Here is a 57,671-nt window from a genome sequence, read left to right on the forward strand (position 1 = left end):
CGTTTACTACTGAATTAGGAACTTCCACAAAGCCGTCTTTGTCCTGTTTTTTTAATCGTCTCTCCCAATGGTAGCGGAACGTTGTGTATTTGAGTCGCCTTTCTTTACAATACTGAGAAAGCCCGCTTTTGGAAAATGCCTCAAACTCTTTTGGCCAGTCGATAGTCGTTTTTTTCATCAAAAGAAGTTTAGCAGATTTTTTACGATAGTGAAAGATGCGGTTCATTAAGTGGTTACATATTTTGTGCCATAGACGATTATTGTACACAACAAAAAATAAACTGGAACGTGAAAATACTTTTGTCCGGTGGTTCGAAAAAGAAATCGAAAATTTCAGTTAAGCCTGAGTGAAGTAGCAATGATTGTGGTTTATTTTCATTTTTCTCATTATAGAGAATTTAAAAATTCTTTATGAAAAGTGGATTCAACTCATTACAAAATTTAAAAAGAATATGAAGAATAACTTTAGTTGATAAAATTTTTCTAAGAAAAAGGGCAATCATTGAATCGGTAAATGATGAACTTAAAAATATCTGCCAGGTTCAACATACGAGACATAGGAATTTTTTCAATTTGGCTGTTAACTTGCTAGGTGGTTTAGTTGCATTTTTATTCTTTCCGAAAGAAATTTTGAATTTGAGATCCAAAGGCAATTTCCAACTTTGACTTTTCTCCTTAGGCCTAACTCACGTTAAATTTATAATCTCACTTTTTCAGGGACGACTAATTAATGTATTCTATTTTTAAGATTTCGAAAAGATTAAAGGTAAAGCTAAAAAATTTATTGGATGTTTGAGTTTAAGGACCCCTGAGATAATTAATGTATCCCAAGGGTTTTCAAGTTTTATTCTTCCGGAAGATTTTCTAAATTATCTTTCGATGTAGAGTCTCGATCGGTCGTTAGAAAGTCATCTCCATATAACTTTATATGGGCACCTTTTCGCCAAGTACGTGTAGAATCCTTATAAACTGTATAGAAAACGAAACCTTGTTTTATAAAGTTCCTAACACTTTCACGAGTCCAGAAAGTACCGTAATCAATACTATTGGAAATAGCACTTACTTTCAAATGTTCGATTCGAGCTCTGCTTTGATTCTTGCGGATTGCAGATACATAATAATTTGGTTCTGACATTTTCTAATGTCCTCCGTACAATTTGATTATATGGAGGGCGGAAATACTTGACGATGCTTACGTTTGTATTAAGTTCAACGTTATAATCAAACCCATCAAGGATTTCAACCCTGTTTGTTGAAGGTCCCAATGGTACCCGCCGATGTTCGAAGCATTTGGCGGGTTTTTTATTGCAAACCTATTAAGCACTCTAAAAGCCGGAGTGCTTATCTACAATCGCTTTTTACATATGTCGCAAAAAAAACTTGCATTTACGAGACACTCAATTTTAAGGGATTTTATAGATATTGCTTATATTATGTCGCATTAGAATATTAGAATTCGATATTTAACATAACGATCGTTCTGTCTTTAATTATTTGTTATTCTTTTGAAAGCGCTTCCTCTTTCTTCCCAATTTTCTAAAAAGAACGCTTTTCTTGATTCTTCTTCCTAAAATAAAAACGCCGTGATTTTTACAAACCACGGCGTTACGTAAAAGAGAAGAGGGGAATTGTAATTCCTTCACTTCTTCTTTTTTTTCTCTTCTGCTTTGAGTGCAAGTAAAGACTTACTTTGTAATTCTATCTTTTTCTTTTCAGTCCAGGGAATCGCAACGCTTAACTCTTCCGCGAGAGAAAGAAGATTATCGTTGATATCTATCAATTCGTCGATGATCACGAAGTAGGAAACGCTGGATTTCAGTTTGCTGTCTCCTTTTTTGATTCGTTTCATCTGACTTTTATAGATGTTCTGTTTGATTTTTTCTAAGTTTCTAGTTTTCTTTTCCGATCTTGCCTTTTCCAAAAGATCCGGAAATTTATCAGAATCAGCAATGAGCTCCATCAAATTTGTGGCGGATTTTCTGAGTTCTTTCACTTCTTCCTTTTCGTCTTTGGAAACCTCATGAAAGGAACTGATTCCGTTCGACGAGGTTCTAAGAATATTCCAAATACTTTCCGTAATTCGATCCAGATGATTGATCGATTCCGTGATCGGATGGATGGAAGAAAGATCTTCTTCTTCCAGATGTTTGTTTGCGATCGATAAAAAGTTCGAGAGTGAATTTTCCCTCATCTTTTTCAAGTCTTTCAAAAGTTTTTGAGTTTGTCTGAAATTCTTCTTTTTACCGTTTACATAACCAGCGCAAACATTGTTCAAAGCCTTTCTCGCAACGTTTAAACTCGCAAGCATGGAAGAGATCGTCCTGGAAAGGGCTCTTTCCGGATGTTTTTTGAGAGTGATGAGTTTTTCCAGATTTTCGTCGTATGTTTCCTGGCGCTTTTTGTGAATCCTTGCAAACAGGAATATCAAAAGTGCCGCGATTAAAACGAGGACGATCACCGAAGAGAATCCGAAGATATACAGAATCGATCCGATTGCTCCTGCAGTCGCCGATGCGATGATGGCCGTAAAAAACCAACCACCGACTACGGTAAGAACTCCGCTTACTCTGTTGACTGAATTTTCCTTATTCCAAGCTCCGTCTGTGAGAGAGGTTCCCATTGCCACCATGAAGGTCACGAAGGTTGTGGAGAGCGGAAGTTTGTAAAGGGTTCCGATCAGAATGAGTGCGCTCGAGATTTGGATATTTACAGAAGCTCTGAGTAAGTCGAAAGCTTCGGTCTCGTGCATTCTGACGATCTCCAAAGAATTTTTCTGTTCGAAACGTCTACCGATGAAATTACGAACCCTTGTGGGAAGAATCGCCTTAATCGGAGTATAAATTCCGAGTGCTATTTGGACGAAGACCCGAGCAACCAAATTCGTATTAAAACTCTCTAATGTCTCTCCCTGAGAGCCCAGTGTAACTTCGGTTTGTGTGACCGATTCGGCTTTTTTGGAAAACCAAAGAGAAAAAAGCATGATACACGCCGCGCCCAATAGGATAAAGTTCGGAGTCTGAACGCTTCCTGCAAGACCGGTTGCCAAAGCGTTTGGATCTCCCCCAGCCTGAATTAAAGTCCAGGTGGTAAAACTTGCGAGAGGAACACCGATAAAGTTCACCAAGTCGTTGCTCGCAAAGGCCATAGCGAGAGAACCCGTTCCGATCAAAACTAGGAATTTTAGAATATTCCATTCTAATAATACTAGAATTTGAAAAAGGACCGAAAATCCCACAAAGCTGAACAGAAGGATGTTCGTGAAATTCTTGTTCAGATAATCGCTTATTTCGGAAGGAATGAGGTTGGAACCTTTCATCGCCGATAAAAGCGTAAAAAAGATCATGGTAGTGACGGAAAGTCCTCCGAAAAGCCCTCCAAAGTATTTCATCGAATTCTTTAAGTTGAACGAAAAAATAAATCGGAACACAAACTGTAGAATGATTCCGGAAAAGAAAGCGACGATCACGCTCGTTACGATTCCGAAAATGATTTTGAGTGCGCTTTCCGAATTGATAATTTGAAACGCACCGCTCAAAGTTCCGGTTTTTAAAAGCGCAATTGCAAGAGCGGCTCCTAAAAGTTCAAACACCAGGGATACCGTTGTGGAAGTCGGAAGCCCTAGGGTGTTGTAAAGATCCAGAAGTACAATATCCGTGAGCATAACCGCTAAAAACAGGAACATTAGGTCCTGAAGCGCAAATCCGCTCGGATGAAAGATTCCTTTTCTTGCAACTTCCATCATACCGCTGGAAGAAAGGGCTCCGAGGATGATCCCGATTCCGGCTACTACCAGAATGATTCTTTTGGAGGAGGCTTTGGAACCAACGGCGGAGTTGGTAAAATTTACCGCGTCGTTCGAAACTCCGACTAGGAGATCGCCGACTCCGAGGATTGCCATCAGAACGACGATAATTAAAAAAAAGTCCATGAAACGCTTCCGTTTATTGTTTTGTTAATATCTAAAATTTTCGCTTTGACTCTTGTTAAACGTAAATCCGGCGCTTGCGGCTCTGGTTGCGGACTAACATTATGTTGCAGTCTACGGCTTAACAACTTTTGTTGAGAGTTGAGTCTGTTAAATCCGTGGAGCCGGACAACTGAAATTTTGTCGCGAACCTATCTGTGATTATTACTTTTGTGTTACAAAATCAATCGGTTAATCTTCCAAATCCCAAAAAAAATCCTTGTTGGTGAGTTCTTCTTCTTGGGAAGTCGATTCTGTAACGAAAAAGAAATTTTTTCCTCCCAGTGAATTGTAAATCAGTTTGTATTGTTCCTTCAATTCCAGAGTTTCTTTTTCCCAATATTCGTTTCCCATAAAATGGGGAAAGGCAACCGGAAAGGAAGGATCCGTCGTAAACCTACTGGAAATCCAGGCGGAGTAGTGAACAAATCTCATTGCGCGAAGAATTTCCACAAGATCAAACCAGGAATCGTTGAATTCCCTAAATTCCCTATAGCCGGAAAGAATATGTTCTCTTTCTTCAAGTCCTTCTTTTCCTCTGGAAAGCAACATCCAAAAGTCCTGAACTGCCGGGCCTTTTAGGCAGTCGTCAAAGTCGACAAAGAACCATCCTTCTTTTCCGAAGAGTAGATTTCCCTTATGACAATCTCCGTGAATTCTGTGCAGAGGAACCGTTTCTATTTTTTCCCGAAAGAGATCTAAAATTCGATTCGCGACTTCGAGATAGTCTTTTTTGCAGCTCGGAGGAATCCATTCTCCCTTAAGTAGGGTTTCTAAAGGAGCGGTTCCATATGTTTCGGAATCGAGCGTGATCCTATGTTCGAAATGTTTCGCCTGGCCGATGTTATGGATTCTGGCGAGAAGCCTTCCTAAAATTCTGAGATTTTCCGGATTCAGTTCGTCGGGAGACCTTCCTCCTACTCGGGGCCAGAAAGAATAATAAATGTCTTCTTGAAACAAAGAGAGGCTACTTTCATTTTCAAATAAGAAGGGAGCACAGACCGGAATTTCTTCCTCTTTCAGATCTTGGAGAAAATGATGTTCTTCTAAAATTTGTTCTCTGCTCCATCTTCCGGGACGATAGAATTTGGAAATGATATGGGAACCGTTTTCCAGCCTAAGGTCGAAGACTCGATTTTCCAAACTGTTCAAAGCCATACAATGACCGGAGGGTTCGTATCCCGCTTTTTCGGCTAGGGTAAGAATTTCTCCCGGATTGAGTTGAAAAAAGTCGGCCACGGATTCCAGAATTCTTATTTCCAGTTTCTTTGGAAATTTTTTTATTAGGCCGGGATGAAACTCGACCGTTTTGTTCCGATCTTGACGGAATTTGGTTTTCAATAAAATCGGATTTTACAAATTGATTCTCGAGAAGGAAAGATCATGAAGATATCAGTAGGAAATCTACCTCAGGAGCTGACCGAAGACGAACTGAAAAAGATTTTTTCGGAATTCGGAACCGTTCAGGAAGTGCATATTAAAAAAGATAAAACTACGGGACGTTCTTTGTCTTATGGATCCGTCGAAATGGACGATTCCGCGGGAACGAAAGCAATTGTGGCATTGAATAAAAAAGAAATCCAGGGCAAACAGATCGCGGTAATCGATTCTGAGGAACTAAGAAAAGAGTTTGAGAAAAAACAATCTATAAAAGGAGGAGGGGCTTCCGGCAAGATTCACGGAAATCAGTCGAAGGTCGGAGGCTTTTCCGGAGCTGGTGTAAGAAGAACCGGAGGAAGAGGAAAATGAAATTGACACGTTTAACATTCGTCTTCGCAATTTTTTGTGTTGCCATAGTTCCCATATTTGCAGAAGATTTAGTTATCAAAGATATTCGTATCGGAACTGGTAAGGAAGCATTTTCCGGATCGAACGTTACGGTGCACTACGTTGGAACGTTGGTTAGCGGTAAGAAGTTTGACAGTTCCAGAGATAGAAGAACTCCTTTTACTTTCAATTTGGGGGCCGGAGAAGTCATCAAAGGTTGGGATCGCGGGGTTCGCGGTATGAAAGAAGGCGGGATTCGCAAACTTACCATCCCTCCCGAACTAGGTTACGGTTCAAGAGGTGCGGGTGCGGCCATTCCTCCAAATTCCACTCTCATTTTTGAAGTGGAACTGCTTAAAGTGTACTGAGTTTTTTTCTTTTGTAACAGATTTTACCGGATTCTGACATTAGATTTGTTCAGCTTTCCGGTTCTAATCTATCGTAAAAAGGAGGAGCCTTCCGATTGCGATAGCTTTATAACCAAATGCCCTATGATTTTTTCGAACATTTTCCGTTACCGGCCTGTATCTTAGAGCCGTCTCTTTTAATCCAAAAAGCAAACTTTGCTTTTTGTAGAACTCTAGGTTATTCAAAAACAGAACTAGAGGGAATTCAAAACTGGAATCAAATTTGTCAGTTTAAAGATACTACATTCCATTTTTCCGATCCTTCTCTTTGGCCTTGTGCGAACTTTTCGAATGAAAATCCCTCTTATTCTGTTCTTTTTCTTACAAAAGAAGGGGTTCAAAAGGAATATTCGGTTTCTTTTGCTTTCGATCGTGAAGAACTGCGAATCTTTGCCTATCTGGAAGCTCCTCAGATTTTTGATAGAACCGCTGTAAAGTTCGATTCTCAAAGGACTTCTGTGGCGGATTGGGAAAAATCGAGCGCTTCTTGGGTTCAAAAGGAAAAATTAGACGCAATCGGAACTCTTTCCGCGGGAGTTGCACATGAAATCAATAATCCATTGATGGGAGTGATCAATTATGCGGAAATTATGTTTAATGGTATCGAAAACGGAAATCCTCTTCGTAAATATGCAGGAATTATTCTACGAGAAGGAAATCGAATTTCCGAAATCGTCAAAGATATGCTTACCTTCACTCGAATCGATAAGGAAGAAATAAAAATCCAAAATATCAAATCCGTTTTCGATTCTGCGTTCGGCGTGATAAAAGCCTGTATCGATAAGTCGAAAATCGAAACGGTCGTATCCGATCTGGAGACTCCTATCTTTGCGGCTTGCTCCGTCGGAAAACTTAGAAAGGTGTATTTCAATCTGCTTACAAATGCGAAAGATGCGATTGAAAGTAATTCCGATCCGAGTCAAAAAAGAGTCATTACCGTTCGTTGGGAGAAATTAAAAAAAGGAGATTTAAATTTCGTCCGCACTATCATAGAGGATACCGGAATCGGTATTCCGGAAGAAAACAGGCATAAACTTTTCGATCCTTTTTATACAACAAAAGACATCGGAAAAGGCACGGGTCTCGGACTTACGGTTTCCTATAACTTAGTTCGTGAAATGAAAGGAGATATTTCTTTCGAAAGTGGAAACGGAGTCACACGCTTTTATTTGGATCTTCCCGAATCGCTTTGAAAAGGACTTTACGGGAGATAACCTACTAGATTCTCCTTCAATTTGCCATGGACGGCTCCCAACAATCAGAACAGAAAGACCACGACTCCCGTTATTCCATATTGTTTGATTCCGCGATCGACGCGATCATTTCCTTAGATGATAATTTCAGGGTGATCTTGGCTAATCCGGCCACGGAGAGAGCGTTCGGATATCTTTCTTCCGAGCTGATCGGAAGTTCCATCGAACACTTATTTTCACTTCGGGTCCGAAAGCGATTTTATAGAATTCTAAAATACATTGCTGATCTTCCGGATAAAAAAAGGCAGAGACCTTTCGGGCCGATTCGTATGATTCGAAAGGATAAAACGATTTTGATTTCGGAGATTTCTGTTTCGGTCACGGGACCCGAGGAGGATTGTCAATATCACGTCATCATTCGGAATATATCAGAAAAACATAGAATTCTAATGGAGCTAAAGCGGGCTAATGAGAACCTGAGGCGAATGGATCGTGAAAAAGAAGAACTCTTGGAAAAACTCGAAGAGAAGGTTCGGCAGAGATCCAGGCTACTCGCAGGGTACTACAAAGGAATGAAAGAGGAATTGAATCTTGCGAAAAAGCTTCAGACGGAAATTCTTCCGGATATTCCTTCCATTGCGGGGATCCAAATCCATTCCATGTATCTTCCGATGATGGAAGTGGGCGGGGATCTTTACGATCTATTCCAAATTCGTCCAGGGGTTCTCCGGGTTTTTCTTGCGGATGCGACGGGGCACGGAATCCAAGCAGCTCTTCTTACGATGACTCTCAAAGGAATTTTGGAGTCCATTAAAAAAAAAGATACGGATCCGGGAACTATTCTTACGGAATTCAACCGCGAATATTGCAAGAATTTCGGAAATATAGGAATGTTCTTCTCTTGTTTTCTTGCGGATATAGACACGGTTTCCAAAAAAATCTCGTATGCTTCCGGTGGTCATCCCACTCAATTTTTTCTTTCCAAAGATCTTGTGTTGGGGTTGGATCGAACGGGGTCTTTACTCGGTCTTGATTCGAACAATCAATACGGTGTTTTTAAATTTAGCTATCAATACGGAGATCGTTTGTTCTTGCTAACGGACGGAATTTATGAGGAGTTTAATTCGGACAAACAACAGTTTGGCGAGCTCGCTGTTCAGAATATTCTCGCGAAAAAATTTGGGGAACCTATGGAAGAAACAATTCCGGCCATTTTACAAAGCCTGATTGAACATTTAGGATCACAGAGAATACAAGATGATATTACGGCCATTTTGATAGCTTTGGATTTGCCCGATCTTTGATATGCTTTCTTCAATTTTAAGTTTTCTGTTTTTCTTTTACGCTTAAAGATCGGATGTTAACTTAAAGACGGATATCTACTATTCGTAATGTTGTCGTTGGAAAAAGTAGGATAATTCTATCCGTGAAACTTTGAAAAGAACCAGGAGATGGTCTCGTCCCTTTTCAAATCCGGAAGAAGGATCGCTTCGTAGTGATTTTTATCAGGTAGAGTGAGAAACACGGATCGTTTGAGTTTTCTTTTAAAGATATGTATCGCCTCGTCCGGAAGTAGTTCGTCTCCTTTTTGAAAATTCGGTTTTCCGGCCCGAATTACTAAAACGGGGGAAAGGATTTGGGCGTAAGGAGAAGAATTATTTTTCCTTAATATTCTAAAACTTGCAATTGGATTTTGTAAAAATCTCAAAGGTATCTTCCAAGGCTTTAACGCCCCGCCCATATTTCTCAGTTCGGAATCGATCGCGTAAATCGGAATATTGCATCTATATTCGGTAGCACCGGAATCAATCGTACGAATTTCTTCCAATTCATAGTTTAAAAAGTCCTCGATATCCTTGTTCCAAGAGCTAAAGATCGGAGATTCTTTCGCAAGTTTGAGATACGTTTCCCGGGAAGAAAACGGTCTTCCTAAACGTTGTAAAGATTCTTGGATCATAAATAGGCTGGAAAGTTTCCTTTTAAAGGAAAGTTGTCCTCCTCCGTCGATTAAACAGAGTTTGTTGGTTCTTAGCGGATAATTTTTACCAAAGGTAAGAGAAATCCAACAACCCAAAGAATGAGACAGAAAATTCGCTTTTTCGATTTTTAGAAAGTCCAACATGAACTTTATATCTTCTGCATGTAAATCGTGAGAATAGGAGATTTGCGGCTTGGAGGATTGTCCTCTGCCGCGAAGATCGTATGTGATTATCGTAAGGTTTTGTTTGACGAGTTCTTTCGCGAGAGGGGCAAAGTTTTTGAGATTACCGGTAAGGCCGTGAATACAGATCACAGGGGGAGAGGAATGTTTGGAAAGAGGAAACTCCCCATAAATTTCTGCCGCCAGGGTTTGAGAGTCTCCGATAGGAATTTGGATAGATTTTGAAATCGACTTTTGATTCGAAGGAGAAACTGGATTCTTCATTCGTCCGTTATTTCAACTCCGAATCTTTCCATCAAGCTTCTTAACTCGGATTTGATCCGAACGAAACGAGGGATGGGCGAATGCGATTTTTTATTTTCGGATCACTAGGTATCATTGGGCGTTATAGAAATCGTATTTTGAGATCTTTGATTCTTCCAAACTGACAAAACGAATCGTAATTTTTTTTCTTTGATCGACAGTGAACGTATTGCTTCGATTTTTTTCTTTCAGGTTTTTTCGAATGATTGCAGCTGATTTTTTTTAGGTTTCGGGACAAATTTTTAATCAAAAGGAATTCTTATATAAACCCAATGGTTCAAAGACCGCATTGTAGATCAGCTTACAAGGCCCGTAGATGATAGATTTTATTTTTAGTTGTTCCGATAAACGGTCTCAGGAAGAAGGTCGTCTTATTGGCGATTCAAGTCTGCTTAATGGGGATCGTTTTTCTTATTATTTTCAAACTGTGCTTTTATGATTTGAGTGGTGTGGTTTGGGGACAATTGTCAATTCTACCAATTTAACGAAAAAAGGCCGATGGATTCTAAAAAATCTCCCAAAAACACCGGTTTTATTCGAATTGCCCGGGATCAGAGTTTTTTTGTAAAGAAATTCCGACGGTTGCTCCAATCGTTTCGCACAGGCGCCATAATAAAAAAAGAAATATTTCATAGTTTCAAAACATACGCTTAAATGCGATTTTGAAAATCAGAAAATAGGGGAAGTTTTTTTGAGTCGAAAAAATACTGGAAAGAACGCGAGATCGCTATGGTATGCGATCCGAATTGAATGCGGGATATAAAGTATATTTTTGAGTATTTGGGAACTGGGTGGGTTACGGAACCTGCTTGCATTATTTAAACTGAATTTTACATTCGCATTTCGGGAAATACTATTATGCAACATACGAAAGAAGAAATTCTAAAAGACATATATCTTTTCTCCAATTTTACGGAGGACGAATTGAGCGCCATTGCGGAAAAGACGGAATATAAAGTTTACGAACAAGGCGATGCAATTTTTCACGAAGGCAACGACGCAAAGGCGTTTTTCGTGGTGATCTACGGAACTTTAAAAGTTCTTACCTCCACTGAAAAAGGGGATGACGTGAACGTGACCACAATTGCAACGGGAGATCATTTCGGCGAATTGCCATTTTTGGATCCGGGGAAACGTTCCGCTTCGGTAGAAGCGATGGAGAGATCCGAGCTTTTGAGAATTCCCTACGATCATTTAAAGACGGTCTTTGAAAAAGATTCCAAAGCTTCTTTAAAATTTTATCAGGCGATTTCCCATTTTTTAGCTAAACGTTTGAGAATGTTGACGCACGACTTGACTTATGCAAGGGAACTGAGAAAGAGATATACGATCTGATTTCTAAAAAATTCCCGGTATATTTTTGATTGCGAGAGGATGGGACGATCGGCGAAGATCTTATAAGAGTATTCAAAATCTTTAAAAAACATTCTAAGATTGAAAAAGGAGAATGATCGCGGACTCTATGTCCTGAATTTGGATCGGTTTGGCAATATAGGCATCCATGCCCGCTTCCAGACATTTTTCCTTGTCTCCTTCCATTGCGTTAGCCGTCATTGCTACGATTACCGGTTTCGATTTTGCGAAATCTTTTCGGATAAGATGTGTGGCTTCGTAGCCGTCCATCTCGGGCATTTGTATATCCATAAAAATTAGATCGTAATTTCGCTCTTTCAAACATTCGATGGCTTCCAGACCGTTTAACGCGGTGTCGGCGGCATACCCAAGTTTCATAAGAAGACGAAGAGCGATTTTCTGATTAATTAAGTTGTCTTCGACTAAAAGAATTTTGAGCGGAATCCTTTCGGAGAGTGGCTTTTCATTCTCTCCTTGTTTTTCTTCTTTTGGAACCTTGGTGGGAAACGCTTTTTCGAAATTTTTACTGAGTTCTTCCAATAGAATCGGTTTAAACATCATAAAGATATTAAATCCGGGACGGTTGAAAAGTCCGTTCGTAACTCGATAATAGGAATCCTTCAGTTCTTTTTCCACAAAAAGAATGATCGTAAGTTTTAAAGAAGGGTTTTGATTTTTGAGTTCGTCCAACATCTCGGGTAGATTCATATCCGGAAGGTTTAGGTCCGTTAGAAAAATTCCGATTTTTTCTTCTTCACGGATGGTACGAATCGCTTCTTTTGCCGTTTTTACAATCTTAACCGAAAATCCGTTTCGTTCGCAGAATTTTTTTATCTGTTCCCTAAATTCGAATTCTTGGAGAGAAAGGATTGCTATGGTTGCCAAGTTCTTAGAATGAAGTTCTTGAATTCCGGCCGGGATTTCGTATTCTAATCTTTCCGTAAGAATGGATAAGGTAAATTCGGAACCTTGATTCACTTGGCTTTTTACGATGATTTCACCTTTCATCAACTCGGCTAATTTTTTACTGATCGTAAGACCGAGTCCAGAACCTCCGTATTTCCGAGTAGTGGAAGAATCCACCTGACTGAAAGCCCTAAAAAGAAGTTCCAATTTCTCTTCGGCGATGCCGATTCCCGTGTCCTTTACGTGAAAGATAAGTCTGAATTTATTGTTCGGAAATTTTTCGGCTTCCACTTTCAAAAGTATTTTTCCTCTTTCCGTGAACTTAATCGAGTTTCCGAGAAGATTCGTCAAAATTTGTCTCAGTCTGTAAGGGTCTGAGATAATCCAATTCGGCACCAGAGAGGATATGCCGAATTCGATCACAAGGCCTTTCTCTTCCGCCATGGGGCGGAACAAATTGATCACGTCGCTTGTGAGTTTTTCCGGAGATACGGGTTGCATTTCGAGCGTAAGCTGCCCGGATTCGATTCTCGAAAGATCCAGAATGTCGTTTAACAAAATAAGTAGATTTTGCCCACTCGACTTGATGATATCCAAGTATTCTCTTTGTTCCGCGCCGAGAGGTGTGCCTTCCAAAAGACTCACCGTACCGATTACTCCATTGAGAGGGGTTCTGATTTCATGACTCATCATCGCTAGAAAGTCCGTTTTCGCTTTGGACGCGGCTTCGGCGCTTTCTTTAGCACGCTTTAGAGAATCTTCATATACTTTTCGTTCGGTGATTTCGTGCCAGACGGAGAGAAAAACTCGCTTTTGGCTGATTATGATGGGAATCAGAGTGACTTCTGTGGAAAATTCTTCTCCGTTAAAACGTTTATAGACCCATTCGAATGTATAAGAACCTTTTTTCAGGGCGATCGATTCGAATTCGCTCATCGTCTTTTTTTCTATTCTTCCGTCGGCTTGAATTTCCGCAGAGAAATGAGCCGGATGTTTTCCTAAAACGAGTTTTTTATCGGAGCATCGAAGCATTTTCAGAGTTGCGGGGTTGCATTCGAAAATTCCGGAGTCGTCGTATAACACGTGAGGTTCGCTCGAACGTTCAAATAGAAGTTTGAATTTTTCCTCGGCTAACTTTTTATCCGTGATGTCTACGGAAATCGCGCTGACTCCCGTGATTTCGTATTCCGCGTTTCTGATCGGATGAAAGGAAAGTTCGCTGAAAACGAAGGTTCCGTCCTGGTTTGGTCTTTTGCCCGCTACGCTAAACTTTTCTCCGGACAATGCCCTATCATAGAATTCCTTCCAGTATTCGAAAACCTTCGGAGGAAGTTCCTTTTGAAATACGTTAAAACCGGGCGAGATTTCAGAATGATAAAAGTCCTGCATTGCGTTTTGGAATTGAGAATTGAATATGAGTAATTGATAATTTTTATCGATGGACCATATCATCGCTTCCAAGTTTTCAATAATCGCGCTCAGGTTGGCTTCCTGTTCCGTTATCGTTGCCGCTTGTTCCAAGATAAATTTTCGCGCGTTGATTTTTTCGGTGATATCTTTGATCTGGACTAGAATGATTCGGTTCAAACGGGTGGAAACCGTTCGAAAGGAAGTATTTCCCCAAAATTTTCTACCCCGAAATGTTTGAAATTCCACTTCCCAGGAGGGGGTTTCTCCAGATAAAATTTTTCTCTTTCTGGATTCGTATTCGGAAGAGGAAAATCCAGGGGTAAGTAAATTCGAAAATGGAATATTCAAAATCTCGGATGGATTTTGGGTTTCGAAGTGTAGGTTTGCGGTTTGGTTGGTTTCGAGAATCAGATCTTTTTCCGGATCGAGCAATAGAATCGTGTTAGTCGATTTCTGAAAGATCGTAGAACGAAGTTCTGCGTCCTGTAAAAAAATGCTAGGAGTTTCCGAAACGGATAATTTCGGATCCGTAAAAAACGAAAGTAAAATATGATTTTGTCCTAAGGGTAAAACCTGGATTTCTAAGTCTAAAGATTCTTTTTTTTGATTTTGATAACTTGCCTTAAGGAAAGAAGTTTTTTCATTTGGAGATTTGGCTTCCTCCCAGATGGAAGTCCAGGATTCGGGTGTTGTCCAGTTCCATTGGGAAGGATGGATTCGATTTTCTAAATTTTCTCTAAACTCCTGAAATGGCTGATAAAAGTTCCAAGTGATCGCTTCTCCTGAAGAATTCAAGATTAGAAAATTGAAATCAGGTCGTAAAGAAGTCATTTATTCCTATAACCAAATAGAGGGTTTTATAATTTTCTACATTGAAAATATCAAACAAGCAAAATAAGAAAATGTTTTGAAGAAAAAGAATATTCTCAAATAGAAATCATATTTGAATGCGAAACCCTTCATATATATTACATTTTCCATAATTTTCAAGGGATTTGATTCTGGTTTAAAAAATTCGTTTTTGGGAGAAGTGCAAGATAAAATTTTTTGATCTTGATAGAACTTTTTTTATCGACTGTATTTTTTAAGGAATGTAAAAGAGCCTTGGGTCTTTTCTTTTTTGATCTGGATAATCGGGTTTGATTGACTTTTCGTTCCTGATCCCTAAAAAGTGCCGGTACATCTGTCCCCAAAAAAACTCGGCATCTTTCTTGGCGCCGATCGACCTAAGTATAGTAGCTACTCAAATTTATACGATTTGTCAAAGGATCTGTAAAATGATTTGTGGAGTGGAGCATTCGGTTTCGGGAATAAGACAACCGATTTCAAGGAAACACGGCGTTTGAGTTTTCATCAGATCTTTGTAATAAAAAATTTAAATTTTGAGGATAGTCGCAAATAAAATGGAGCCGATCTCGATCACGGAAAAACACTATCAACTTCTTTTTGATTTTTCCCAGGACGGACTCGTGATTCACTCTGAAGGTAAAATTTTGAAAGCGAATGACGCATTGATTCGAATGCTCGGTTACGATTCGGTTGAAGAAGTGATCGGAAGACCGATTTTCCAATTTATTCACTACCGGTCCCAAAATATCGTCAAACAAAGGATTCAGAAAATGATCCAAGAAGGAGTGGGAGTCGGGATCGTTGAACAGGAATTCGTCCGAAAAGACGGCTCCACTTTATTTGTGGAAGTGGTCGCGACCACTTTTTTTGAAAGTGATCGTCAGTACTTCCAGGCGATCATAAGAGACATCAACTCTAGAAAACGGGCCGAACTGGAACTAGAGAGGCTTCGTTCCAAACTTAAGGTGACTCAGGAGAGGCTTTGCGGAGTGATCGAAGGAACGAAGGACGCCATCTGCGCGGTGGACATCAACTTTCGTGTAATCGCTTTTAATTCTTCCTTTGAACTTAGTTTTTGGAAACTCTACGGAAAAAAAATCGAGGAAGGAAATCTTCTTCCCGAACTCATTTGGGATCCGCTCGAACGAAGTGTGGTGATCGAAAATTGGAGCCGCGCTCTTCGGGGAGAAGTATATACCACGGAAAGAACGATACACGGTTTAGTTCAGGATGTCGCGATATTTGAAATCAGCTACAGTTCTATTCGAGATTCTTCTCATAATCTGATCGGTGCAACTCAGATCATTCGGGATATTACCGAAAGAAAGAGCGATGAGGAAAAACTGAAAAAAACCCTGGAAGAAAAAGAGGTAATGTTGAAAGAGATTCATCATAGAGTGAAGAACAATCTTCAAGTGGTGGCAAGTCTTTTGGGTTTACAGGCCGAATATTCTCAGAACGAAAAAATTTCTCGGATTCTCAAGGAGTGCGAGCGTAGAATTCAGTCTATGGCTTTGATTCACAAGGAACTCTATCAATCCGAGAATATTACAAAAATCGATTTTTGTGATTATCTCAACACCCTTTTGATCAGTCTTCTTCATTCTTTTGGAAAAGAAAAGAAAGTGGAATTCAATGTTTCCTCCAAACCGAATTTTGTTTCGATCGAAACAGCGATTCCGTTGGGACTTATCGTCAACGAACTCGTGACTAATTCCCTGAAATATGCGTTTTTGAACGAAAGCGAAGGTCAAATTTCGGTGAAGCTTCGATTGGACATGGGAGAATCCGTTTTGGAAGTTGGGGATAACGGAATCGGTATGCCTGAAAAATTCGACCTTGACAAATCTGAGTCCTTGGGGCTCAGACTCGTGGAAATTCTTTCCAAACAACTCAGAGGTAAGTTTGTACTTCTTCCTGCGGGAGAGGAAAGAGGAACGAAATTTCAAATCCGATTTAAAGCCTAAAAACACTTGTCCTCAGTAATTCTACTTCGGAATCTGCAAGTATCCGGCCTATGAATTTAATATCTGTCGATAAGATCTCTAAAGAAATCGGTTCTAAAGTTTTATTCAATCAAATCAGTTTTGGAATCAACGAAGGGGAAAAAATCGGAATTCTGGGAATCAACGGTTCCGGAAAAACGACCCTTTTGAAAATGCTCGCCGGTTTGGACGTTCCAGACAGCGGACAGATTATGAAGAATAAAATTCTTCGGATCGCGGTTTTATCTCAATCTCCCTCTTTTGATCCGAATCATACCGTCTTGGAACATATCTTTTCTAGTTCGAGCCCGATCTTGGAAACGATTCGGTCTTATGAGGCGGTTTGCGGACGTTTGGATTCGGGAGACGTAGAAGCGGAGGAGGAATACAATCGTTTGATGTTGGAGATGGATCGGCTTGGAGCTTGGGAGCTGGAATCTTGGTATCGGTCCCTTTTGAAAGAATTGAATATACGGGATCTTTCGATTCGAATGGGTTCTTTGTCTGGCGGAATGCTCAAAAAAGTTGCTTTGGTTCAAATCTTAATCGAAGAGTCCAATCTTCTTGTTCTCGACGAGCCGACCAATCATTTGGACGTGGATGCGATTCTCTGGCTTCAAGACTATCTGATCGAAACTAAAAAAGCCGTTCTTCTTGTCACTCACGATCGTTATTTTTTAGAAGAGATCACGGAACGAATTCTAGAATTGGAAAACGGAAATTTACTTTCCTTTCCGGGAAATTTCGGATTTTACCTGGAGAAAAAAAACGAAGCCGAAGTTATCCGCGAAAAAGCGGAGCAGAAAGAAAAACAATTTCTCAAAAAAGAATTAGAATGGCTTCGAAGACAACCGAAGGCGAGAGGAACCAAACAAAAGGGAAGGACCGATCGTGCGCTTGAGGTTTTGAATCGTAAAAAGGCGGGAAAAGAAATCGTTTTGGATTTTTCCGTTTCGGGCAAACGGCTCGGGAAAAAAATTCTCGAATTGAAAAATCTGCACAAATCATATCATAAACCCATTGTATATAATTTTTCTTATACGTTTAAAAACGGGGAACGGATCGGGATCGTAGGTTCGAACGGATCGGGAAAATCCACCCTCCTCGATATGATTGTGGGTAGGACAAAACCGGATTCGGGAGACGTAAGCGTCGGAATGAATACGAATTTCGGTTATTTCGATCAAGTTTCCAAAGAGCTTTCAGGCGATATGAGAGTGATCGAATATATCAAGAAGGAATGCGGCGCTTCGATCAGAATGAGCGATGATCGTGTTTTAAGTGCGGCCGACATGCTCGAACTATTTCTTTTTGATACAAGATTGCAAGCGAGTTATATTAAGAATTTATCGGGTGGGGAAAAAAGGAGGCTTTATCTCGTTTCCATTCTGATGACCGATCCGAATTTTTTGATCTTGGACGAGCCTACGAACGATTTGGACATTCGAACCCTTTCTGTTTTGGAGGAATTTCTGACCGAGTTCGGGGGATGTGTTCTCGTCGTTTCGCATGATCGTTACTTTATGGATCGGACGGTGGATTATCTTTTTATTTTTCAGGGCGAAGGAATCGTTGAAAAATTTCCTGGAAATTATTCCGAATATTTGGAATATAAGAATTATCTAAATAAGCAAAGGGAAAAAAAAGAAATCGAGATAAAACCGAAAGGAATCGATTCTTCAAAAACTAAAAAGGGATTAAGCTTCCATCAGAAGAAAGAATTGGACGTTTTGGAAACGGAGATTTTTTCTCTGGAAGAGGAAGAGCGTAAACTCACCGAAATTCTTCAATCGGGAACCGGAAAGCCGAACGAATTGGCGACCGTCGGTAATCGACTTACGGAGATTCATACCGTTCTGCCTTCGAAGCTGGAACGTTGGGAAGAACTTCAGAATTTACTTTAAATGGCGAGGATTGAGGAATTTATTTTTTTCGCGGATTGGAATGTTAGGATTGTCGCAAAAGTTATAGAAAAATTTTCATTCCTATTTCGAATGAGTTCGGAGAAAAAATATTCGAGGAACGGTCTCCTTGAATCGATTCTATTTTTCTGGTTTTAAAGAAGGGAACTATCTTTCGATCTGATTCGTAAGCTGCTTTGGAAGCGCTAGAACCGATCAATGCCGCATCCAGTATGTTTAACAAATACAGAATGGCGATAATTTCCAATGAAGTATTGAATTGTTCGTAGTGAGAGACCGCGTTAGAGTAATCGGATTGAACCTGCAGATAAGAGTAGGTTGCAAGAGGAAGAAATGCGGGGTCGCTCATGAGAAAAAAGCTTTGATTCAACGTTTTGCTTTGCTCTAGAGCGGCCAAACTGGAGTTGTATGCCGAAAGTCTTTCCGTGGAATAAACGATTGCGCCTATGATTAAAATCGGAAAAAGCCAACGTTTATATTTTTTATCCTGATTGGATTGTCCCCAACCTGGCAAAATTGCGGATTGAAAAGTGGGTCCCCATTGAATTTGGGGATATAAAATCCGATTGTCCTGTTTATTTCGTTTAACAAGCTCCGCAAGTTCCTTTTCCGAATCGGCGAGGACTAAAAATCCTTCTTGGGCGGACTTTTTGTTTCTAGGGTTTTCCAGAGAGAGGGTATAGCTTCCTTCTTTAAGATTCAGATTTTCGGTCTTGATTCTAATTTCTTTTGAATTGACGAATTCGAATTCGGTTTTGATTGTTTCGCCTGAAGGGAGAAGCAGCGTAGCGTTCATCGCTTCCGTAAAATTTTCGCCTTTGACGATTAAGGAAGATCCCAATTTTTCCTTTAAGATTCTTACGCCGGAATCGGGATTTATGAACGGGGCCCGAGAAACGATTACTTCGAAGGAAGCCCACTCGGAGAACACTGGAAATCTTCCGAATTTATTGAGTACCCCGATCCTATGTTCGTACACCCCGGGCGGAAGGTTCACTTCGAAACGAGTGGCTTTTGTTTTTTCGCGGGTGATTCTTCCGCTGGCATCTTTGATTTCTACTATGTAACTACCGGCTTCGGGAACAGGTTTCCATTCCAGATATCTACCTTCCTCTTCGCCCGAAACGGAAAAGGAAATCGAAAAAAGAACACAAGATAAAAGAATTCTATTCCACATAAATTTCCTTTGGCGAAAGAATTTCCGGAGGTCGGATTGTTTTACTCAGCTTGATTTCGAAGTTTCTGGAAATCGGGATCGTAAATTTTTGTGTTCCCGTTTTGTCTCTGTATCTGGCCGAGATTCTCCATTGAAATTTGCCTTCTTCTAATATTCCAAAATCCTTAAGAGAATAAGAATCCCCTCGAATTTCCTTTTTCAAAATCGATTTGTTTTTGCCGGATTTTATTTCTAAGATTTCCAGGGTTACGGATTCCATGTTTCCTTCCGTTTCCCAGCGAAATTCGATACTTTCCCGGTTGGAAATATCGATCGTTTCTTCGGTTGTAGGATAACTCTGACTTAAGAAAGGAGAGTTGTCCGAAGTTTTAAAACTTTGAGTTTTACTCGTTAATAAATTTTCCCCGCTCGAACCCAAAAGAGAAACCTTCCAGAAGTATTCTCCGACGGAAGGAATACTCACGGTTCCGGAAGAGGAACGGAAATTTTCCCGAATCACGTCTCCCGAAAATCCGGAGTTTTTAGAAACTTCCAATCTATAAACTCCGGAAGGGTCCGGTCTTTGCCAACGGAAAGTCAATCTATGGTTGGCCGGATGTCCCAGTTCTTGTTCGTTTACGGGAAATAGAAGTCCTAAATTTTCCAAAGATTGAACGTTAAATTGTCTGCTGGGCGAAAGAATCGACTCGCCTTCCTTTGTAGAAGCTTTGATTCTCCAGAAGTAAGTGCCGGCGTTCGTGATCGGAGAAGAAATCATGGATAAAGAATTCGTCTTTTTGTTAAATATGATATTCTTAAATTCCGAATCGTTTGCGATTTCCAAGATATATTCCACAAAGTCTGCGGAACCGGACCATACGAATAGATTTCCTTCTTTGGAGGATTTGCGAAGGGCGATTTCTTCCTGGTCGAAAGGTTTTTTCAAAGCGGGAGGTTCCGGTTTTTCCAGCTTTCTCAAGTTAAACGAAATTGCTTCCGAGGAAAATACTTTTAAATCGGTCAAAGAAGGTTTTGGCGTGACCCTTGCGAAATATTTTCCTTCCTTCGCTTTGTCCCAACGAAAAAGAGCGCCTTGGATTTCCTGGTTGACGAGAATTTCCTTAAAGTTCTTATCTTGCGCCAATTCGAACTTATAAGTATTCGTAAAATCGACGGAAGTCCATTGAAAGACTACGTTTGGAGGGTTGGATGTGAATTTGAATTCCTCTGATTTTGTCGGAGTAAAAAGAGAAGGTTTCAAATCTCCTAATATGGTAAGAGAGCGAGTTTCGCTATATTCGGGCGTCTTGGATTGCGGATTGATTGCGGTGATTCTCCAAAAATACGTTCCTTTGTCCAAAGACTTACTTAGGGAAATTCCATTCGCTTTGGATCGAATTACGTTCTTTGAGAAACTTGGATGATTCGAAATTTCTAATGTATATTCTTTTACGGCTTCCGCTTTGTTCCAATTAAAGGATACCGGAAAGGAACTCGTCGAAGTTTGAAAGAATTTTCTATCCCCGGGAGAATTCAGAGAGATCGATAGCGAACGAATTTCAGATTTCCCGTTTTTCAATTCGATCGCTTGGTTGTTTGTTAAATTGGATTCCTGATTTCCGGATATTACCTTTGCGTTACCCTTGGAAACTTCAAGATTGAGAGCTTGATCCTCCGCTTTGGAAAGTTTGAGGTCTCCCTTGTCTACTTCCACTGTGGTCTCTCCGCTTTTGATCTTCATCTCGGTGCCGCTGTCCTTGTTGGCGGAAACCGATCCGTATGCGAAGTCGATCGATAGGTTTTTATCCGAAAAGTCCAGAAAAATCATACTATTCTCGTCGAGTTTGATTTCGGTTCCGTCGTTTAGAACCAAAACGGCTTCGGCTTTGTCGTCAGTACGAACCGTATCCTTATTTCTGACTTTCATTTCGGTTTCGATTTCTTCCCAGACGACTTCGGAGTCGAATTTTCTCTGGGCTTTTCTATTTTTAAAGATTATCTTTCCGATCTCAGGATTACTTCCCTTTTTATGCCCCGAAGTTAAATGAAGGTACAGTAATATATTAAAAGTGAGGAAGAGTCCCGTAAGAAATGTGACTACGTATTTTCCTTCAGTCAAGTATCTCATACTTAACTTCTCCGGCTTCGGGGTCTTTCGTTTTATCTTTCTTAGGTGGTTCCCAAACGATTCCGATCTTTTTTCTCAGTTCTTCGACAGATTTAGGACAGTTCGGATCGTCTTTTCTTCCCAAAACCGCATAGATTATCTGCGGTTCTTCCTTACCTTTTACTTTGATCGATTGCATCTTTTCCACGTTGAAGATATCGGGAACGTGATCCAAAAGATTTTGTGTGATGAGGATGTCGGTTCCGAAAGGCTTATTTAAGGCTTCCACTCTCGATGCGAGGTTTACCGCGTCTCCGATTACAGTGTATTCGAGCCTTTGTTCGGAACCAATTTGACCCGCGATCACGGGACCATAATTCAAACCGCAACCGATTTGAATGATTGGTTTTTTATCTCCACCTCTTCCTTGATTGAATTTCAGAAGCGCTTCTCTCATCATCAGGGAACCGTTAATCGCGTTTTCGGCGTCTTTATCGGATGTCTTAGCGGCTCCCCAGGTCGCCATGATCGCGTCTCCGATAAACTTGTCCACGATTCCGTGCGTTTCGTTGACACAATGTACCATCTCAGTCATGTATTCGTTTAGGAATTCAACGACTTCTTCCGGTTGAAGTTTTTCGGATATCGAAGTAAAACTACGAATATCGGAGAAGAAAATCGCGCACATTTTTCTTTCCCCTCCGAGGGTAAGTTCGTGCTTTAAGACCATCTCCGCGATTTCCTTGTTTACGAACCTTCCAAGAGCGTCTTTTACTTTTTCTCTTTCTTCGAGACCTTTACCCATGTCCACGAAGTAGTTTGTAAGAAGGCCGACTTCGTCTTTTGTGGTGGAACTAATTCTGATTTTAAAATTTCCTCGTGCGATTTCTGTCGTGGCTTGCAATAAGTGTAACAACGGTTTGGTGATCGTCTTAGCGAAGAAAAAGACGATGAGTAGGGCCAAACAAAGCGCGATTCCCATAATAAGAAGGTTCGTTTTTTGAATCTTATAAACCGCTTCGAATGCCTTATCTTCCGGAACGATCGAAATGACGGCGGCTCCGCCGAAGCCCAGTTTTTGATACGAACCAAACCAAACCTTACCGTCTTTGTCTTTGTATTCGATTTGTTTCGTATTTTCCGAGCTTTTGACCATAGATTCCACGATCGGAAGATTCATAAAATTCGTATTTGATTGAAGAAGTTTCGCATCCGAATGAGCGATTAGATCTCCTTCTCCGTTCACCATGAATACATCGGATATATCTTGTTTTTGGAATGCGTTAAGAAACTTTTCCAGACGAAGGATCAGAACCAAGACTTTCGAATTGGAGCCGGAGGAAGGAATCGCGATTGCGAAGATCGGTTCCTTAAACTCGGCGCTTAGATTCTCCATTCTTCCGCCGGTAAGAATGGATTTTTGGATGAATCCGGATCTGTTTTGCACAAGATTAGAAATCGTTTTTGAAGAAACACTGAGTTCGTTTAAATAAGGTTCGTTGTAGAATTGGTTGACCGCGACAGGCGAGTCTTTTTCAATTTGATAGAGGCCCGCATAAATAAAGTCCGGATCGTTCTGAAAGAAGATGTCCGCGAATGAAATTCCCTCATTTCCCTGAACCAAAGCTCCGACGATTTGTTTTCCGTTGGAAAGAATTTCTTTGATATCGGTTTTGATTTTTAATCCTAAAATATTTACCAAATTTAAATTGTTCTGAAGGACTCGAACTTCCGAATCTTCTCGGAATGCGGAAGAAGCGAAGAAAATGATGGTGGAGACGGTGAATGTCATCAAAACGGAAATTACCGCCATCAATTTGATTTGAAGTGGAAACTTGGACTTTACAACCACGGAAGAAAGAGGGATATCTTTTTCCGATTTTGAAGCGGCTTGTCCGGATTTGCTTAATGAGGCCGATTTAGAAGCCGGACTGGAATCGGGAGTTCCGTTTTCTTCATTTACGATTTGCGAATGTTCTAAAGAAGCCGGACTGGAATCGGGGATTCTGTTTTTCTCATTTACGATTTGCGAATGTTCTAAAGAAGCCGGACTGGAATCGGGAATTCCGTTTTTCTCATTTACGATTTGCGAATGTTCTAAAGAAGCCGGACTGGAATCGGGGATTCCGTTTTTCTCATTTACGATTTGCGAATGTTCTAAAGAAGCCGAACTGGAATCGGGAGTTCCGTTTTTCTCATTTACGATTTGCGAATGTTCTAAAGAAGCCGAACTGGAATCGGGAATTCCGTTTTTCTCATTTACGATTTGCGAATGTTCTAAAGAAGCCGGACTGGAATCGGGGATTCCGTTTTTCTCATTTACGATTTGCGAATGTTCTAAGGAAGCCGGACTGGAATCGGGGATTCCGTTTTTCTCATTTACGATTTGCGAATGTTCTAAAGAAGCCGGACTGGAATCGGGAATTCCGTTTTTCTCATTTACGATTTGCGAATGTTCTAAAGAAGCCGGACTGGAATCGGGAATTCCGTTTTTCTCATTTACGATTTGCGAATGTTCTTCTGAAATTGAAACCGGAATTTCTTTCAGCTTTTGAGTGCCGTCTAAATCATCGATTTCAATTGCATGGATCGAAGCAGATTCAAAGGAGGACGGTTTTGGATTTTTCTTTTCTTCTTTGGTTTTTATGGGATTTTTTGTTAGAGAGCTTTCGTTTTGAATCTTAGAAGCGGAAGTATGTTTGCCTTTTTGAACTAGATGAACCGATACGGAAAATTCTCCCGGAGGAATTTCGGGAAAGGAATGTTGTTCTTTTTGTTTGGCAAGATATCTTCGAAATGTCGCCTGATCCGGGGCAGAGTAACCGAAATGGAAAATTTGACTCTGGAGTTCGGAGTTACTCATCGAAGGGGAAGCGGCGAGTAAAAGTTTGGAAAGGAGCAGTGGAAACCTGGTTTCGCAATCGGGTGCGATTAAAAAGAGAAGATTCCCTCTTTTTAAGAACTTTTGAATCTGTAAAAATGTACTATATACTGAATCGTTTGTTTCTGGTCCAGGAGGGATAAGAATTGAAAGAACTGTCACAGAAGTGGGAATCGATTCGAGCGTATCCGCGTCAACCGAAGGGTCGTTTGAGATAAAGCAGACCGTTCCGATTTCTTTTTTCGTAATTTCTTTAGAGAGAATAGAGGTATCAATTCGAGAGTTTGACTGAGAAGCTGAAATAAATAGAAGAACTCCTGAAGTTCCGAATGGAAGATAACGATGGTGGGTTTCTAACATGAATGATAGCTCTCTTATCCAGGAAAAATAATTCCGTTATGAGGAACATTCTATTTTGCTCCTGGATTTTCCTTTTATATTATAGTATCGCTCACTTGTGCATTTTTGTTTATTTTTTACAAGAAATCGTTTTCTGTCATTTTATGATACCGGAAAATGGAAATAAATTCTTAAAATTAGAGGGAAGCGGCATGTCAACTGCGGTATTCAAGACGAATTTTGGAGACTTTTCAGTTTATATAGATCAGGAAAAAGCCCCGGTTACGGCCGGCAATTTTATCAAACTGGCAAAAGACGGATTTTACAATGGTCTTACATTTCATAGAGTCATCAAAAATTTTATGATTCAAGGAGGTTGTCCGATTGGAAACGGGACGGGCGGGCCTGGCTATAAGATTCCAGACGAGTTTCATAAAGATCTGAAGAATGAAAAATACACACTTTCCATGGCAAATGCGGGGCCGAATACGGGCGGATCTCAATTTTTTATTAATGTAAGGGATAACTTCTATTTGGATAACCGTCATGCTGTTTTTGGAAAAGTTACGCAAGGGATGAATATCGTAGAGGCGATTTCAGAGATGGAAACTGGTTTTCATGATAAACCGACAAAAACGGTTATCATCGAAACGATCACTGTTTCCGAATAAATTGGTTTGATAGAAAATGATCAAAAGCCATTGAAACAAAGCGTCTCAATGGCTCTTCAAAAAATAATTTTCCGTAGATTTTTACCGGTAAAAACATTCCAAAATGTTTGATTGGAAGATTCTTGTTGGTGTTTCGTATTAAAATTTGAATTCGATCAAAACTCTTAAAGCACCATTCTCTTTTTATAGCTTATTCTGAAATTCAAGTTTTCTATTAGGATCGGCTTATAAGCCATCATAACCAACCCCACAAGTTAAGAAGGTTTTTAGAATCAGAAAGATCAAAAAACGCTCATTTTTCAAGTGTTCCGACAAGAATGATACTTTTTACTTGCAAGAAGTATGATTTTTTGATAGAGAAAAATTTCCCGAACCTTTCCGCCTCCACCCAAAAATAAGGGTGGGAGAACTAAGTTTCATAGAGGATTTGTCGTAATTCCGACAAATTTATCTTCAGATCCAAATATTGTGGATATAAGCCATAGTCGTTCATTTTGAGACCGCGACAGTCGGTAAAATCCTGCAATTTGAGGTATTTTTTGTATGGATTCGGGAAAATCATAAATTCAAAAAAAAGAATATTCTGAAATTCGTAAAAAAGGGGAAAAAAGTTAAAAACCAGGATTGACATTTTATTGAGATATTCGCTTTTTAACTCCAATGGAGGAAAGATTGAGATATACATTTTTTTTCGATGAATTTTATTATAATTAAGGATTCAATTTCGAATATGCATGGATTTAGTCGTAGCGCATTGGGGATTTGAGGCATTATTGGGATGACCGAATCCGAATTTCAGGTTTTGTCTCATTTACAAGCACCAATTGGTGTTTTGAATGGGGATTTGCGTATTATAATATGCAATTCTTCTTTTGTAAAACTCTGTTCTTTCTCCGATTCGGGAGAACTCAAAAACCAAAAGCTGGGGCAGATACTCGCATTTCAAAATTCTTCTCTTTTAGAAAAATTTAAAAATTGTAAATTAGAAGAAACGATTTTTTTCAGAGAACGATTTCTGAATTCTTTCCGAAAAGAAATCGATCTCAAAGGCGCTTTGACCCGACAAAAGCTGGGAAACAAGGAATTTTTCTTTTTGGAGGTTTTAGATTCGTCCTCGGATTTCAATTTAAAAACCAAGGAGAGAGAAATTGCGGCGATTGTTTCTAAAGTCTATCACGATTTGCAGGAGCCGATTCGAAGTCAGACTACGTTTTTAAGGTTGTTATCCGATAAATATTCGAACGGGTTAAACGAGAAAGGAAAGGAATTTTTGCAGATCAGCATAGATTCCGCACAACGCCTTTGGAGTCGAATTAACGGTTTACTTTCATTTTTGAGAATTGAAAAAGAAAAGAACGTTTTTAAAACTCTTTCTCTGAAAGAAATTATAGAAGAAACTCTTACATCGTTCGAAGGAGACTTCCTGAAGATTGGTGCTCGGGTGAACGTCGAAGGGAACTTTCCTAAGATTGTAGGAAATTCCTTTCTTTTAAAGGAACTTTTTTCGAATCTCTTTTCGAATTCGATCCAATTCAGAAATACGGACGTCGCTTGCAAACTTTTCATTTCTTATTCCGAAGAAGCTCAGTTTCACATCGTTCGCGTTAGAGACAACGGAATCGGCATTGATAGATTGGAAAAAAATTATTTCATAGATTTATTCAAAAAATATCATTTATCGGAGGAGTTGTCCGGGCCGGGAACCGGATTGTTTTTTTGTAAAAGGATCGCGGAACTTCACGGAGGAAGTATAGAGATAGAAACCGATCGAACTTCCGGTTTTGGAGTGATCGTCCGTTTTCTTCGAGAGTTTAAGTTAGAACAATTATAGAGAGTTTCCTTCTTATGTTTAAAGACACTTTTTCAGTCCTTTTAATCGAAGATTCGAATGCGGATTATAGATTGATTCAGGAGTATTTAGGCGAATCTCAGAGTCCTTCCTTTCGAATTAGCCGTAGCGCCAACTTTTCCGCAGGGTTGAATATCATCTCTAGCGAAAATCCCGATTTAGTGGTGTTGGACCTTTCTCTTCCCGATCGGGCCGGTTTGGATGCGTTATCCGAAATCAAAAGGAAGTTCCCTCAAATTCCGGTGATTATTTGTAGCGGGGCCGAAGATGAGGAGATTACCGTGAACGCTCTTCAAATTGGAGCGCAAGATTATGTTTATAAAGGTAGGTTCGATTCTTACTCTTTGAGTCGTTCTCTCGTTTTCGCTTATGAAAGAAATCGCCTCGCCTTGGAACTCGAAAAGAAAAATGTCTTCGAACAAGAAAACGATGAAAGATATCGTTTGTTTTTTCAATACAATCCTCATCCGGCTTTTTTATTCGAACACGATTCTTTGGAGATTTTGGAAGTGAATCAGGCTGTTCTCGAAAAATACGGATATAAAGAGAAGGACTTGATTGGAAAAACTATTATGGAGATTTTCGCGCCTTCCGATTTCGAAAGAGTAAGACAGGAAATCATTTCCTTTAAGTTCGGAGTCAATCGGGCGTCTTCTTTCGTTCATAAAAAAAGGGAAGGGGAAGAATTGATCGTAGACACCACAGTTTACAAGTTCCGTTATCGAAACCAGATTTTGGATCTGGCGGTTGTCACCGACATTACCGAAATGGTTCGTAATCGGGAATCGATTCTTGCTACGTTGGCGGAAAAGGACACTTTGATTCAGGAGATTCATCATAGGGTCAAAAACAATATGCAGATCATGGTTTCTCTTTTGAATCTTCAAGCGGACAATGCGATGTCTAGAAATCTCACCTCGAAGGAACTTTACAGTTTGTTAAAGGATACGGAAAGTAGGGTATTTTCGATGTCTTTGGTCCACAACGAGCTTTATAAGTCCAGTAATCTCTCGCATGTAGACTTCCATAGTTATCTGAATATGCTTTTGGAAAATCTTTGGAATTTATACGGTGTGGATCCAAATATCAAACATTCGGTCGAAGCTCGCGGTTTGATCTTAAGTATGAATATCGCGATTTCGCTCGGTCTCATCGTATGCGAACTCGTCACAAACGCGATCAAACACGCTTTTTCGGAAAGATATCAGGGCATGTTGCGTATCGTCGCGCTTTCCGAATCGGGAACTGTGATCGTAACGATTGAAGACAATGGAAAGGGGATTCCCGAAGAATTTGTGAATATGGATCACGACACTCTCGGCTTACAGCTTGTCAGTATTCTTACCAAACAAATTCAAGGAAAATTGAAATTGGAAACTTTAAATCCGGGAACCAGATTTGAAGTCCGATTCCCGGAACAAAAATGAAACGGTTTGTTTATATTTTTTTTCCGCAACTTTTCATGGAAGAATCATAAGGATTTTGGACCTTATCTCCGGATGCGATCCATTTCTTTTTTACCATGGGGCAGTAAAAAACGTGAAACCCCGTAGATTCATCTTTTTGAATATAATCCTTTAAAGCTTCCGAAAGTTCCGCATAGGCTTCCAGTTTCGCTTTTTCATCGACTGAGTTTTTGAGTTTCTCCGCCGCTTTTAGGGCGGGTGCAATGGAGGAATCCCTGGCCGCTTCCTGTTGAAGGGAAGCGATCAACGGATCCGCGAATACTTCTTTTCCGTTTAAAAAGGATTTATGAATCCGATCCAATTCGGATAAGATCGTAGGTCTTGTGGGGAGGATCGATTTCGCTTCCGAAAAACCTGCCAGTATAAGACAAAAAAAAGAGAATATTATGATTTTCTGCTTCATTTGATTTCTCCGCTTAGACAACTCTTTTGAGTTCCATGATACATTCTCTACAACTGTCCGCACAGTTTTTGCAGATTTCATGATGGGATTCGTGAACTCTACATTCCTTTTCACAGACTTCACAGGCCCTGATACAGGTTGCGGCAATTTCCTTTGCAAAGGGGGAATGAGAGGAACCCAAACTTACGAAGGCTTTGCAAAGCACCAAAGTATCTTTTACCGCTTTTAAGCAGTCTGCAAGCATCGTATCTCCAGAGGAAAGGCTTTCGTCGCAGTGCGTGAGACAAATTTCCGAGCTTAAAGCGCACTTGGACGCCGCTTCGAGAATTTTTTTGTCCAGTTTCTTGGAGAGGTTGTTCTCGGATTTTTTTGATCCCGGATGTTTATGATTGGATTCTTTCGCTAAAAGCGAACCTGCGGACGCGAATGCCAGCAAAGCTGCAGATTGAGTGATTAGTTCTTTTCTAGTTAACATATAATATTCCTTAATTTTAAAGTTAAAAAACAATTTTTTACAAAGATGATATGGAGGGGGAAAATTAAATCAAATCAGAAGTCTTACGGTAGAGATCAACCGAATGATGAATTTTTGAGCGTTGTAATTCGGATTTCGATCATACGAATTTGTTTGAGAGAAAAAAATCCCGAGTGTAAGATGGAAAGAATTTTGAACTGCGGTAAGAATCGAAAAATAATTTTTACCCAGTTCGGGAGTTTTAGGATGAACGGATTCGGACGATACGAATAAATTGCAGGCTGAACAGGTATTATCCGTAGAATCATTTGTACTTTCGGATCGATGACAAGTTTGTTCCGGCGTTTGGTTAGAAACAACGAATGCGGGACAATTGTTTCCGGAAAGCATTACCGTAGAACAAAAAAGAACAGCGCTCAGACCGAGCGTTGCTAAAAAAGTTGCGCAACGTTCTATTTTTTTGCTCATTCTGTTTTTTTAGACTTCGGAAACCAAAAAATCAGGCAAGAAGTTTTTAAAAAATCGTTTGATTTCATTGGCAATTAGGTAAAGTTTTGTATTTCTTTCCTAGGTTGGTCCGTTGTTTTGAAAACTGGGGAGAACATTCGTGATGAATTCCATTCTTATTTTAGACGACGCACAAGAGAATTGTATGTTGATGCAAGGTATCTTGAGAAAGTCGGGATACAAGAATACGTATACGAGCCAATCTCCGGAGGAAGTCATCAACTGGTTGAATTTAAAAAGCCAGGACCCTCCTCAAAAAGAATGTTCTTTGATTCTTTTGGACATTCTTCTCCCCGGAGTTACTGGATTTGAAATTCTCGAATTGATCCGCGAAAAAAAGGAATTAAAGGATATTCCGGTTATCATGATTACCGCATTGAAAGAATCGAATGTCTTACAGAAAGCGTTTGATTCGGGTGCGATCGATTACGTCATAAAACCGTTCGATGCGACCGAACTTTTGGCGCGGGTTCGTTCCGCCCTTCGACTTTTCGAGGAAATGACTCGAAGAAAAGAGAGGGAAAAAGAGTTGGAAAAACTCACCGATCAGCTTCAAGAAGTGAATTCTTATCTCGTCGCGATTTCGAGAACGGATTCCCTTACGGGACTTTATAATCGGCGATACTTCGACGAGATTTTGACGACGGAATGGAAACGATGTTGGAGAACCGGCGCCAGTATTGCTCTCATCATGTTGGACATTGATCATTTTAAACTTTATAACGATACCTACGGACATCAAGGCGGAGATCAATGTTTGAAACAAGTGGCACGTGCAATTAGAGACTGCGCTAGAAGGGCGGGGGACGTGGCCGCAAGATACGGAGGAGAGGAATTTGCGGTCATTCTTCCGGAGACAAACGAATCGAATGCGGTGGTCGTAAGTCGGAATATTTTGGAAAACGTGGAAAAGATGGCGATTCCACATTTGGCTTCGAAAACGAATTCGATTGTAACGGTCAGTATCGGAATGGCTACTTTAAGTCCGAGCCCCGAAAATTCCATCACCGAACTGATTGAAAGAGCAGATAAAGCGCTTTATTTAGCGAAAGAGGAAGGAAGAAACTGTCTTCGATTTTATCCTCAAAGCGATTGAAATATTTTTTCGAAACGGCCGTCGGTTTCAAAAACAATTCAGGGTAGATATTCAAAATTTGTTAAGAACAAATTTCGACGCGAAAGTCGTTCCAAAGAGATCAATTCGGATTTATCCATAAAAGTTGAATATCATTCACGTTCGTTCCGGTAGCTCCTGTAAAAACCAAGGAATCGGCCCGCTTTAAAATTTCGTAGGAGTTATGGTTTTTGAGAGCGGCGTACGCGTCGTTCGTTTTGGAAATTTTTTTCCGGAACTGTGTCCGTACTTGGTGAGAATGATTCCTTCAAAAATTTGAGATGGCAAGACTTCATACGCCGCTTGGGCCATTTCTTCCGCCGCTTTTCCGACGGAAAGGAGAAGGATTTTCCCAGAAAGTTTATGTTCTAAAAGAAATGTACGAACGGCCGCACCGGGCAAAGATTTTCGAATCGCAATTCCTCCCAAATGGAATAGGATCGATTGAGGTGAATGGAAATTTATGTTTCCGCGAGTTTTAAATTTCCTGGAAAAATGCGAAAATTGCCGATAGGATGAAAAAAACAAAGAATTTGGGATTTTGATTGGAAGTGCTTGAGTTGCTAAACGTAAAAAAGAGGAAATTGTTTTTTTGTTGCGCCGCACAACAAAATATAGGAAGAATTCATTGAATAATCTTCTTTTCTCTTTAGAAGAAGGAGGTGCGCATGTTTGAAAAAATGATCGAAGACTTTAAAGATTCTGTCAAGGAATCCGTTCGTATTCCTTTGGAAGTTCACAGTAAGACTGGAAATTATTCTGCAGAAATCGGTGGTTGGGAAGGCACGTCCATGAGCCTCAATCTCGGTCGTTTTAATTCGGATTCTGTCGGTGAGTCTGCAACTTTGGAAGTCCGTATTCCGTTTTGGAAAGATCCGATTTTGCTCCACGGAACGATCACCGAAAAGAAAATCGTTCGTTCCAAATCCTTGGAGAGAATGACGGATCATGTGCTCCTGTTCGAATCCGATGCGATCGGGTTGGTTAAAAAGTTCCTACCTAAATTTCCGGTGGATCTCAAAAACTGGAGGCTTTTAGAATTTTCAAAAAAGGCGGTTTGATCAGTCGAATTCACAAGTTTTAGCTTGTCGATGATATACCGATCGACTAGGAACTACTACAATTTTTGAGATCTTAAGAAAGAATTTACTCTTGAACGTCTATAGTTTGATTTCAAATTCCAATGGAGCGTGGTCGGAAAGCGGTTTGTCTGTATAAATCGATTGGCTTTTTACGTTCTTTTTCAATTCTTCCGTTACAAAAAAGTAATCTATTCTCCATCCTTTGTTTTTAGCCCTGGCTCCCGCTCGAAATGTCCACCAAGAATACTCTTGTTTTTCCGGATAAAGATAACGGAAGGTGTCCACCCAACCCTGAGCTAAAAATCCGCTCAACCATTCTCTTTCTTCCGGTAAAAATCCGCTACTTTTTGCATTTCCTTTCGGATCGTGAATATCCTGAGGAGTGTGCGCGATGTTTATGTCTCCGCAGAGTATGATGTTGGGTTGTTTTTTTCTTCTTTTGATAGCTTCCTTTTGAAAGAGGTCCAGAAATTTCATCTTTGCGGCTTGGCGTACGTCTCCCGTTGTCCCAGAAGGAAAATAAGAGTTCCAAAGAGCAAAATTCGAATATTCCAAATAGATACTTCTTCCTTCTTTATCGAAGAACGGATCTCCGAGCCCGATCGTAATTTTCTGGGGAGGTTTTTTGTAAAGAACGGCGACTCCGCTATATCCTTTCTTTTCCGCGCTGTGGAACACGGGAGTATATCCACTTTCTTCCCAAAGAGAAGAAGAAACCTGTTCCTGCATCGCCTTTGTTTCCTGAAAACAGATAAAGTCCGGTTTTCTATCCCGAATATAATCGCCAAGTCCTTTTTCGAGAGAGGATCTGATTCCGTTGCAATTGAGAGAGATGAGTTTCATAGGCAAGGTGTAAGTTGGATGAATTCTCTTCCCGGGCAATTGTTTTTTGGGTAAATTTCAGATGCAGGAACAGTTCTTTCGAAAATCCTGGTTTTTTGATGGCAATACAGATTCTACAAGTCGATTTGAAAAATCGGTCGGTTTTGAACCCGATTTTAGAACGTGCCAGAGAGGATTTGAGTTCTACTTTGAGCCTCGTAAAACCGATCATTGAGGACGTGAAAAGTCGAGGGAACGAGGCTCTTCGGGAATACACCCGTAAGTTCGACGGTGTCGTTCCGGGTTCTTTCGTTTTAGACCTTTCCCAATTGAATCCTAAGATTGATTTGAAATTGGAGCGAGCTCTAAACAAAGCGGCGGAGAATATCAAAGCCTTCCATCAGATCCAAATTCCGGAAGATAAAGAAATTATAGTTCACGGAAATCGCCTCGGAATCCGCCATACCCCCGTCGAATCGGTTTCCGTTTATGCCCCCGGCGGAAAGGCGTTGTATCCTTCCACAATTTTGATGGGTGTAATTCCCGCTCAACTTGCGGGAGTGAAAAATATTCAAATCGTTACTCCTCCGCAACAAGGTTTTTTACCGGATGGTCTCATCGCGGCCGCAAAGATTGCTGGTGCGGATCGTGTTATTCTTGCAGGAGGCGCCCAAGGAATTGCGGCGGTTTCTTATGGAACCGAAACGATTCCCGCCTCCGAATTTGTAATCGGTCCCGGAAACAAATTCGTGACCGCCGCAAAAGTTTTTTTGAGCGGTCAAGGTGTGATCGGTATCGACAGCCCCGCCGGTCCGAGCGAGGTTTTAGTCGTAGCGGATGATTCCGCAAATCCTATTTGGGTGGCGTCGGATCTTTTATCCCAAGCCGAACACGGAGAGGATTCGGTTGCGATCCTTTGCACGGACTCTTTGTCCTTTGCCGAAAAGGTTCGCGCGGAGGTAGAGAAGGCTCTTCTGGAAAGGCCTAAACGAGGCGGAATAAAACGGAAATCCATCGAAGACCACGGAAGAATATTTGTTTTTTCTAATTTAGAAGAATGTTTTGCGTTTTCGAATTTATTCGCGCCCGAACATCTGGAAATCCAGACAAGAAATTTTAGGGAAGACCTGAAAAAGATCCGTCACGCGGGGTCGGTCTTTTTAGGAAACTATTCTCCCGTTGCCATGGGGGATTATATCAGCGGGACCAATCATATTCTTCCTACCGCGGGCGCCGCGAGAATTTATTCTTCCCTCGGAGTTTCCACATTCTTAAAGAAAGTCACATGGCAGGAAGTTTCAAAGGAATCACTCGAAGATCTTTATCCCCACGTCAAGGTCCTTTCCGAATTCGAAGGTCTGGACGAAGAACACGGAACTTCCGTAAAAATTAGAATTTAATTGTATTTGAATATTATGATTATTTGTAGAACTCCAGAGGAGGTTTCGGTTCAGGTCTGCAGGTGGAAAGCGGAGGGTAAAAAGGTGGGTTTTGTGCCCACGATGGGTTATCTTCACGAAGGTCACGCAAGTTTGTTCGACGAATGTCTGTCCAGGGCGGATAAAACCGTAGTTTCGATTTTCGTAAACCCAGCTCAGTTCAACGATCCCGAAGATTATGCGAAGTATCCGGTCAATACGGATGGGGATCTGAAAATCTGCGAATCCAGTAAAGTGGATCTTGTTTTTTTGCCCGAAAAGGAAACGATGTATCCAGATGGAATTCCGGTTGTCGTATTACAAATTCCTCATTTAATGAGAAATCTTTGTGCGGTTTCCAGGCCGGGTCATTTCGAAGGCGTGCTTCTTGTGATTTCTAGGCTGTTTCACTTCGTGAAGCCTGATTTTGCGTTCTTTGGTAAAAAGGACTATCAACAATATCTTCTCGTCAAAGAATTTTGTAAAATTCTCGCGTTTCCGATTGAAGTTATCGGCTGTGAAACGATTCGTTCCGATAAAGGATTGGCTCTCAGTTCCAGAAACTCCCGTCTGAGCGAAGACGAGAAAGAGGAATCTCTTTTGATCTCCAGAGCTTTGAAACTCGGGGAAACTCAGATTCTTTCCGGAATAAAAGATCCGCTTCTCGTTCGGGATATCATGAAGGATGTTTTGGATTCTTCGCCTAAGATTCGTCTGGATTACCTGGAAGTTTTGAATGCGGATACTCTGGAGTCTTTGGAGATCTTAGAGGGGAACATCCTTCTTGCGGCCGCCGTTTTTATCGGGTCCGTGCGTCTGATCGACAATCGGACCTTACGCGTGGCTTTTACATGAAAGATCTTCTTCGAATCATAGGAGATGGATTGTTTGCTCGGTTTGAACTTTCCTTTCCTTCAAAAAAGAATCCGGCGCGGAAAGTAAAGGCCGTTCCCGAGAGAGAAACGAATTCTGACCGATATCCTTCCGTGGACTTATCGATTACGGGTAACGTTTATTCCGTAACGGAGGGAAGTCATTCCATATTGGCTTCTTCTTTATTTCAAAAGTTGAATCGAACAATCGTGGTCGTTTCCGAAAATAACACCGCCGCTGAATTTTTATTCCGGGAGGCTTTGAGTTTTCTCCCCGCATCCGACTTGGTCTATCTTCCCGGTCAGGAAGTTCTTCCTTACGAATATCTGCGTTATCCCTCCGAGATGAAACGGGAGAGGATCAAGGCGATCGGAAAGATCCTGAACGGAGAACCCTCTCTCATTTTTACTTCCGTTGCCGGTTTTTTAAAAACTCTTCCCCCTGTACAAACGATGCGGGGAAGGGCGATCGCGTTGGAAAAAGGAAAGGAGATCGATCTCGAAAGCCTTCTCATCCAGTTGATCGATCTGGGTTATAAACGTACGGATGTTTGCGAAACGTTTGGAGAATTCAGTATCAAGGGGGGAATCTTAGACATCTATTCTTCGTATTCCCAGGAACCAGTTCGGATTGATCTTTTCGGAGAAGAGATTGAGTCGATCCGAACCTTTGACCCGGATACTCAGAGATCAATGGTCGACTTGAATAGGGCCATTCTTCTTCCCGTGGACGAATATATTCTTTCGGACGAACAGAAAAAAGAATATCAGATTCTTTTAAAGTCTTCCGGTTCGTCCCTCCATGTTCCGGAAATTCCCGAAGAGGGGTATGGAATTTATTACGAAGAACTCGTTCCTTTGGTCAGGGAGAACCACGGGATTCTTTCCTATTTTTCAAAGCCTCCCGTTTTGCTTTTTCCTTCTCCAAACTCTGTGAATCAAAGAATACTCCATCTCGAAAGGGAATACTTTTCTCTTTTTGAAAAACGTTCCCAAGAGATTCTTTGTGCTCCTCCCGACAAACTACTGTCTTTCGGAGAAGAGTTTCGAGTTCTTTCGAAATTGATCGGGCTCTCGTTTGTCGGTCTTCCTCCTCGAAACGGAAACGATTTAGTTTCCTGTTTAAAAGAAGCTCCCGCGTTTAAGGGTAAGATCCGGGAAGTCCGCGAGAAAATTTCGCAACTCCGGACGGAGGGCGGTTGGAAGATCGTTTTGACCTCTTCCTTCGAGGCCCAGACTAAAAGACTACAGGGACTTTTCGAAAAACAAGGAATCGTTTTGTTAAACGAAGATGCGACGGAGCCGATTCCGTTTCACCTTGGAAAACACAAGTCTGATGCGTTTCTCGTTTTATCGGAACTCAGAAACGGTTTTATATTTGAAAATCAGAAAATTCTAATTCTCTCTGAAAACGACATTTTCGGAAGGGAATACAAACGTAAAACCCGCTTTAAAAAGCAGAATAGCAAAGCCCTTCAGAGTTTCATCGATTTGAAAGAAGGGGACCCAGTGGTTCATATCCATCACGGGGTCGGTAGATTTTTAAAAATCGAAAGGACCAACGCGGGGGGGAAAGAAAGAGACTTTCTGAAATTGGAATATGCGGGCGGGGATTCTTTGTTTGTTCCTTTGGATCAGATTTCTCTGGTCCAGAGATACATAGGCGGTACCGAATCTCCCCGTTTGGATAGTCTCGGTAAGAGCACTTGGAAAAAAACAAAGGATAGGGTTCAAAAGGCCGTCGAAATCCTTGCGGAAGATTTGGTTCAGATGTATTCCAATCGACTCAAACTCCAAGGTTACGCGTTTCCTCCCGACACGATCTATCAGGAAGAATTCGAAGCCGAGTTCGAATACGAGGAAACTCCGGATCAGATCGAAGCGATAGAGGCGGTCAAAAAAGACCTGGAATCTTCCGTTCCGATGGATCGTCTCGTTTGCGGAGATGTGGGCTATGGTAAAACGGAAGTCGCCATACGCGCCGCGTTTAAGGTTGCAATGGCGGGACGTCAGATCATGATGCTTGCGCCGACTACGATTCTTGCTTTACAACATTATAATACGTTTAAGAACCGATTCCAGAATTATCCTCTGAGAGTCGAGCTCGTTTCCCGTTTTAAAACTTCCGCCGAAATCCGCGAGATTCTTTCCGATTTTAGTCTCGGCAAAATCGATATGGTTGTCGGCACGCACGCCATTCTTTCCCCTAAGCTAAAGCCGAAAAATCTGGGTCTTTTAATTATAGACGAAGAACAAAGATTCGGAGTCAACCATAAGGAAGCGATTAAAAGATTCAAAAATCTCGTGGACGTTTTGACTCTGACTGCGACTCCGATACCGAGAACTCTCCACATGGCGTTAACCGGAATTCGGGAACTTTCCATCATCGCAACCCCGCCTAAGAATCGTCAGTCGGTTGAGACCTACGTTCTCGAAGAGGACGAGGATCTGATTGCGGACGCGATCCGAAACGAAATCCAAAGGGACGGTCAGGTCTTTTATCTTTACAATCGAGTCGAGACGATCGAACAGGAAACAAAATATCTGGGCGAAATCGTTCCCGAGGTTTCCATAGGGATTCTTCACGGACAAATGACCGAAGACGAAATCGAAGAAACTCTTTTGGATTTTTACAATCGTAAATACGACATTCTAGTCACTACTACGATCATAGAATCCGGTATCGATATGCCAAACGTGAACACTCTTTTCGTAAAACGTGCGGATCTTTTCGGTCTTTCCCAGTTATATCAGATTCGAGGTAGGGTGGGTAGAAGCGATCGAAAGGCCTTTGCATATTTGCTTCTTCCCAAAGACCGAGTCGTGACAGAGCAAGCCGAAAAAAGGCTGAATACGATCTACGAATATCAGGAATTGGGTTCGGGTTTTAAAGTGGCGATGCGGGATCTCGAAATCCGCGGAGCCGGGAATTTGCTCGGAAAGGAACAATCCGGAGATATCATGGAAGTCGGATTCGATTTGTATGTTCAAATGCTTGAGGAAGCGATCGCAAGAGTCAAGGGAGAAGAGGTCGCCGTGGAAGTCAGAACTTCCGTGACGCTTAATACGAACTTCTTTATCCCGGAAACTTATATTTCGGATACAAGACAAAAGATCGAATTCTACAAGAAGTTCGAAGGTGCGAGGGATCTCCAAGAGATAGACGAAGTTTATCGAGAGATGGAGGAGCGTTTCGGAGATCCTCCCGAGGATGCGAGAACTTTTATACTTTTGGAAAAGATTCGAACTCTTGCATCTAATCTAGGCTTTGAATCCGTAGCTGAAATGAAGGATGAAATTAAAATGAAATCCGGTTCCTATTTCAAGGGCGATCATTCGAAAATCATTCAACTGATTTCGGCTAAAATCGGACTCACTCTCAATCCTAGAGAACCGAATGTGTTGATTTTTCAGATTGGAAAAAAATCGGAAAAGGAAAAGCTCGATACTTTGATCTTCCTTCTTTCCGAAATGCTATCTTCTAAAAAATTATAGACGATCTGACCCCGAATTCTATCCTTTGCAACAGGAACCTTAAGTCCGATGAAAAAAAACAGCATTCTCATTTTTATTACTATTTTTACCGCTTTTTTTGCGGGTTGCGGAGATAACTCTGCAGTAATTGAAACTCTAGACGGAAATAAAATCACTGTTAACAGTTTTGAAGATACTTATAATGTTGCGATTGATGCGATGAGCCGAGTTCAAAATATCGAGAAAGAAAATCTTCTCGAATTTATCTCTAAGGATATCTCGGAAGTTCCAGAGCAGATGAGAGCTCTGAACTACCAATTTCAAAAGAAAAATTTTTACGATCAATATAGGGATATGATGATCACAACCATCGCGGCGGAAAAGGACGGTTTTACAAAGCGCGACGACATCAAAAAGATTCTGAAGTTCCAAGAGATGCAGATCGTTTCCCAGCTTTATGTAATGCATCTTGTGGAAAGTAGGATTAAGATTTCCGAGGAAGAAGCGATGGAAGAATGCCAAAAACTCCGCGCCAAAGAAGCGCAAATCACTTCTCTTCCGATCGATCGTTGCATTCTTTTTGCTAGAGCGAAGTTGAAAAAAGACAAGTCACAGGAAATTCTTCCTAAGGTTTTGGAAAGGATCAAAGAGCAAGTTTCGATCAAACACAACGATAAGTTCGATCTGGACGCATTCTTAAAGAAGAAAGCCGGTGACGAAACGAGCAAAAAAGAATCCGCAGCTCCTATAACGGAACCCCAAAAAACGACCGGGCAGTAAGTTCCCTTGAATCATTATCTGAACGCCTTTCTGAGAAGTATCATTGAGGCGGTTACGGAATTTCTACCGGTGTCTTCCACAGGGCACCTGTTCTTATTCAGTTCTTTTTTTCCTTTTTCGGGAGAAAGTTTCGGAATAGAGTTCGACGACCTCTTTGATATTTTCATTCAGAGCGGGGCTATTCTTTCCGTTTTGTTTTTGTATCGGGAAAAATTCGAATCTCAGATATTTTCTTCCTTTCAATACCTTACGAAACGAAATTCGAATCCGGAAGGATTTTACTTTCTTGTTCGAATTGTGATCGGTGCGTTTCCTATTTTGGTCTTGGGGTTTCTTGCGAAGAAATTTTTGGATACGATCAAAACAAGATCGGATCTTTTAGACATTTTGGCGGGCGCTTGGGTTTTTGGAGGGGTTCTCATTCTCGTTGCGGAATGGCTCTTTCGAAAAAGGCAAGGGGCCGAAGAAAAAAAACCGGTGGGTTTTCGAGATGCGATTCTCATCGGAATTTTTCAATGCGTAGCTTTGATTCCCGGAATTTCCAGATCGGCTGCCACGATCGTTACCGCTCGTTTTTTAGGAAAAGATGCTAAAAGTAGCGCGGAGTTTTCCTTCTTTCTTGCGGTGCCGGTTCTTTTCGCCGCCGGAATTTATAAATTGGTTAAGCATCGTTCCATCTTGAACGAAACTACGATTCCAGTTTTAACTTTCGGATTTTTGATTTCTTTTCTTCTTTGCGCTCTTGTCATTCGTTTGTTTTTGCGTTATCTACAAAAACATTCGTTCGGTGTTTTCGGAATTTATAGAATCTTACTGGGGGTCGGAGTTCTCGTTTTCACTAAGTTTATTAGATGAAAATCCAATTCGCGGGAATAATCTGACTCGGAATGCGCCTCCGTTTGATTCTGATTCTGTTTTTTTTACTGTTTGGAATTCCTATTTTTGCGCAGACGGAAGAACAGATCTTGCGTTCGATTACGGGCGAAACGTCGGATCAAAATTCTTCTTTCAAAGATGATAAAAAACTCGCCGTTCTCAGGGCCAAAAACAGACTTTTGGGTAAGTCTATCGATACTCTTTCCGATCGGGAAGTGGACGATCTTTTACTTTCTCTCGGATTGACTCGAGACGGTTCTCTTTTTAACAGAAGAAAGCGTCTTCGTGCCGCTTTGGAAGAAACGGTTCCGGTCTCCTCGGACCCGATGTCCTCTCTTCCGCAGACAAAAAAGGCTCTTCCGATTTCGATCGAAAACGCATCGGAAGGAGAACTTCTTCAGGTAGATAAGAATAAATCGGGCGTGCTCGTTCTTCGAGGTAGGGTTCGTTTGAAACTTCGTTCCGGTTCTCTCGAAGCGGAAACCATTACGGTGGACAGCGAAAGACAGGAGATTTATGCGGAAGGCGGAATTGTCTATAAAGACGGCCGCGCAATCGTAGAAGGGGATAAGTTCATCTATGATTTCCGTTTAGAAAAAGGGGTTGTCTACAAAACGAAAGGTACTTTCGCTCCGGCCCACTTTATCGGTGAAAAGCTCAAGAAACTCGACGACAAACATTATGCGCTTGAGATGGGTTATTTTACGATCTGCAATGCGGAAAAACCTCATTATTCCTTTAAGGTAAACAGGCTTTATATCTACGAAGATAAAACCGTTATGGCGACTAACGTTCGCTATCAAGTCGGCGGCACGACGGTTCTTTGGCTTCCGTTTCTTTATAACAGCAATTTGGGAAACGGATGGATCGCTCAGGCGGGTAAGAACAACACTCAGGGATTGTTTCTGCAGACCTCGTATCAATGGTCGAACGTTCCTTCTTTCGCCATAGCTCCTATGGGCTATAAGTTTCGAGCGGATTTTTACGAAAAGACCGGACAGGCGTTTCATTTGGAGATGTGGAACCAAAGTCCTTTTTTAAATTACCTGATCGACATCGGATACGCCAATCATAGGAACTATCAGACCACTTCGGCTTACGAAGATCGTTTTCACAACTTCGGAATCGGCACGGTCGCGGTTACCAATCAAGTGGACCGAGGCGCACTTTTTTCCACGAACCCGAACGCTCCTCTTCGAAACATAGGACCCGATACGGAACCTTGGTGGAAGGGTCGGATTCTCTTGAACTCTAAAATGAACAATACGGAAAAGGACGTTACCCGAAACATAAGCTTTCAATACGAAAATTATTCCGACAGACTTTTCGAATACGAGTATGGAAACCGCTATGAGCCCGCAAATACGCTTCAGTCTCTTTATACGGCCAGGAACGTTCGTATGGGTTTTGTGCGAAACTCTTTGGAATGGAAATTGGATTATACCGAAAATAGGGGCGATCTTTCCATCAACGTGGGAATGAAACGAAATCTTATCTATTACATTCTCAATCCTGCGGATAAATCCGGATACTTTCCGACTGTCGACACGATACCTACGACTACGATCCGAAATTCCTCGGAAATCGGAAGGATTCCGTATTTCAACTCTGCGGTTTATTGGGACGTTTTTTTGAACAACACGATTCTCCGGTATTACGGAGTTCCGACTAGAGAGAATCTGAGAATTCCCACCTTGGAAGGTTCCTTTCAGGATCCCTGGGGAAGTTATAAAGAGAACGTTTTTAGAACTCAGTATTTTACCCAAGGTGAATCTGGTCTACGCACCACGTTGAATTTCGGGAGCTATCTGACTTTTACACCGAATGCTTTTTTCGGGGCAAGAAAACAATCCGCTACGGTTCGAAACAATACTGCCGTCACGGGTGTTACGGATAGTTCGTTTACTTCTCTGGAACGATATCTCGCGAGAGAATCCTACGAATATTTAAGGACTTCTTCCAACTTAAGATTCGGGATTCCGCTTCTATTTTTTAATACGACTTACCGAAAGTTGGAAGCCTATAAGCCGGAATTGCAAGATCCAATTCTTGCCAGAACGAGGCAGCACGAACTCGAACTCTCTTTGGAAAGTTACGCTCTGGAGAATTTTGAAATTTCCGTTCGTACTATAAGGGACTTGAGAAACTTTTCCTCGGATTACAAGCCGCAACCCACCGATTCGGAAAGATGGTATTTTACGATTGCGAGATTTTCCGGATACTTTGACTTTTTGGACGGCTTCCGCCCGAAGCGTGTGTCCTTACTCGAAAAAAAAAGAAGCTTCTATTCCGGCTTATTCCTAAACAATGATTATGTACATCATACTCCCAAGGCAAAACCTCTTTACAACAGTTTGACCGCTTCTTACAAGATGGGAGGGTTTACTCTGCCGTTGGTTCGTCTGATCCGAGAATTGGAGCTGGGAGGGACTTGGTATCACGTTTATAACAGTCCTATTCTGGACGGTTATCGAGTGTTCGTAAAAGCGAATGTGGATTTTACGAGATATTTGGGAATCGAAGCGGAATTGGATTCCAGAGTGAGCCAACCTTGGAGATATACCAACCAGGTTGGAAATACGTACGATACCTTTTATTATGGAAATGATCCGACCGCTTCGGTCGCTTCGATCAATTTGGAGAGAACGACTTTTCAAAAGGATTTGCTTGATGGAACCGGAGTTAACGGGAACGGAGCCAGACAAAACACCGCTTTGAACATCAATCGCTTTATGGGAACGATCAAATACAATCTTCATACCGCGAACTTCAGATTAGGATATAGTATGGATCTTCGTTCGGTTCCGGGGGGAAGAACGGACGGGCTTGTTTCCTTTTATGATCAATCCGTATTTTTCTCGATTTCGATCACCGACTTTACTTTGGGCCAACAGGATTCTTCGGAATTGACGAGAGTGCGTTTGTTTAGATTCCGAAAACGTCCTTTTCAAGCGGGTGACAGCGCGGGAATTTCTTCGGAGAATCTTTGATATGTTAAAGGAAAGAAGCCAAACATTCAAACTGATCTTCACAGGTTTAGATTTTGCGAATGCCTTATTCAGCGGAATGTTGGCGTTCGTATTCCGATTTTATTTTTTGGACGAAAACGGAACGGATCGCCGTTACGTGGACGTGGAAAGTTATATTTTTCTTTTTTTTATACTGGCGTTCTTTCAGATCATTGTGTTCATTGCGATCGATCTCTATCATCCGAGAAGGGGTCTTTCTTTTATCGACGAACTTTTGACGATCGTAAGCGGAGTGTTTCTGAATCTCGTATTGGTTCTTGCGGTTTTATTTTTCTTTCGGGGAGATTTAGGAAGCGAACGATTTTCCAGATACGTGGTTCTTGCGTTTGCGATTGTCAACATTCTAACCTCGGGCGCCCTCCATTATACGGCTAGGGTCGTGTTGCGGGTTCTTCGTAAAAGAGGATACAATTTAAGAAGTGTTTTGGTAGTAGGGGTTTCTGAAACGGCGAAACGTTTTAACGACGCGATCATCAAACACGGAATTTACGGTTACAAAGTTTTAGGATTCGTCCAAACCAAAGCCGTAAAACCGGTTCGTAAAGATATGAAAGTGATCGGCAAGGTCGAAAAGATCTATCGGATTCTGGAAAAAGAAAGACCGGACTTGGTCGTTTATACTCTCGAACCTTCCGAAGGCGACTATCTTAAGGAGATTTTGGACGCATGCGATCACGAAGGAATCGATCTCAAGATCGTTCCCGGATTCCAGGAATTCATCAAGGCTCGGGGAAGAGTGGAGGAGATGGAAGGGCTTCCCGTAATTTCGATCCGGAACATTCCGATTCGATTGGGTTATAATAAGTTCATCAAAAGAATTTTCGATCTTATCTTCTCCGTTCTTTTCATATTATTTTTTTCTCCCTTTTATCTTGTGATGGCCTTGCTCGTAAAATTGACTTCACGAGGTCCCGTGTTTTACTATCAGGAAAGAGTGGGATTGGACAATAGAAAGTTCGAGATGATCAAATTTAGAACCATGGTCGTTCAAACTAGGAATCAATCCGAAACTACGTGGACGGTGCAAAACGATCCGAGAGTCACGAGCGTGGGAAAAATTCTTCGAAAACTTTCCTTAGATGAAACCCCACAGTTTTTCAACGTTCTTTTCGGAGATATGTCCGTTGTGGGGCCGAGACCGGAACGTCCTCATTTTGTGGAAAAGTTCAAAAACGATCACAGACATTATATGAGAAGACATGCCGTTAAAGCCGGAATCACCGGACTCGCTCAGATAAAAGGACTTCGAGGGGATACTTCGATCGACGATCGGATTGCGGCCGACATCTATTATATCGAAAACTGGTCTCTTTGGCTCGATCTCAAGATTATTCTACTGACTCCTTTTAAAGGAATCATGGACAAAAACGCATACTAAAACAACTTTGGACGCAAGGGGAGAATCATGAACCTGAACGAAGATTCTTTGCAAAAAATCGCCGAACTCTCGCGTTTGAAAATCCGTCCCGAGGAAAAAGAGGCAACTCTTCGGGACTTTAACAAGATTTTGGAATACGTGGATCAGGTAAAAGGTCTGGACGTAAGTTCGATCGGAGAAGACGAGATTTACTTTCGGCATGAGAATGCGATTCGTCCGGATCTTACGGGTCAACATCTTTCCCGGGAAGAAATCGAAAAGTTTGCGCCTTCCTTTCAAAACGGATATTTCGTCGTCCCCAAGGTGATCGAAACATGAACGAAATATTAAAAAAATCTTATACTGAGCTCAAATCCTCATTAAGCTCGGGAAAAATTTCCGCGACTGAACTTGCGAAAGCTTGTATCGAAAGAATTAAGGAAACGGACGGGTCCGTGAAAGCTTTTCTTTCTTTGGACGAAAAAAAAATTCTGGACGCCGCCTCGGAAAGCGACGCGCGCAGAAAGTCGGGTAAATCTCTTTCCGAATTCGACGGAATGCCGGTCGCAATCAAAGACAATATTTGTATTCAGGACTCGATCACTTCCTGCGCCTCAAAAATATTAGAAAATTATAAATCTCCGTTTCATGCGACCGTGATTGAAAAACTGATCGCAAATGGATTCGTACTGATTCCGAGAGCGAATATGGACGAGTTCGCGATGGGAAGTTCCACGGAGAATTCCGCGTTTCAGACGACTCGAAATCCTTTCGACTTGGAGAGAATTCCGGGCGGTTCAAGCGGCGGCTCGGCGGCGGCGGTCGCGGCTTCGATGGTTCCATTGGCTCTCGGTTCCGACACGGGAGGATCGATTCGTCAACCAGCTTCTCTTTGCGGACTATACGGTCTCAAACCCACGTATGGAACCGTTTCCCGTTACGGATTGGTAGCGTATGCTTCCAGTCTCGATCAGATAGGACCTTTTTCGAAAGAATTACAAGGCTGCATCGATCTATATTCGGTGATTTCCGGAAAGGACGCAAGGGATTCCACGTCTCTTGGCCGCCCAAGTTTTTCCTTTTCCGAAGTTCTGGCTCCCGATTTCAAAGGATTAAAAATCGGTACAATCAAAATGACTTCGGAGATACAACCCGAAGTCTCAAAGGCTTATGAAAAAGTCCTAAATCAATTGAAGGAAAAGGGGGCTACGTTAGTTGAGCTTGATTTTTCCAAATTCGATTTTGCGATTCCGATTTATTACATCATTGCCACGGCCGAATGTTCTTCCAATCTTTCCCGTTTTGACGGGATTCGTTTCGGATCTAGAAAGGACACAACTGGAAAACTCGAAGATCTTTTCGTGGATTCTAGAACGACAGGATTTGGTTCTGAAGTAAAACGAAGAATTTTACTCGGGACCTTTTCCCTTTCCGCGGGCTACTACGACGCATATTACGGAACCGCGCAAAAGGCAAGGATACTCATTCGTAAAGAATACGACTCGTTTTTCTCCAAAGTCGATTTTATCCTACAACCTACTTCTCCGACGACCGCTTTTAAGGTAGGAGAAAAAACGAAAGACCCGATTCAGATGTATAAGGCGGATATCTGGACCACGAGCGTAAATCTGGCGGGAATTCCCGCGATCAGCGTTCCGATGGGAACGGACGAGAAGGGACTTCCGATCGGACTACAGATCACCGCTCCTCATTTCCAAGAGGGAAAACTTTTCGGAGCGGCCCAAGCTATTAGCACATTGGAAAATTTGAATATTCAATTTCCGGAAAATATTGGATGAGCAATTTAACGGCGAGAGTCATCCCCTGTCTGGACATCAAAGATGGACGGGTAGTAAAGGGGGTGAACTTTGTCAACCTTGTGGATGCGGGCGATCCGGTGGAATCCGCCGCGATCTACGAGGAAAACTTGGCGGACGAACTCTGTTTTTTGGATATTACTGCCTCTTCCGACCGAAGAGAGATTCTACTGCATCTTGTGGAAAGAATCGCAGAGAAAATTTTTATTCCTTTTACGGTAGGAGGCGGAATCCGAACCGTAGCCGATGTCAAAGCTGTTTTGGAAAAAGGAGCGGATAAGGTTTCGATCAACACCGCTGCTTTTCAGAATCCGGAACTTCTAACGCATTCGTCCGAAATATACGGATCCCAATGTATCGTCTGCGCAATCGATGTGAAGTTTCAGAAAGAAAGAGATCGATACGAGATCTTCTTGCACGGAGGAAGAACGGAAACCGGAAGAGAGGCGCTTGATTGGGCTCGGGAAGCTGTCGAAAGAGGAGCCGGCGAAATTTTACTTACGTCTATGGATCGGGACGGAACTAGAAACGGATTCGATATCAACCTTCTAAAAAGTTTTTCCTCGTCCCTTGAAATACCGATTATCGCTTCCGGTGGAGCGGGAAATCCGGAACACATGGTGGAAGCGATCTTAAGAGGAAAGGCGGACGCGGTTCTTGCGGCTTCCATATTTCATTTCGGAGAATATTCCATACGCGAAACAAAAAGAGCCATGCGGGAAATGGGAATTTCCGTACGACTGGATTGAGGAATTCTTATTTATCATTAAAAATTTATGCTTTGAAAGCAACTTTTCAGCGGTGTCTCTTTTTCAAGAGACAAATGAGTTCCTATAATTTTAGGAAATTCGAATATTCTATTTTGTTTGTTATAGATCGTTAATGACCCCTAGGACCTCTTCGAAGTATTCGTTTCTGGAAGTTGTACTTGGGTGACTGCTAAACGATAGTTGATAGTGATCCAAATCCTTAACGAGTTGTCTTTCGGCCGGTAATTTTGAAGACATCTTTGCACTTGTGGTAGTTACCATTCCGTCGTTTTTGCCCGCAAAACTAGGATTTCCGCTTTTCAAAAGATCGCAACCGATGATGAAAACCGATCCCGAACCCGGATGTCCTTTGCAAACACTCATTTCTCCGTAAAATGCGGTGATTTGCGAATCCTTAGAAGATTCTGCAAGAAGTTGTTCTAGATATGAGTTCGAAGCGCCCGCGATAATTTCGTTGTCCGGAACCTGATACGATGTGCCTAACGCGTTTGTATAAGCGAGATCCCTTCCGCCCGCGGTTCCGATCACAAAGCCGATTAATTCCCCTAACGCTCCAAATTCTCCCCGATAACTAGAGGAGGCAAAAGGAGAACCCAAATACGGAGCACCCAGACTGACCATGAAGTCGATCACGTCATTCGTGTTTTTGGGATGATAAAGGGCAGATCTACCGACAAGCCCGCCCATGGAATGGGCGAGCAGAATTACCTTGTCGTCCGCAGTAAACACTGCGTTTAGTTTTTCAAGAAATCTTCTCGCGTTATTTTCCACGTAGTCCGAGGTTCGATACGTAAAAACATAGAGTTCGTAAGAGGTTTGAACTCCGGAAATATTCTGAGAATACATTTCCAAGGCGTCGTCCCAAACTTTTCTAATATTTTCAACTTTCTTAGCTTTGCTTGTTGGGGGTTGAAAACTTCTTTCCTCGAAGTCCCAGCCGTGGATCAAAATGATTTTAGGCTTGTCTATTTTTAAATGCGGATCGGCAATCACGAACTGATCCAACATGAAACTACTTCTCGAAACAATTGAAGAGATAGGAATGAATTTGTAGAGTTCGTGATTCAGTTCGTCCCAAAACACGATTCCAAAATTTTTCAAAAATTCTTGGGTCGTCTTTTCCCCTTCGGTCTGATTTTTACAGAAGAAGAACTGACCGAAACAAAGAAGAATCAAAAAAAGTTTACAAAAGAGTCGAGTTGGTTTCATATTCTTCTCACGAGAAAACGAAAAGAGATGAGAAGATGCAAGTGAAAATTTCTGAAATCAATCTGATTTTCGGATTTTAATTTGGATATAAGGTTTGATACTTAAGTATATTATGATTATTATATGTATTACTTAAGTTGTTTTCGGACAGGATTTGATTTGAAATGGTATGCGATTGCGTTTCTATTTTTTAATTTGGTACTTATTTTTGTTGAAGTGAGTGAATCCGAAAAACGTTTCGAATTCTTTTTTTGTTAAAAACGTTTTATCGACTACAATCCGGCCTTGAATCCTGGAACTCTATGTTGAAATTTGCAAGCTCAAGATTCTTGGGAAAAGAGAGAAAATTTAGATAAAAAGATTATTTCCTGTTCGTTTTTTCTTGGAAGTTTTCTTTTTGGTTGGGCGGATTTTTCTATTCTAACGTGACTTCGACGTAAGAAAATGAGAAAACGATTATTATGTTGCGATCCCTAGAGAGGCACCCACAAATTAAGAAGGCTTTTGGGATAATAAGGATCAAAACTGATATATTTCAAGTGTTCCGACAAGAATGATACTTTTTACTTGCAAGAAGTATCATTTTCTGATAGAGAAAAATCTCCCGAGTCTTTCCACCTATTTCGCGACTCGTAGAGAGCGAAATAGAGTTTATTCTCCCCCACCCAACAATTAGGGGAAACTCAGGCGCAGAGCTTTCTTAAACTCAAATCTCGCTCCCGAAGGGGGTCGCTCTGCGGGACGTAAGTTTCATTGTCGGAATTCCGACAGATTTATCTTCGGATCCAAGTATTTGTGGGTTGGTTATGTTAGAGAGCAACACTTTAGTTTCTTATTCGCCTAAACTTTCTTACGACCCTGCTCACGTTATTCTACGAATTTCTTCGCCGAGTTTCTGATAAACAAGTGAATCGTCTTCTTTGAAATTTCCATCGAGAATATCGTCTTCGATAAGCCTTTCGTCCAATTTTCAGAAAAGAATAAAAAATCGCTCATATTGTTAGAATCTCCTGAAATTATGGGACGGAAATCGGTTATAATATGTTGGAAGAGTTCTTTCTGTAAGAAGAAATTAAAATTTCCGAGTTGAGTGATTGCAGTCCACTTTGATGAATATTATTCGGATAAAATCGGCAAGATCATATTTTTGAATTCGATACGTTCTTACATAAGAGAAGTTGGTGAAATTCTATAGAAAATCCTGCTAAAGACTGTCGAGCAGAATGAAATTAAAGGGTCTTAGAATATTCTAAAAATTGAAACTATAGAACGAATGAGGCTGCCGTTATAAACATTTCTACTGAGTGTTGATGACGGTCAAAACCTCGCTGAAATAGGCGTTCCTGGAAATCGTATTCACATGATTGCGGAACGAAAGTTGTGCGTGATCGAAATCCTTGGAGAATTGTTTTGTTACCGGTAATTTGGAGGACATCTTAGCGCTTGTGGAACTTACGATTCCATCGCTTTTGTTCGCGAAACTCGGGTTTCCGTCCGATAAAAAACCGCAACCGATGGTATAAATTGCGTCCGAGCCTGGATGGTTGTTACAGACGCTCATTTCGCCGTAAAAGGCGGTTACTTTCGAATCTTTGGAAGATTCCTGGAGAAGTCGTTCCAGATACGGATTAGAAGCTCCGTTTATGTACTCGTTCGGAGTTGGGACCTGATACGATGTGCCTAACGCGTTTGTATAAGCGAGATCTTTTCCGCCTTCGCTTCCGGTCATAAACGCGATTAGGTCGCCTAACTTACCAAAGCTGCCTTGGTAGCTGCGGGAGGCGAAAGGAGAACCCAAATACGGAGTTCCCAGGCTGACCATGGAGTCGATCACGTCATTCGTGTTGTTCGTATGGTAAAGGGCGGATCTACCGACAAGCCCGCCCATGGAATGGGCGAGCAGAATTACCTTGTCGTCCGGAGTAAACACAGCGTTTAGTTTATCGATGAGTCTTTTTCCGTTATTTTCCACGTAGTCCGAGGTTCGATACGTAAAAACATAAAGTTCGTAAGAGGTTTGAACTCCGGAAATATTCTGAGAATACATTTCCAAAACGTCGTCCCAGGTTGCTCTCAGATTCGTCACCTTTGCGAATTTATCCGTAGGGGCCTGGGTATTATTTTCCTTAAAATCCCAACCGTGGATCAAAATGATTTTGGGTTTGTTTTCTTTCAATTCGGGAGTTACGATCGCGAATTGGTCCGCATTGAATTGGCTTTTTAAAGTAAAAAAAGGAACCGGAACGAACTTATAGAGTTCGTGATTGAATTCTCCCCAAAATAAGAAGGTCAAAATTTGCAGGATTTCTTCCGACATATTTTTCTTTTTGGTTAGGTCCAGTTCTTCCTTGAGTTTATTACAAGATAAATTGGCGCACGAAACGAATAAACTAAGACAGAGAAAGAGTTCGAAAAATTTAGAGGGGATTTGAAATAATTTCATATCCCTCAAAGAAAAACGAAAGATTGAAAAATGCAAGAGATAATTCTTAAAGGATCGAAAGAGATGGCGGAAGAAAAGCGGAAAGCGAAGTTTCAAAAAATCGAATGCTTCATTTCCGATTTACGATTCGATCCAAAACGATTCCGGTTGCAACCGTGACGTTTAAGGAAGAAAGATTTCCGTGCATGGGAATTCGAAGGACAAAGTCCGATTTTTCCAATAGGATTCTTTTGACTCCTTCTCCTTCGTTACCCATGAGGATTACGAGTTCCTTGAGTTCCGGAAGTTTGGACCAGTTTTCTTCTGTTCCTCGGTCGCTCGTGGACACGATCCAATAGCCGTTTTCTTTTAAGAGTTCCAAAGTGTTCGCAAGATTTTTAACCGTGAAAATTTTTAGAAACGAAAGTGCGCCCGAAGAAACTTTTTCTACTACGGGAGTGATTCCCGCCGATTCCCTTTCGGGGAGAATGATGTTCGTAATTCCGAAACATTCTGCGGTTCTCAGAATATTTCCCAAGTTCCCCGGATCTTGGATTCGATCCAAAACGAGAAAGGCGCCCGGTTTTTCAGAGAGATATTCTTCCAGATTTTTTTTGTCGGAAATTTGTTGTTTGGAAGAACTTTTGAGAGCGACTACTCCTTGGTGGTTTCTTCCCGGAACGAGTGAGTCCAGTTTCGAACCGGAAATCCTATGAACTTTTACAAAGGAAGGAAGTCGGTTTAATATTTTTTCAACAATATCTGTTCCCGGATTTTCTTTAACATACAAATCGGTAAAGGGAAAAGAATGTTCCTTTCCAATGTGGGCCTCCGTAAGTTCGATAAGAGTCCGCTTTCCAAAGATGTATTCCGGTCTGGCTATTTTCTCCTCCAGCGGACTCCGTCCTTTGTGTCCTCGATCAGAATTCCTTGGGCTAAAAGTTGATCTCGAATCGCGTCGGAACGCGCAAAGTTCTTATTCTTTCTTGCCGTTTGTCTTTCTTCGATAAGGGAATCGATCTCTGAATCGATTAGAGGATCCTTCGGGGATTCGAAGTTTAGAATTCCGAAAATACGATCATAGTATGCAAGAATTTGAATGAATTCGACTCTTTGTTTGGAATCCGTTTGATTTGTATCGAGTAAGGAATTGATCTGCTTGAGAGATTCAAAGACGACCGCCAAGGTCTTGGAAATGTTCAGGTCGTCGGCCAAAGATTCCTCGAATTCTTTTTTCCAAGTTTGAGCAAGCGGAAGGGTGAATGTGAAAATGGAATCGATTTTCATATCCGGTTCCAAATCCAAAAGACGATCCAAACAATTCTGAATTTTGCGAATGTTTGCGGAGGCCTCTGCGATTCGATCGGTGGAAAAGTTCAGCTTAGAACGATAATGGGCTGAAATCAAAAGAAAACGAATGGCTTTCGGATCCAGACCTTGTTGGACGAGATCCCGTAATGTGTAAAAGTTTCCTTTGCTCTTGGACATTTTTTGACCTTCCACAAGAAGGTGTTCGGAATGAAGCCAGGTTTTCACAAAGGATTCTTCGGGAAAGGCACCTTCGGACTGCGCGATCTCGTTTTCGTGGTGCGGAAACAAAAGATCGACTCCGCCCGTATGAATGTCCACTCCGCTTCCGTAAACTTTGCGGATCATGGCGGAACATTCCAAATGCCAACCCGGTCTGCCGATGCCGACTAACGTTTTCCAGGAAGCTTCCCCTTTCAACTTCGGGCTTTTCCAAAGAACGAAGTCTCTCACATCTTCCTTTTCGTATTCGTCCGTGTCGTAGCGGGTTCCGGTTTTCATTCCGGACGTATCGATCTTGCTGAGTTTTCCGTAGCCTTCGAACTTTTGGATGGAAAAATAAAGATTCCCGTCTTTTTCATAAACGAGTCCCTGATTCTGCAATCTTTGGATGATCTCTATCATCTCCGGAATCGATTCCGTGGCTTTGGGGTAGTGTTCTAAAAATTCGGCGGAAACGGTTTTTAAATCTTCGAAGAAGGCTTCCGTCCAAGGGGTCGTAAATTCTTGGATACTTTTTTGGGAGGAGATGGAATCGCGGATGATTTTGTCGTCGATATCCGTGATGTTCATCGTCATATCCACGCCGTATCCCAAAAGTTTAAGCGATCTACGCAGGACGTCTACGAAAAGAAACGCGCGTAAGTTTCCGATATGTGCGAAATTATAAACCGTAGGACCGCAGGAGTAAACGGTCACTCGGTGTGGGTTTGCGGGGGAGAATTTTTCTTTTTTACCCGAAAGGGAATTGTAGAATTGGATCTCTATCATTCGGGAAAGAAAATTTCCCTCACAAATTCTAGATTAGCTCCGCTCTGTTTATCATCTTTTAGGCCTGCTTCGTTTCCTTCTGTGGGATAAACTTGCATTCTTTTGTCGCAATTCAGATGGTTGAAAAACGCGAATACGGATTTGGGATGTGAGATCTTATCGTCCATCCCGACGGAAACCAGGGTCGGAATCTTGATCTTCTTGGAGAAGTTTATACTATCATAATATGCTAAACTTTTTTTCATCGCTGTTTTTTTGGTTTTGGAGCTGTTCAATTGGGCGTTCAGCTCCTTCATCCAACTTTTTTCGAGCTTGAGTTGAAGATCGTCTATATGACAGAAGTTAGGAGTTTCTAAGATCAAACCTTTGATCCGGTTCGTATAAGCCGCGCCGAAAACGGCAAGAGAGGCTCCCATGGATTTTCCGAAGAGAATGATCTTATCTCCGTCGATTCCGTCGGTGAGTCTTAAAAATTCAATGGTGCGAATTACGTCCAGATACAATCCTTTCATGTAGAAAGAATCCTTTCCGTCCAGGCCTTTGGTGAAATAACCGGGAGTCCAATCTGGATCTGGGATTTCCCCTTCTTTGAGCAGAGGGCGAACCAATTGAGAACCGTGACCTCTGAGATTAAGGATGAGCTGAGCGACTCCGTTTTCAGTAAGTCCTTTGATGATTGCGGGTCTGTCTATTCCGTAGTCGTGAAAATAAACTACCACGGGAAGATCTCCTCGTTTTCGAGGGATTACGAGTGTTCCGGTCAAGGTTGCGTTCTGCCAGGATTGAAAGGAAATATCATAGATGGTTTCCTTGATAATCGAGCCTTTGAGGAGAGCTTTGGATTGTTTCTTAATCGGAAAGTTTTTTAAATCCCGGATTGCCTCGGACCAAAATTCATCGAGGTCGGTAGGGCTATGAAGCTCCGGATAAGTTTGAAAGCATTCGTCAAAACTGATCGCCATCTGGAAACATCGTTTTCACTGAACCGGTGGTGTAAAGTGTTCTTTTGAGGAATAAAGAGTTTGTAGGAGAAGTACTGCGATTGTCATCGGACCGACTCCTCCCGGAACCGGAGTGTAAAAGGAGGAATAATTTTTTGCCTTGGAAATTTCAATATCTCCCACGTTCCCTGGGTTATAACCCGCATCCAAAAGAACCGCACCTTTGGAAATCCAATCGGCCTTGATGAATTCCGGTTTACCGACTGCTCCGACGACGATGTCCGCCTTACGAACGATCTCCGGAAGATTTTGGGTTTTGGAATGACAAAGTGTGACGGTCGCGTTCATTTCCGTGAGGAGCATTGCCATCGGTTTTCCCAAAATTGGAGAACGTCCTACGACGATCGCATTCTTTCCCGAAACATTGATACCGTGTTCTTTCAGTAAAAGAACCATACCGTAGGGAGTACAAGGAAGATAGGTTTCCACTCCCATAGAAAGTTTTCCGAAAGAAAGAGTGGTGACTCCGTCCACGTCTTTGCGAAAAGAAATCCGGTCAAACGCTGCTCTTTCGTCGATTTGAGGGGGGGAAGGATGTTGGAGTAGGATCCCGTCAATGTTCGGATCTGCGTTGAGTTTGTCTATAACCGAGAGCAATTCTTCCGTTGTGGTTTGTTCTTCCAATCGGATCATTTCCGAACCCATTCCCACGCCATGGCAGGCTTTTATTTTCATCGAAACATAGGTTTCGGAAGCGGGGTTGTTACCGACTAGGATCGTTGCGAGTTTTGGAATTCTAAGATTTTTTGTTTTTCTCTCTTCGATTTCACGGCGAATTTCATTCCTGATTTTTTCGGAGAGTTTTTTTCCATCTAAGAGAATCGGAGTCATACTCCTCAGGATTTAAGGTCTATCTACTCTGTCAGGTAAAAAATATCCTTTCCGGTGAAACCGAAAGGGTAAAATGGGTCCATGTCTGAAACACCGATCGTCAGTAATCATGGTTTGGAAAAATACGTGGATCGTAAAGTCGTCGTTCAAGGTTGGGTGCACGGAATCAGAGGAAGCAACGCGAGGCAATTCATCTCGCTTAGAAACAGTGGAAGAATTTTACAGGTTCTCGCGGAAAAGGAAATATTAGGTGAGGAAGTCTTTCAAACTGTAAAACATCTCCGTCAGGAAACTTCCGTATCGGTCGAGGGAACTTTGGTGAAAAACGAAAAATCTCCGATCGGATTCGAACTTGTAATGGATCGGGTTCGAATTATCGGGGAATCCGAAAATTATCCGATCACTCCGAAAGAACACGGGATCGATTTTCTAATTTCTCAGAGACATCTCTGGTTGCGTTCTTCCAAACAACTGGCTATCCTTCGGGTAAGAGACAATCTTTCCTTTGCGATCCGTAAATACTTCCACGAACGGGATTTTCTTTTGATCGATACTCCGATCCTTACCGGGTCCGTAGGAGAAAGCGCCGGAACCTTATTTTCCACGGAATACTTCGATCTTGGAAACGCGTATCTCGCTCAGACGGGACAGCTCTATTTGGAAACGGCGATTTTTGCGCACAACAAAGTATTTTGTTACGGGCCGACTTTCCGAGCGGAAAAGAGTAAAACGAGAAGACATCTGACCGAGTTCTGGATGGTGGAAGCGGAGGTTGCATTTGCCGGTCATGCTGACAATTTAAAGCTACAGGAAGACTTCGTTAAAACCATCATCCGGGAAACCGTACGGAATTCTTTACAAGATTTGAAAGTGTTGGAAAGAGATCCGGCTCCGTTGCTTGCATATTTGGAAAAGGATTTTCCAGTGATCGATTACACAAAAGCGTTAGAAATTTTGAAACTTAAGGGAGAGGATATCGTTTGGGGAGATGATATCAATTCCGAAAGGGAGCAAATGCTTACAATGGAATTCGGAGGTCCGATTTTCATCCAAAAATATCCGAGAGAATCGAAGGCGTTTTATATGAAGGTGAACCCGGATAATCCGAAGACAGTCTTAAACGCGGACTTAATCGCGCCTGACGGAGTGGGGGAGATCATCGGAGGATCGGAAAGGGAGGAGAATTACGAGAACATCATTCATAGACTCAAGGAGGAAAAACTTCCCGTGGAATCTTATGATTGGTATTTGGATTTGAGAAAATACGGTTCGGTTCCTCATTCCGGTTTTGGACTCGGTTCGGAAAGGATGATCGCATGGATCTGCGGACTTCAACACGTTCGAGAGTGTATCCCGTTTCCAAGGATGATGGAAAGATTGTATCCCTGATTTTTTTCAGATATTTTCTTCTGGCCTATCCGATAAGAAAAAGAGAGGTATCGTATGGGCCAGAATTTAGCAGTATCCAATCCGTCTTCCATTGAAGAAACCGCTTGGGAATTATTCGAAACGGGTTCTTACGAGGAAGTGATCGAGATCGCAAAAAAAAATCCGAATCACGCTTTTTTAAATCATCTGAGTGGGATTGCCGGATTTGAATCTGGTTCGGACTGCGAAATAAATTATTTTCTCAAAGGCTCTTCTGTGCTAACTCCGCTGTTGGAAGCTTATCTTCTCAAGGAAGCGGGAAAACTAAGAGAGGCCGCAAAAAAGTTTCATTCGTATTTTAAATCTTCTTCCGTTCCAGTCGCGTATTCGACGCTTAGAACCGGAATTCTCGTAAGCGAAAGCGCAGTCGATTTCAAAACGGTCTTGGATTTGATTTCCATTTACAAGACCCGTTTTTCGGACGATTTCTTTTGTAAGGCGGAGTTTTTTTCCAACTATCATCTTAGAAATTACAAAGAAGCGATTCAAGTTTTTGCGGAGAACGCAAAACGTCTTTCCGAAGAAAGAGACGTTATGGGTGCGTTGGGACTTGCACTTGTTTATATTGGAAAATTTGACGAAGCGAAATCTGTTCTCGAGAAAATTCCCGGATATGAGGAACTTCCTACTTTTGACGAAAAGAAAAAAGAATTCTCCGAAAGGATAGCGAATATTCCCAAAATGGAAGCCAAACGAAAATCCCTTTCTATGCAGGAATTGATCGATTTGGGATTTGCTTATCTTTTTTCGGAAAACTTTCAGAAAGCGGAAGAAGTTTTCAGAGAACTCGTGGCCGTTCACGGTTAAATGGTCTTCTGCCTTTTTAAGAATCTTGGAGCGAGTGTCAGCGCGGAGCCGAAGTAAGGAAAAAGCTCTCCGCTTCGCGCCTACTTCAAGTTCACGGGATCCCGTTTTTACTACTCGGACGCATGAAAATAGCACTTAAAAATAAGTCAAATCAGGGATTTCAGGCTTTTTATATATATTCCAACATTTT

At 41.6% G+C, this 57,671-nt stretch carries 44 protein-coding genes and 2 pseudogenes (1 of these 46 running past the window's edge); 25 read left to right on the forward strand and 21 right to left on the reverse strand.

Annotated features, from left to right (window positions below; all coding sequences use genetic code 11):
* On the reverse strand, positions 1-178 hold the 5' portion of the coding sequence (tnpA, locus tag FHG67_RS22345) for an IS66 family insertion sequence element accessory protein TnpA (protein ID WP_051017907.1). The gene continues 62 nt to the left of window position 1, outside the view; 178 of the gene's 240 nt are visible here — the first part of the coding sequence; the start codon lies at positions 176-178; the stop codon falls past the left edge of the window.
* A 59-nt stretch (positions 179-237) separates the two neighbouring features.
* On the opposite strand from tnpA, the pseudogene FHG67_RS22970 reads away from it, so the two are divergent.
* Positions 238-666, forward strand: a pseudogene (locus FHG67_RS22970) (transposase).
* 178 nt (positions 667-844) lie between these two features.
* Here FHG67_RS22970 and FHG67_RS09295 read toward each other — a convergent pair.
* The 3 genes from FHG67_RS09295 to FHG67_RS09305 all read right to left on the reverse strand — a co-directional run bounded on the left by FHG67_RS09295 (position 845) and on the right by FHG67_RS09305 (position 5,203).
* The gene (locus tag FHG67_RS09295) at positions 845-1,135 is read right to left on the reverse strand and encodes a DUF3892 domain-containing protein (RefSeq protein ID WP_004499566.1); all 291 of its coding nucleotides are present in this window, start codon (positions 1,133-1,135) and stop codon (positions 845-847) included.
* 504 nt (positions 1,136-1,639) lie between these two features.
* The gene (locus FHG67_RS09300; RefSeq protein ID WP_004495878.1) at positions 1,640-3,928 is read right to left on the reverse strand and encodes an inorganic phosphate transporter; all 2,289 of its coding nucleotides are present in this window, start codon (positions 3,926-3,928) and stop codon (positions 1,640-1,642) included.
* 228 nt (positions 3,929-4,156) lie between these two features.
* On the reverse strand, positions 4,157-5,203 hold the full coding sequence (locus FHG67_RS09305; RefSeq protein ID WP_026054367.1) for a serine/threonine protein kinase: 1,047 nt from the start codon (positions 5,201-5,203) through the stop codon (positions 4,157-4,159).
* 144 nt (positions 5,204-5,347) lie between these two features.
* On the opposite strand from FHG67_RS09305, the gene FHG67_RS09310 reads away from it, so the two are divergent.
* From FHG67_RS09310 to FHG67_RS09325, 4 genes are all read left to right on the forward strand, one after another.
* Positions 5,348-5,713 (forward strand): RNA recognition motif domain-containing protein, encoded by a 366-nt coding sequence (locus tag FHG67_RS09310; protein ID WP_002626383.1) that lies wholly within the window; start codon positions 5,348-5,350, stop codon positions 5,711-5,713.
* Positions 5,710-6,099, forward strand: coding sequence for an FKBP-type peptidyl-prolyl cis-trans isomerase (locus FHG67_RS09315; protein WP_016759178.1), 390 nt, complete (start codon positions 5,710-5,712; stop codon positions 6,097-6,099). Before FHG67_RS09310 ends, FHG67_RS09315 begins: the two co-directional genes overlap by 4 nt.
* A 116-nt stretch (positions 6,100-6,215) precedes the next feature.
* Positions 6,216-7,331, forward strand: a complete 1,116-nt coding sequence (locus tag FHG67_RS09320) for a sensor histidine kinase (protein WP_002626399.1) — start codon at positions 6,216-6,218, stop codon at positions 7,329-7,331.
* Positions 7,332-7,378: 47 nt separating this feature from the next.
* Positions 7,379-8,635, forward strand: a complete 1,257-nt coding sequence (locus tag FHG67_RS09325) for a PP2C family protein-serine/threonine phosphatase (protein WP_004499607.1) — start codon at positions 7,379-7,381, stop codon at positions 8,633-8,635.
* Between the two features lie 116 nt (positions 8,636-8,751).
* On the opposite strand, the gene FHG67_RS09330 is transcribed toward FHG67_RS09325, so the two are convergent.
* Positions 8,752-9,756: an alpha/beta hydrolase gene (locus FHG67_RS09330; RefSeq protein WP_004499598.1), complete on the reverse strand. Its 1,005-nt coding sequence runs from the start codon at positions 9,754-9,756 to the stop codon at positions 8,752-8,754.
* An 897-nt stretch (positions 9,757-10,653) separates the two neighbouring features.
* On the opposite strand from FHG67_RS09330, the gene FHG67_RS09340 reads away from it, so the two are divergent.
* A complete protein-coding gene (locus tag FHG67_RS09340; protein ID WP_002626433.1) occupies positions 10,654-11,130 on the forward strand; it encodes a cyclic nucleotide-binding domain-containing protein in 477 nt (158 codons plus the stop codon).
* Between the two features lie 93 nt (positions 11,131-11,223).
* On the opposite strand, the gene FHG67_RS09345 is transcribed toward FHG67_RS09340, so the two are convergent.
* Complete coding sequence (locus tag FHG67_RS09345; protein ID WP_004499611.1) at positions 11,224-14,295, reverse strand: response regulator; 3,072 nt, start codon at positions 14,293-14,295, stop codon at positions 11,224-11,226.
* A gap of 572 nt (positions 14,296-14,867) precedes the next feature.
* Between FHG67_RS09345 and FHG67_RS09355 the strand changes: the two genes are divergently transcribed.
* Together FHG67_RS09355 and FHG67_RS09360 are read left to right on the forward strand one after the other, a co-directional pair.
* On the forward strand, positions 14,868-16,280 hold the full coding sequence (locus tag FHG67_RS09355; RefSeq protein ID WP_004499557.1) for a sensor histidine kinase: 1,413 nt from the start codon (positions 14,868-14,870) through the stop codon (positions 16,278-16,280).
* A 50-nt stretch (positions 16,281-16,330) separates the two neighbouring features.
* Positions 16,331-18,202: an ABC-F family ATP-binding cassette domain-containing protein gene (locus FHG67_RS09360; RefSeq protein WP_004499602.1), complete on the forward strand. Its 1,872-nt coding sequence runs from the start codon at positions 16,331-16,333 to the stop codon at positions 18,200-18,202.
* A 61-nt stretch (positions 18,203-18,263) separates the two neighbouring features.
* Here FHG67_RS09360 and FHG67_RS09365 read toward each other — a convergent pair whose 3' ends face one another.
* Genes FHG67_RS09365 through FHG67_RS09375 form a run of 3 tightly spaced genes read right to left on the reverse strand, consistent with a single transcriptional unit; the run spans position 18,264 to position 24,724 of the window.
* Positions 18,264-19,397, reverse strand: a complete 1,134-nt coding sequence (locus tag FHG67_RS09365; protein ID WP_002626380.1) for an LIC11435 family protein — start codon at positions 19,395-19,397, stop codon at positions 18,264-18,266.
* Entirely contained in the window at positions 19,387-21,504 is a 2,118-nt protein-coding gene (locus FHG67_RS09370) for a FecR family protein (RefSeq protein WP_142499749.1), read from the reverse strand. Before FHG67_RS09370 ends, FHG67_RS09365 begins: the two co-directional genes overlap by 11 nt.
* Positions 21,488-24,724 carry an adenylate/guanylate cyclase domain-containing protein gene (locus FHG67_RS09375; protein WP_142499750.1) on the reverse strand — a complete coding sequence of 1,079 codons (3,237 nt, stop codon included), beginning with the start codon at positions 24,722-24,724 and terminating at the stop codon, positions 21,488-21,490. The genes FHG67_RS09370 and FHG67_RS09375 overlap by 17 nt, the downstream gene beginning before the upstream one ends.
* A gap of 191 nt (positions 24,725-24,915) precedes the next feature.
* Between FHG67_RS09375 and FHG67_RS09380 the strand changes: the two genes are divergently transcribed.
* The 3 genes from FHG67_RS09380 to FHG67_RS09395 all read left to right on the forward strand — a co-directional run bounded on the left by FHG67_RS09380 (position 24,916) and on the right by FHG67_RS09395 (position 28,650).
* On the forward strand, positions 24,916-25,374 hold the full coding sequence (locus FHG67_RS09380) for a peptidylprolyl isomerase (RefSeq protein WP_036086478.1): 459 nt from the start codon (positions 24,916-24,918) through the stop codon (positions 25,372-25,374).
* Positions 25,375-26,152: 778 nt separating this feature from the next.
* The gene (locus FHG67_RS09390; RefSeq protein ID WP_004496000.1) at positions 26,153-27,205 is read left to right on the forward strand and encodes a sensor histidine kinase; all 1,053 of its coding nucleotides are present in this window, start codon (positions 26,153-26,155) and stop codon (positions 27,203-27,205) included.
* 14 nt (positions 27,206-27,219) lie between these two features.
* Positions 27,220-28,650, forward strand: coding sequence for a sensor histidine kinase (locus FHG67_RS09395; RefSeq protein WP_142499751.1), 1,431 nt, complete (start codon positions 27,220-27,222; stop codon positions 28,648-28,650).
* Between the two features lie 10 nt (positions 28,651-28,660).
* Here the strand turns inward: FHG67_RS09395 and FHG67_RS09400 are convergent, their stop codons facing one another.
* From FHG67_RS09400 to FHG67_RS09410, 3 genes are all read right to left on the reverse strand, one after another.
* On the reverse strand, positions 28,661-29,092 hold the full coding sequence (locus FHG67_RS09400; protein ID WP_004495847.1) for an LIC13259 family plasminogen/vitronectin/complement-binding protein: 432 nt from the start codon (positions 29,090-29,092) through the stop codon (positions 28,661-28,663).
* Between the two features lie 13 nt (positions 29,093-29,105).
* Complete coding sequence (locus tag FHG67_RS09405; RefSeq protein WP_004499577.1) at positions 29,106-29,567, reverse strand: four-helix bundle copper-binding protein; 462 nt, start codon at positions 29,565-29,567, stop codon at positions 29,106-29,108.
* Between the two features lie 69 nt (positions 29,568-29,636).
* Positions 29,637-30,035 carry a hypothetical protein gene (locus tag FHG67_RS09410; protein ID WP_004495900.1) on the reverse strand — a complete coding sequence of 133 codons (399 nt, stop codon included), beginning with the start codon at positions 30,033-30,035 and terminating at the stop codon, positions 29,637-29,639.
* Between the two features lie 142 nt (positions 30,036-30,177).
* On the opposite strand from FHG67_RS09410, the gene FHG67_RS09415 reads away from it, so the two are divergent.
* Entirely contained in the window at positions 30,178-31,170 is a 993-nt protein-coding gene (locus FHG67_RS09415; RefSeq protein WP_002626250.1) for a GGDEF domain-containing response regulator, read from the forward strand.
* A gap of 100 nt (positions 31,171-31,270) precedes the next feature.
* Here the strand turns inward: FHG67_RS09415 and FHG67_RS22865 are convergent, their stop codons facing one another.
* Together FHG67_RS22865 and FHG67_RS09425 are read right to left on the reverse strand one after the other, a co-directional pair.
* Complete coding sequence (locus FHG67_RS22865) at positions 31,271-31,414, reverse strand: MOFRL family protein (protein WP_080590980.1); 144 nt, start codon at positions 31,412-31,414, stop codon at positions 31,271-31,273.
* Positions 31,408-31,653 (reverse strand): annotated as a pseudogene (locus FHG67_RS09425) (DUF4147 domain-containing protein); the annotation flags it as partial. The gene FHG67_RS22865 and the pseudogene FHG67_RS09425, both read right to left, overlap by 7 nt.
* Positions 31,654-31,856: 203 nt before the next feature.
* Here FHG67_RS09425 and FHG67_RS09430 point away from each other — a divergent pair.
* A complete protein-coding gene (locus FHG67_RS09430) occupies positions 31,857-32,249 on the forward strand; it encodes a hypothetical protein (protein WP_002626232.1) in 393 nt (130 codons plus the stop codon).
* A 99-nt stretch (positions 32,250-32,348) separates the two neighbouring features.
* Here FHG67_RS09430 and FHG67_RS09435 read toward each other — a convergent pair whose 3' ends face one another.
* On the reverse strand, positions 32,349-33,113 hold the full coding sequence (locus FHG67_RS09435; RefSeq protein WP_004501425.1) for an exodeoxyribonuclease III: 765 nt from the start codon (positions 33,111-33,113) through the stop codon (positions 32,349-32,351).
* A gap of 98 nt (positions 33,114-33,211) precedes the next feature.
* Between FHG67_RS09435 and hisD the strand changes: the two genes are divergently transcribed.
* From hisD to hisF, 10 genes are read left to right on the forward strand one after another with little or no spacing between them, the layout of a single operon-like run.
* Positions 33,212-34,492 carry a histidinol dehydrogenase gene (gene hisD / locus FHG67_RS09440; protein WP_016759586.1) on the forward strand — a complete coding sequence of 427 codons (1,281 nt, stop codon included), beginning with the start codon at positions 33,212-33,214 and terminating at the stop codon, positions 34,490-34,492.
* 15 nt (positions 34,493-34,507) lie between these two features.
* A complete protein-coding gene (panC, locus tag FHG67_RS09445) occupies positions 34,508-35,365 on the forward strand; it encodes a pantoate--beta-alanine ligase (RefSeq protein ID WP_004502534.1) in 858 nt (285 codons plus the stop codon).
* A complete protein-coding gene (gene mfd / locus FHG67_RS09450) occupies positions 35,362-38,877 on the forward strand; it encodes a transcription-repair coupling factor (protein ID WP_004495870.1) in 3,516 nt (1,171 codons plus the stop codon). Before panC ends, mfd begins: the two co-directional genes overlap by 4 nt.
* Positions 38,878-38,925: 48 nt before the next feature.
* Positions 38,926-39,636 carry a lipoprotein LipL31 gene (locus FHG67_RS09455; protein WP_002626256.1) on the forward strand — a complete coding sequence of 237 codons (711 nt, stop codon included), beginning with the start codon at positions 38,926-38,928 and terminating at the stop codon, positions 39,634-39,636.
* 6 nt (positions 39,637-39,642) lie between these two features.
* Positions 39,643-40,491, forward strand: coding sequence for an undecaprenyl-diphosphate phosphatase (locus FHG67_RS09460; protein ID WP_036075375.1), 849 nt, complete (start codon positions 39,643-39,645; stop codon positions 40,489-40,491).
* A 32-nt stretch (positions 40,492-40,523) separates the two neighbouring features.
* Entirely contained in the window at positions 40,524-43,502 is a 2,979-nt protein-coding gene (locus FHG67_RS09465) for an LPS-assembly protein LptD (RefSeq protein ID WP_016760189.1), read from the forward strand.
* A gap of 1 nt (position 43,503) precedes the next feature.
* The gene (locus tag FHG67_RS09470; protein ID WP_004495965.1) at positions 43,504-44,919 is read left to right on the forward strand and encodes an undecaprenyl-phosphate glucose phosphotransferase; all 1,416 of its coding nucleotides are present in this window, start codon (positions 43,504-43,506) and stop codon (positions 44,917-44,919) included.
* Between the two features lie 27 nt (positions 44,920-44,946).
* The gene (gene gatC / locus FHG67_RS09475) at positions 44,947-45,237 is read left to right on the forward strand and encodes an Asp-tRNA(Asn)/Glu-tRNA(Gln) amidotransferase subunit GatC (RefSeq protein ID WP_002630818.1); all 291 of its coding nucleotides are present in this window, start codon (positions 44,947-44,949) and stop codon (positions 45,235-45,237) included.
* Complete coding sequence (gatA, locus tag FHG67_RS09480; RefSeq protein ID WP_004499578.1) at positions 45,234-46,697, forward strand: Asp-tRNA(Asn)/Glu-tRNA(Gln) amidotransferase subunit GatA; 1,464 nt, start codon at positions 45,234-45,236, stop codon at positions 46,695-46,697. The genes gatC and gatA overlap by 4 nt, the downstream gene beginning before the upstream one ends.
* Complete coding sequence (gene hisF, locus FHG67_RS09485; protein WP_004499558.1) at positions 46,694-47,464, forward strand: imidazole glycerol phosphate synthase subunit HisF; 771 nt, start codon at positions 46,694-46,696, stop codon at positions 47,462-47,464. The genes gatA and hisF overlap by 4 nt, the downstream gene beginning before the upstream one ends.
* A gap of 120 nt (positions 47,465-47,584) precedes the next feature.
* On the opposite strand, the gene FHG67_RS09490 is transcribed toward hisF, so the two are convergent.
* The 6 genes from FHG67_RS09490 to folD all read right to left on the reverse strand — a co-directional run bounded on the left by FHG67_RS09490 (position 47,585) and on the right by folD (position 55,246).
* Complete coding sequence (locus FHG67_RS09490) at positions 47,585-48,694, reverse strand: esterase/lipase family protein (RefSeq protein ID WP_004499582.1); 1,110 nt, start codon at positions 48,692-48,694, stop codon at positions 47,585-47,587.
* A 1,297-nt stretch (positions 48,695-49,991) separates the two neighbouring features.
* A complete protein-coding gene (locus tag FHG67_RS09495; protein ID WP_172616497.1) occupies positions 49,992-51,137 on the reverse strand; it encodes an esterase/lipase family protein in 1,146 nt (381 codons plus the stop codon).
* 109 nt (positions 51,138-51,246) lie between these two features.
* A complete protein-coding gene (gene rlmB, locus FHG67_RS09500; RefSeq protein ID WP_061234948.1) occupies positions 51,247-52,011 on the reverse strand; it encodes a 23S rRNA (guanosine(2251)-2'-O)-methyltransferase RlmB in 765 nt (254 codons plus the stop codon).
* Complete coding sequence (gene cysS, locus FHG67_RS09505) at positions 51,996-53,414, reverse strand: cysteine--tRNA ligase (protein ID WP_061234949.1); 1,419 nt, start codon at positions 53,412-53,414, stop codon at positions 51,996-51,998. Before cysS ends, rlmB begins: the two co-directional genes overlap by 16 nt.
* Positions 53,411-54,376, reverse strand: coding sequence for an acetylxylan esterase (locus FHG67_RS09510; RefSeq protein ID WP_004496039.1), 966 nt, complete (start codon positions 54,374-54,376; stop codon positions 53,411-53,413). The genes cysS and FHG67_RS09510 overlap by 4 nt, the downstream gene beginning before the upstream one ends.
* A gap of 15 nt (positions 54,377-54,391) precedes the next feature.
* Positions 54,392-55,246: a bifunctional methylenetetrahydrofolate dehydrogenase/methenyltetrahydrofolate cyclohydrolase FolD gene (folD, locus tag FHG67_RS09515; protein WP_004502541.1), complete on the reverse strand. Its 855-nt coding sequence runs from the start codon at positions 55,244-55,246 to the stop codon at positions 54,392-54,394.
* 81 nt (positions 55,247-55,327) lie between these two features.
* Between folD and asnS the strand changes: the two genes are divergently transcribed.
* Positions 55,328-56,635 carry an asparagine--tRNA ligase gene (asnS, locus tag FHG67_RS09520; RefSeq protein WP_004499583.1) on the forward strand — a complete coding sequence of 436 codons (1,308 nt, stop codon included), beginning with the start codon at positions 55,328-55,330 and terminating at the stop codon, positions 56,633-56,635.
* Between the two features lie 54 nt (positions 56,636-56,689).
* Complete coding sequence (locus FHG67_RS09525; RefSeq protein WP_004495788.1) at positions 56,690-57,481, forward strand: tetratricopeptide repeat protein; 792 nt, start codon at positions 56,690-56,692, stop codon at positions 57,479-57,481.
* The last annotated feature ends 190 nt before the right edge of the window (positions 57,482-57,671 follow it).

Source organism: Leptospira weilii, from assembly GCF_006874765.1.
Classification (GTDB): domain Bacteria; phylum Spirochaetota; class Leptospiria; order Leptospirales; family Leptospiraceae; genus Leptospira; species Leptospira weilii.

Coding starts and splice junctions, on each gene's coding strand:
- FHG67_RS09370 (WP_142499749.1), bottom strand. CDS start 21,504: ATGAGATACTTGACTGAAGGAAAATACGTAGTCACATTTCTTACGGGA.
- FHG67_RS09340 (WP_002626433.1), top strand. CDS start 10,654: ATGCAACATACGAAAGAAGAAATTCTAAAAGACATATATCTTTTCTCC.
- folD (WP_004502541.1), bottom strand. CDS start 55,246: ATGACTCCGATTCTCTTAGATGGAAAAAAACTCTCCGAAAAAATCAGG.
- FHG67_RS09405 (WP_004499577.1), bottom strand. CDS start 29,567: ATGTTAACTAGAAAAGAACTAATCACTCAATCTGCAGCTTTGCTGGCA.
- FHG67_RS09295 (WP_004499566.1), bottom strand. CDS start 1,135: ATGTCAGAACCAAATTATTATGTATCTGCAATCCGCAAGAATCAAAGC.
- gatA (WP_004499578.1), top strand. CDS start 45,234: ATGAACGAAATATTAAAAAAATCTTATACTGAGCTCAAATCCTCATTA.
- panC (WP_004502534.1), top strand. CDS start 34,508: ATGATTATTTGTAGAACTCCAGAGGAGGTTTCGGTTCAGGTCTGCAGG.
- hisF (WP_004499558.1), top strand. CDS start 46,694: ATGAGCAATTTAACGGCGAGAGTCATCCCCTGTCTGGACATCAAAGAT.
- FHG67_RS09310 (WP_002626383.1), top strand. CDS start 5,348: ATGAAGATATCAGTAGGAAATCTACCTCAGGAGCTGACCGAAGACGAA.
- FHG67_RS09395 (WP_142499751.1), top strand. CDS start 27,220: ATGTTTAAAGACACTTTTTCAGTCCTTTTAATCGAAGATTCGAATGCG.
- FHG67_RS09380 (WP_036086478.1), top strand. CDS start 24,916: ATGTCAACTGCGGTATTCAAGACGAATTTTGGAGACTTTTCAGTTTAT.
- FHG67_RS09325 (WP_004499607.1), top strand. CDS start 7,379: ATGGACGGCTCCCAACAATCAGAACAGAAAGACCACGACTCCCGTTAT.
- FHG67_RS09510 (WP_004496039.1), bottom strand. CDS start 54,376: ATGGCGATCAGTTTTGACGAATGCTTTCAAACTTATCCGGAGCTTCAT.
- FHG67_RS09435 (WP_004501425.1), bottom strand. CDS start 33,113: ATGAAACTCATCTCTCTCAATTGCAACGGAATCAGATCCTCTCTCGAA.
- FHG67_RS09400 (WP_004495847.1), bottom strand. CDS start 29,092: ATGAAGCAGAAAATCATAATATTCTCTTTTTTTTGTCTTATACTGGCA.
- FHG67_RS09410 (WP_004495900.1), bottom strand. CDS start 30,035: ATGAGCAAAAAAATAGAACGTTGCGCAACTTTTTTAGCAACGCTCGGT.
- FHG67_RS09470 (WP_004495965.1), top strand. CDS start 43,504: ATGTTAAAGGAAAGAAGCCAAACATTCAAACTGATCTTCACAGGTTTA.
- FHG67_RS09465 (WP_016760189.1), top strand. CDS start 40,524: ATGCGCCTCCGTTTGATTCTGATTCTGTTTTTTTTACTGTTTGGAATT.
- FHG67_RS09300 (WP_004495878.1), bottom strand. CDS start 3,928: ATGGACTTTTTTTTAATTATCGTCGTTCTGATGGCAATCCTCGGAGTC.
- FHG67_RS09415 (WP_002626250.1), top strand. CDS start 30,178: ATGAATTCCATTCTTATTTTAGACGACGCACAAGAGAATTGTATGTTG.
- FHG67_RS09375 (WP_142499750.1), bottom strand. CDS start 24,724: ATGTTAGAAACCCACCATCGTTATCTTCCATTCGGAACTTCAGGAGTT.
- FHG67_RS09320 (WP_002626399.1), top strand. CDS start 6,216: ATGCCCTATGATTTTTTCGAACATTTTCCGTTACCGGCCTGTATCTTA.
- asnS (WP_004499583.1), top strand. CDS start 55,328: ATGTCTGAAACACCGATCGTCAGTAATCATGGTTTGGAAAAATACGTG.
- FHG67_RS09330 (WP_004499598.1), bottom strand. CDS start 9,756: ATGAAGAATCCAGTTTCTCCTTCGAATCAAAAGTCGATTTCAAAATCT.
- mfd (WP_004495870.1), top strand. CDS start 35,362: ATGAAAGATCTTCTTCGAATCATAGGAGATGGATTGTTTGCTCGGTTT.
- FHG67_RS09365 (WP_002626380.1), bottom strand. CDS start 19,397: ATGTGGAATAGAATTCTTTTATCTTGTGTTCTTTTTTCGATTTCCTTT.
- FHG67_RS09345 (WP_004499611.1), bottom strand. CDS start 14,295: ATGACTTCTTTACGACCTGATTTCAATTTTCTAATCTTGAATTCTTCA.
- FHG67_RS09360 (WP_004499602.1), top strand. CDS start 16,331: ATGAATTTAATATCTGTCGATAAGATCTCTAAAGAAATCGGTTCTAAA.
- FHG67_RS09495 (WP_172616497.1), bottom strand. CDS start 51,137: ATGAAATTATTTCAAATCCCCTCTAAATTTTTCGAACTCTTTCTCTGT.
- FHG67_RS09390 (WP_004496000.1), top strand. CDS start 26,153: ATGACCGAATCCGAATTTCAGGTTTTGTCTCATTTACAAGCACCAATT.
- FHG67_RS09490 (WP_004499582.1), bottom strand. CDS start 48,694: ATGAAACCAACTCGACTCTTTTGTAAACTTTTTTTGATTCTTCTTTGT.
- FHG67_RS09430 (WP_002626232.1), top strand. CDS start 31,857: ATGTTTGAAAAAATGATCGAAGACTTTAAAGATTCTGTCAAGGAATCC.
- FHG67_RS09315 (WP_016759178.1), top strand. CDS start 5,710: ATGAAATTGACACGTTTAACATTCGTCTTCGCAATTTTTTGTGTTGCC.
- FHG67_RS09355 (WP_004499557.1), top strand. CDS start 14,868: ATGGAGCCGATCTCGATCACGGAAAAACACTATCAACTTCTTTTTGAT.
- cysS (WP_061234949.1), bottom strand. CDS start 53,414: ATGATAGAGATCCAATTCTACAATTCCCTTTCGGGTAAAAAAGAAAAA.
- FHG67_RS09525 (WP_004495788.1), top strand. CDS start 56,690: ATGGGCCAGAATTTAGCAGTATCCAATCCGTCTTCCATTGAAGAAACC.
- hisD (WP_016759586.1), top strand. CDS start 33,212: ATGGCAATACAGATTCTACAAGTCGATTTGAAAAATCGGTCGGTTTTG.
- FHG67_RS09455 (WP_002626256.1), top strand. CDS start 38,926: ATGAAAAAAAACAGCATTCTCATTTTTATTACTATTTTTACCGCTTTT.
- gatC (WP_002630818.1), top strand. CDS start 44,947: ATGAACCTGAACGAAGATTCTTTGCAAAAAATCGCCGAACTCTCGCGT.